Source organism: Alteromonas sp. MTD1 (assembly GCF_042848195.1).
Lineage (GTDB): Bacteria > Pseudomonadota > Gammaproteobacteria > Enterobacterales > Alteromonadaceae > Alteromonas.
The window spans coordinates 346028-401869 of record NZ_BTGG01000002.1 but is presented as its reverse complement, the minus strand read 5'-3'; the positions used below and the strand labels follow the sequence as shown (position 1 = coordinate 401869).

The following is a 55842-nucleotide window of genomic DNA, read 5'->3' as shown; positions in this document are numbered from 1 at the left end:
AGGTGCGCATTATACGCTGGAAGTTTTCAGTGTCAACACTTTTTGAAAATTTATTTTCGAAAGCGCTTCTTTCAAACTCCCGTCTTTACTGGCCCATAAAGGTAGTAGAGACTTACTTCGTTTGGTTAGCTGTTTTGCTTTCCCCCCGAAGCGGATGCGCATTTTAGGGAAATGAGCGCTCACGTCAACACTTATTTTAAAAAAAGTGTCATATTTGTTTTGAACGCTCGTTTATTCAGCAAAAACGCTCTATTTCCAGTATCCCGTCTTCTTTCTCATCTGGAATTTGCGCCATATTCCTGGCTTATGCGGCTTTAGCTTTCCTTTATAGTTAAGAATAAAGTCATCGATAGCATCAAGAACGCGTTCGCTATTATGACCATCGCGATATTTTTCGTGGTGATCTACATATGCATTTATTTCATCAATTACTTTAGACGGCTTCGTAAGCGCATAATCAATCGCCGCTTCAATTTTATTTGCCTCTATTACATCGATGAGATGAGGGCCTGGATTTGTATTTCGGAAGGTCACCACGGGCTTTTCTTGCATCATAAATTCTAAGATGATGGATGAGCTGTCGCAAAGCAGCACACTGGCTTCGTTCACACTGTCTAAATCAACGGTATGTAAATATTTAACGTTATCCATGGATGCTGCTAATTGTTTATAGCGTTCCACAATGTCAGAACCGTGCAATTTAGGGTGAAATGTAAGGATCCAGTTCCATTCTCGTTGTTTAGCTAATTTCTCGATAGTCGAAAAAACCTGCTCAGCCGAACTAATCCCTTTAGTAAATGTGGTTCCATAGAGTATTGTTGGCGGATTCGATGCCGGCGGGCGCTTTCCTTTTACATAGGTGTCGACTTTACACCAACCTGTTTCATAAGCCTTAAAGCTACCATGCTGTTCTTCTAATATTTTATACGGAGCTGTACTACTTGGCCCTTGCGTACAGATTAAGTCAAACCACCCGCGAATACGGAAATGTGAATCCTCTTGGTAAGTCTGTTCACCACGCTTACCAATAAAGTAACCGTGAAATACGCCTACTTTAATACCGGGAATAAAATGATAGATGTAGTTACCGGGTGTCAATGTTGCATCGGGATTGAATTCAACAAGCTCTTCAACGGTTGCTAATCTTCTTTCGTCCTCAAGTAGTAGATCTTCACAACTAGGTTCTAGATACCACGCTACTTCCCCTCCACGCTTTCTGATCTCAGATTGGATAGGTCGCAAAATTGAATAGGAATATGGCAGTGCTGCAAATAGTACGTAGCGCTTTGACATGGACTCTCCGTAGAAGTAGCTTTTTAATTTTTGACAATAGTATATCAGCATTGTCACTTTAAAAGATTGAAGTCCGCCATCAATAACTAGATTAACCATCAAGTGTTACAGTGTTTTATGCATTTATTGAAAAAGGGCTTACCATAGCCTGCATAATTTCGTTAAAAGAGAGTTTTATGGCACAAACTATAAACAGTTTTAAAGGTATATCTCCTACGTTGGGAAAGAATGTCTATGTTGACGGCTCGGCGAGAATTGTGGGCGATGTGGTTTTAGGAGACGATGCGAGTATATGGCCCTTAGTAGCAGCTCGCGGCGACGTAAATAAAATTCGTATTGGTGCTCGCTCTAACGTTCAAGACGGGAGTGTTTTACATGTGACGAGAAAATCGTCACAAAACCCCGAGGGCTTTCCTCTAATAATCGGCGAAGACGTTACCGTTGGGCATAAATGTATGCTTCACGGCTGCCAATTAGGTGACCGCATTTTGGTAGGCATGGGCGCTATCATTATGGATGGTGTTGTTGTTGAAGACGATGTGTTTATTGGAGCAGGTACATTGGTTCCGCCAAACAAGCGCCTTGAGAGTGGCTACTTATATGTCGGTAACCCAATGCAAAAGAAACGCCCTTTAAAAGAAAGCGAACTGGCTTTTCTTAAACAGTCGGCCGTGAACTATGTTGTATTAAAAGACGAGTATCTAGAAGAAGCGAACTAGTTTCGCTTCTCTTTTTGTGTAACGATTTCCCTAACGCGCTTCACTATATCTGACGTATCGGGGCGCTTTTTAGTCCATATATAAAAAGCCTCGGCTGCTTGCTCAACCAGCATCCCTAATCCATCTATTTGGGTTTTAACGCCAAGTTCGGCCGCATCCCTCATAAAGCGCGTGGGCGAGTTTTTATAAACCATGTCGTATACCACTTCACAATTTTGTAAAACACCATCATTTAAACGGCACGGCAATTCATTGCTTAAACTGGCGGCTGTTGAATTAATAATAATATGAGGCCCAACATCTGCGATATCTTCAAGCGCAACCACCTGCACCTTAGCATTTGAAGCGGCACTTGCCACTTCCTCTGCTTTCGCTTTGGTTCTATTGGTGATGATTAAAGAGGCGGCCCCTGCTTTTATTAACGGGGAGATTACGCCACGGGCTGCGCCGCCGGCACCAATAAGCAACACGCGCTTACCCTTAATTTCCACACCACTGTTAAGCAGATCGTTTACCAGCCCTACACCATCAGTGTTGTATCCCCACACTTCACCGCTGTCACCATTCATTAGCGTATTAACAGCTTGTGCATCTTTGGCTGCTTGGTCATCTACCTTTGCCAAGTTGAATGCATCAAGCTTAAAAGGCATGGTGACGTTACAACCTACAGCGCCTTTCTGAGCTAAAAACGCGTTGGCGGCATCTACAAAACCGTCTACTGGCGAAAGTATCTTTTCATAAGAAATCTTTTCTCCCACTTGTTCAGCAAACATTTGATGGATAGTTGGTGATAAACTCTGGGCAATAGGATTACCAAATACAGCGAATTTTTTCATGGGTATACGCGATTTATTTAAAGGTAAAAAGAAAAGCGAAGAAAACGCCTCACACAATACGCCATACTATCGAATTGGCGGAGAGATGAAAGTGCGAGAATTGGCAAATTCGTTCTATGATATTATGGAAACCGATCCGTTAGCAGCTGAACTACTGGCAATACACCCGCAACCATTAGATAGAATAAGACATGTCTTCTTTTTGTATTTGACGATGTGGCTTGGCGGACCAGATGATTTTCAACAGCAGTTCGGACACCCTCGCCTTCGTGCGCGCCACTTGCCATTCACTGTCTCACCAGAACTTAAAGACCAGTGGATGTACTGCATGCGAAAAGCAATGTTTAAAACCGTAGACGATTTAGCATTAGCGCAAAAGCTACTGACGGCGCTAGATCAACTTGCCGAACATATGATAAACACAAAATAAAAAAGCGTGCGAGTCAGCAAAAAGCCAATCGCACGCAACCCCCTGTTACTTTAAACGCTCTTAATGGCGCATAAGTAGTGCAATAATTACAACAAGGTATCGCTATAAAAAAGAGGCCCTACTATATAGCGGTACAATAAGCGGCATTAAAATGTATAGCCCACAGATAACGTATAAACCCATGGGTCTATTTCTATGTCGCCCACACTGCCGTCGGCTTCACCCACTTTAAAGGTGGCGTCTGTATCTATATCAATGAAGCGTACCGACGCATTCACATGCCACGTTTCATCAATGTGATAGTCCATTCCTACTTGAGCAGATAAACCAACAGAATTGTCTAGCGACAAATCACTTAAGCCCGCACTTTCGTTAGCACCAGTAAATTGCTCATCATAAATAAAGGTGTAATTAATACCTGCCCCAATGTAAGGCTGGAACGATGAGCTTGCATCATTAAAGTAATAGTTGGCAGTAAGCGTTGGTGGTAAATGTGTTACTTCACCTAACTGATTGCCGGTTCCTAATGGGTCTGGTACTGAAAAAGACACATCGTGTTTAAACGGTGTGGCAGCTAGAAGCTCTACATTAATATTGTCTGTAATGAAATAGGCGACGTTAATTCCTAGCTGAGTATCATTACCGATTGTAAGCGCTACGCCTAAGTCCGAGCCACCAACAACAATATTTGATGAAGATTCATCCGGCGCTACTGTTGTTAGACCGCCTCGAACTAACCAGTCGCCTTGTTGATGCGCGTGAACCGCTGGAGAAAGCGCTGCTAGCGCTAGACAAATTGCTGAAAGAGTTGATGTACGCATAATGTGCTCTCATAAGTGATTTACTTCAATGAGGCCACTGTACGTATTTAGAAAAAGAAGATGTTGATCCAGCGCAAGTTTATTAGGTAACGAAAACCTTGGTAGATATGAGTATTGATATAGATCAAAATCACGCGCCGCTATGGATGTAGCGGCGCTTTATATTATGGCATTAATTACCAATCGGTGGGCTTAAGCCAGTCAACAAGCTTCGCCTCGGCACTACCAGGTGCAGGCGTATAACAATACTCCCACCTCGCAAGCGGCGGCATAGACATCAAGATAGATTCAGTGCGGCCACCCGTTTGAAGACCGAATAAGGTTCCACGGTCGAAGACCAAGTTAAATTCAACGTAGCGGCCACGACGATAAAGCTGAAAATCTCTCTCTCGTTCGCCATATGGCACTTGTTTACGACGCTCCATAATGGGTACATAGGCATCGATGTAACCATTGCCTACCGCCTGCATAAAGGCAAACGATGTATCAAAACCCCACTCGTTTAGATCGTCGAAAAACAGACCACCAACACCGCGGGTCTCGTTACGATGCTTAAGGTAAAAATAGTCGTCGCACCATTTCTTGTACTTAGGGTATACATTTTCGCCGTAAGGCTTACACAGCTTTTTCGCTGTCTCATGCCAATGCATTACATCGTCTTTAAACGGATAGAAAGGCGTTAAATCGAAGCCACCACCGAACCACCAAATAGGCGCTTCGCCGTCTTTTTCTGCAATGAAAAAGCGAACATTTGCATGTGATGTAGGAATGTAAGGGTTATGCGGATGTATAACCAGCGACACGCCCATAGCTTGGAAGTTTCTGCCTGCTAATTCAGGCCGATTGGCAGTAGCCGAGGCCGGCATTTGACTGCCAAATACGTGTGAAAAGTTTACGCCACCTTGTTCTATAACAGCGCCATTTTTAAGCACGCGTGAACGGCCTCCACCTCCTTCCTCTCGTTGCCAACTGTCTTCGACAAATTGGCCTTTGCCGTCGGCTAACTCCAACGTTTGACAGATGGTATCCTGCAGATTGAGAAGGTACGATTTTACTTGTTCGATAACTTCTACTGCATCTTTCCCATCAAGTTGCGTCGACCCTATCATGCTCTTATTACCTCGGCAGTGTCGCCATCGCGAATGGTACTCGGTTTTGTTGCTCCGCCTACTTCACCATCAACATATACAACTGAATCGGCAAAAACAGCTTTTGCTTCATCAATGGTTATTGCCGGCGGTTGGCCTGTTAAATTGGCACTTGTTGACACAAGCGGCTTACCAAGCTTGTTGCACAATTCTACCACCACAGGATGGTTAGTCACTCGAACCGCAATTTTCGGGTGCTTTCCTGAAATCCAACTTGGAGCAGAAGAAGATTTTGGTAATAGCCACGTATTCGGCCCCGGCCAGCTTGAAAAAATATCAGTACGACGGTCTGGACGAATGGCATTGTCGTCAACATAAGGTAAGAGTTGACTGTAGTTGGCCGCAATAAGAATGACGCCTTTTTCTACTGGGCGCTGTTTTACCTCTAATAGGGCATGCACTGCCGCTTCGTTGTCTGGATCACACCCTATGCCCATTACCGCTTCGGTGGGATACACCAACAACTTACCTTCCTCAAATGCACTAACAATAGGATCTTTTTCTGTAACGTTGGCTTCAACAGGATTAAACGTATTCACGTCCCCATTTTGAAAATCAGACATTTTTCATTCTCTAAAACAAGGTTTATTTCTTATAACCGCACGCTGGCTGTGGGCATTGCAGCTGCCCTTTTTTATCGATAAGCACTGCCCACCCGCATGCTGGACATACTTCGTTGACTGGGGTGAAATTTAGCACATAACGACACTTCGGATAATGGTTACATGCAAAAAACTGTTTACCGTATTTGTTGGTGCGCGAAATCAGCTGCCCTTTCTTACATTTCGGACAATCAACGGAGGTTTCTTCTTGCTGTTTGATAGGCGCAATGTAGTGGCAATCGGGGAAGTTGGTACAACCGATGAACATACCAAACCGGCCTTTCTTTATTGCTAATTCTGAACTGCATTCTGGGCAAGAAACGCCATCAAGTGTTTTAAGTAATGTCGTTTGTTTGTCGTGTAGAGGTTTACTGAAGCTACATTCTGGATAACCAGTACAACCTAGAAAAGGACCAGATTTACTGTTTTTAATATGAAGGGCATTGCCACATTCTGGACAATCGCCAAAGTTATCTTCTAAGGCATGCTCGTTTGCTGAAAATAACGAGTGGTCTATTTTAGACATGGCATACGATCACGCACTGCACTTTGGCAGTGCGTGTAAAGCAGTTAGTGCTGAGTAAAACACGCATTAATGAAGTGCACCATCTGGCTCTTCGAACAGTAGGTCTTCCATTTGAGCGTAAGCATTTTCTTTACCTGGTACGTTAAACAGCACCATTAATACTACCCACTTCAAATCTTCTAAGCAGAATTCATTGGAATCAATTTCCATTACGCGGTCAATAACCATCTCTCTGGTAGATGCATCAAGCACATTAACTTGCTCTAAGAACATCAAAAAACCACGACATTCTACATCAAGGCGCATTTGCTCTTCATGCGTATAAATACGACTTAAACCAGTACTAATGCCTTTACAAAAATACGGCTTAATGTCGGTTTCTTGCAGTGCAGCAAGTTTTTCTAACCATGCGAGGGCTTTGTATATTTCATCATGATGAAAGCCTGCGCGAACCAACTCTTCTGTAAGCTCGTCTTGGTCTACGCGGATCTCAGTCTCACTGTGGATGAAGTTTTCGAACAGATACATGAGGATATCGAACATTTTATTTTCCCCTCAATTTAATGTAGCCACCAGGGACAGCGGCCACTAAACCACGCAATTCATATTCTAATAATGACGCCATTACATCTGACACAGTAACGGCATTGCGCTGGGCTATAACATCAATAGCGGTGATGTCATAATCCACACTAGCTAATAATTTATCAGTTGCCAAGCTATTCACTTCACTTTTTTCGTTTTCAATGTCAACGGGAATGCTTAGCTGTAAAGGCTCAACATCTATTTCATCAATAATGTCGTTCACGTTGGTTACTAGTTTAGCGCCCTGTTGGATTAACCAATGGCAACCTTGTGCGTATGCGTGATAAATGTTTCCTGGCACTGCAAACACTTCTTTCCCTAGATCTGCGGCCAAATTGGCAGTAATCAAGGTGCCACTCTTAATTTTCGCTTCTACAACCAAAGTGCCTAACGTTAACGCCGCAATAATTCTATTTCGCCTTGGAAAGTGCCAAGGTTTCGGTCCCTGCCCCGGAAAGAATTCAGTAATGCAAGCTCCTTTTCCACTAACAATAGCGTCGAATAATGACTTGTTCTTGGCAGGATAAACAATGTCGGGCCCTGTCCCCATTACCGCAACTGTTTTACCTGGATTTACCAACCCACCATGATGTGCGGCACTGTCTATGCCCATAGCTAAACCACTGGTTACCGTAATGCCATTGTTCGACAGGTCACTGGCTAGAGTTTTGGCTATTTGCTTACCTTGTACACTTGCACGTCTGCTGCCTACAACAGCCACTTGTGGTTTAACTAAGCACTGTGGCTCTCCCACTACAAACAGCACTAGCGGCGGCGAATCAAGCTGCTTCAACGAACAGGGGTAGTTTGATGAGTCGTACGAAACAATATGATGATTTGTGCATTCCTTTTCCCATGCAATGGCTAAAGACGTAAGTTTGTCTGAAGTTTGCGTTTTCAATTTATCAATATCGGCAGCGTGTAAGTCATTTTCAGCTGTGAGTAGCTCATGCGGGGAAAGTGTTGTACGTAATAGTAGTTCTAGCCAGTGTTTGCTAGCAATGCCCTGTGCCGAAGCCATTCGAAGATACGCAAGCTCAAACTGTGTTAATGAAGACGCTGCTTTTGCGTTTATTTGTTGCGACTTTGCCCGTGAGAGTGTTTTTAATTGTGCTTGAAGAGAATGTTGAGACACTGCCGCTCCTTAATATTAAGCGGCAGATTAAAAAAGCTTAGTGGGGTTAGCTAAGGCTTGGCGACGATAAAGCCGCGTTTTATGCTTTTGCTTGCACGGGTAATCAAGCCATAACTAACGTTATCAAACGTTTTAAACACAATAACTTCACCTACTTTCATTGCAGGTTGAGTTAACGTGTCGATAAACCATTCGCCACCGCTATTAGCACCTGGTTCATCGACATAGCGAGGGGTTTCGTCATCTACAATTGCAGGGCCTTGAACATATAACCCCATTACCGTTCCGGGCTTAACGTCCATATTCCCTAAATCAAGAATAACCACGTCGTATTTACCCAGTAAGTCGTGGTCATGCAAATCGCCTACTACTGCACCACGCTGCGAGGTTGCTGCAACTAGTTCAATGCTATCGGGGTTTTCAAACCCACCTTCCAACAGCTTATCGCCGCGCTTAGCCTCTTGGTAAGCGTCATCGATAAACAGCAGCATAGTGTCATCAGTATTTCCTTCTGGAATGACTGATGCGGTAGATACGTGCGTGACTTGTATACCTAATGTCTCACCTTGAAGACTTTCGATGGTAGCGTGCTTACGCACTACACGATACTGATCGTTGGCACTGAATTGCTGTTGACCTAATACAAAGTCGTCTGAGGCAAAGCGTATGTTACCGTCTTGATTACCGAGCACTTTGGGCAGCATGTTATATCTGTCTTCATCAACGAATGTGTGCTGCTTTATAAATGGCGCTATTGCCTCCCAAGCAAGTAAATCGATGGGTGCTGGCTTTATGCGTTTATTTGTTTCAGGTGATAGTGTCATTGCAAGCTTTTCTCGCTTGACGATTAACACCGGCTGCCCATCCTCGTATCCAACAGTAATGATGTCACCCGGGTAAATAAGGTGAGGGTTGTTAATTTGTGTGTTGGTGCGCCACAGTTCAGGCCAAAGCCAAGGCTCGTTTAGAAACACGTTGGCAATGCCCCATAAGGTATCGCCACGTTTCACCGTGTATGTTTTGGGTGCACCTTCTTTAAGTTGCAAGGCGAGTGCGGGTAAAGTAACTAGCGTACAAAAGGTTAACGCTACTGCTTGAACTATTTTACTTAATCGCTTTTTCAAATTAATCACCCGCAAATTATTCACTGTCGCTTATTGTTGCTTTTTCAGACAATAACACTATATCGACCTAAATCACTATACTAATAGGGCTTTGGCAAAAAACTGCACGAAAGCCGTGTTATACGTTAGAATAGTAACTTAATAAGCACTGTAAAGTGTGCTGGCAATTAGATCGTATATGAATTTATACAGCAATAGGTGAAGTAAGCGAGACATGGCAATATTAGACGTATTAAGTTTTCCTGATGAACGACTTCGCACGGTAGCTAAACCGGTCGAAGAAGTTAACGACGAAATCAAACAATTGGTATCGGATATGTTCGAAACCATGAAGGATGAAAATGGTATTGGCCTTGCCGCTACACAGGTAAATCGCCACGTACAAGTCGTTGTTATGGACGTATCAGAAGACCAAAACGAACCTCGTGTGTTTATAAACCCTGAAATTACTGGTAAAGATGGCATGACCATTAGCGAGGAAGGCTGTCTATCTGTACCTGGCAATTATGCAAAAGTAGAGCGGGCTGAATCTATTACAGTAAAAGCACTTGATCAAAGCGGTGAAACATTCGAGCTGGAAGCAGACGGTCTACTGGCTATTTGTATCCAGCACGAGCTTGACCACTTAAAAGGTAAGCTTTTCATCGATTATCTATCACCTCTGAAGCGTCAGCGAATTCGCAAGAAGCTTGAAAAAGAAGCGCGACTAGCAGCGAAAGCATAGGACAATTTGTGACATCACCATTAAAAATAATTTTTGCCGGTACTCCGGATTTCGCTGCTAAACACCTATCTGCACTTATCGACAGTCAGCATGACGTTGTTGCGGTTTACACGCAACCAGACCGCCCTGCCGGACGTGGTAAGAAACTCACAGCAAGCCCGGTAAAAGTATTAGCAGAAGAGCATGCTATAGACGTATTTCAACCGCCGTCACTTAAAAGCGAAGACGCTCAGAAAGTGCTTTCTTCATTGAACGCCGACCTCATGGTAGTAGTGGCTTACGGCTTATTGTTGCCAAAAGTGATACTTGATGCACCTAAGCTAGGTTGTATTAATGTGCATGGCTCCATACTGCCTAAATGGCGTGGTGCTGCGCCTATACAGCGCGCTATTTGGGCTGGTGATGCAGAAACAGGCGTTACCATTATGCAAATGGACGAAGGGTTAGATACCGGCGATATGCTACATATTGCAAAACTGCCCGTAGAGCCTTCAGACACCAGTGCTACTATGTACGATAAACTCGCAGCGCTGGGGCCAAAAGCTTTGGTAGAGGTTGTTGATAGCTTCGAAAGCTACACGCCAGTAAAACAAGATGATACTCAAGCGACTTATGCTAAGAAGTTGTCAAAAGAAGAAGCGTTAATTAACTGGCACCACGATGCTGCCCAAATTGAGCGTAATATACGTGCTTTTAATCCTTGGCCTGTAGCATGGATGAAGGTGGAAGATCAGAACGTAAAAGTATGGTCTGCCCATGTTGTCAAACCGGAAAAAGCGGCTGCGCCAGGTACGGTTCTGAGTGCCAACAAAGAAGGCATTACAATAGCAACAGGCAACGAAGCCTTGTGTATTACGTCTTTGCAAATACCTGGTAAAAAAGCGTTACCAGCCGCAGATGTAATTAATGCGCGTCAGGCATGGTTTGAAATTGGTCGCAATTTATCTCAAGAAGAGTCTCTGTGAAGCCCATTCCACTTCCAAAACAAAAGAACCTGCGCGCCGACTGTGCATGGGTTATCTATCAAATTTTAGAGCATGGTAAGTCTTCAAGAGAATGCTTAGAGCGTGTTCAGCGTCGACACAATGTACGCGACAACGCATGGCTTCAGGAGATGTCGCTTGGTGTTATGCGTCGTCTGCCCATACTACAACATTGGCTTCGAGGTCTGCTTGATAGACCGCTGAAAGGCAACAAGAAAGTGGTAGAGCACCTTATTCTTCTGGGACTTTATCAACTTCACTATTCACGTGTTAGCAGCCATGCTGCTGTAGGTGAGACGGTTGCCGCTGCGTCGTATTTAGGCGCAACGAGTCTTAAAGGTTTGGTAAACGCAGTTCTACGTAATTTTCAGCGCGAAAGCCTTGGCGATAAACCTATCGCGAACCCCATAATTGAAAGCGGGCTACCTAAGTGGTTATTTAAAGCCATTGAAAATGCCTATGGTGAAGACGCCAGCCGCGTGCGTGAAGCAACGAATGCAATGGCACCTATTTGGCTTCGCATAAACAAACAAAAAACATCGTTAACCGCGTTCACTGCTGCGCTTGATAATATAAATGTTGCATACACAACAAGTGAAGAACACGGCGACGCCGTTATTTTGCAAAAGCGAGAAGACATTACGGCGCTTCCTGGCTTTGACGATGGCCACTTTGCTGTTCAAGATGGTGCAGCCCAACTTGCTGCACATTATTTACAAGCAAAAGCGGGAGAGCGCATTTTAGATTGCTGTTCCGCACCAGGTGGTAAAACTGGTCATATTGCTGAAAATACGCCTGACGTTAGCTATTTACTTGCCCTTGATGCAGATGCTACACGTCTAAAGCGAGTGGAAGAAAACATGACTCGCCTGCAGCATACAGTAGACATTAAGCAAGGTGATGCAACAGCACCGAATACATGGTGGGACGGTGAATTGTTTGACCGTATATTGCTAGATGCCCCCTGCTCTGCAACAGGTGTTATTAGAAGGCACCCCGATATACGCTGGCTTCGTAAATCAAGCGACATAGACAACCTTGCCGTGTTGCAGCGCCAAATTTTAGATACGCTTTGGGCATTGTTAAAGCCCGGCGGCACAATGCTCTACGCCACCTGCTCTATTCTTCCACAAGAGAACACGCAACAAATTCAGCAGTTTTTGGCGCAGACACCTGACGCTCAGTTATCGCCCGTGACAAAAATAGAAACGAGTGAAAGGCCTGGTAGACAAATTCTTCCCGGTGAACAACAAATGGATGGTTTCTATTATGCGAGGCTGGTAAAGTCGAGCCAATAACCCTTACTTATTTTAACGCAGTATAGGTTGCATAATTGTCATCACATACAGTTAGCAAGGCAAAGTAATAACGATGAAAATCATCATTTTGGGTGCAGGCCAAGTAGGCGGAACACTTGCAGAAAATTTGGTAGGTGAAAATAACGAAATTACCGTTATTGACTCCGATCCCACGATTCTTCGTTCCCTGCAAGACCGACTTGATTTACAGGTAGTTACCGGCGTAGGTTCGCACCCTGATGTGTTACGCAAAGCAGGTGCGGAAGATGCCGACATGCTAATTGCCGTAACCAACAGTGATGAAAGTAATATGTTGGCGTGTCAGGTTGCATACAGCCTATTCAAAACGCCTACTAAAATTGCCCGCGTTCGTTCAGAACAGTACATCATTTACCAAGAGCAGCTTTACAAGCAGCAAGATATACCGGTAGACCACATTATTGCGCCAGAACAGCTTGTTACCAAAGCCATCAAGCGTTTAATTGACTATCCCGGCGCACTTCAGGTAGTGGAATTCGCCGATGGAAAAGCCAGTTTAGTAGCGGTAAAAGCCTACTACGGCGGCTTACTTGTAGGGCATGCTCTGTCTGCACTTAAAGATCATATGCCAAACGTGGAAACCCGTGTAGCTGCGATATATCGACGTGGCCGCCCTATTCGTCCACTTGGTACAACAGTGATTGAAGCCGACGACGAAGTATTCTTTATTGCGGCAACAAAGCACATTCGAGCAGTAATGAGCGAACTGCAAAAGCTAGAATCTAGCTATAAGCGCATTATGATTGCAGGCGGTGGCCTTATAGGTGCAGGTCTCGCCAAAAAGCTAGAACATAATCACAATGTAAAGCTGATTGAGTTTAGTCCTGAGCGCGCTAAGTACTTATCTGCACACTTAGATAAAACCATAGTGTTCAGTGGCGACGCGTCAGATCCAGAGCTTTTAAGTGAAGAAAATGTTGAACAGGTAGATGCCTTTATTGCCGTTACCAACGACGATGAAGCCAATATTATGTCTGCCATGCTGGCCAAGCGAATGGGCGCACAAAAAGCCATGGTACTGATACAACGCAGTGCCTATGTTGACCTTGTGCAAGGTGGCGAAATTGATATTGCATTCTCTCCACAGCAAGCCACAATCTCGGCATTGTTAACTCACGTAAGGCGCGGTGATATTGTGAATGTGTACTCACTACGCCGAGGCGCAGCAGAAGCCATTGAAGCTATTGCACACGGCGATGAAAACACGTCAAAGGTAGTGGGCAAGCAAATTGGTGATATAAAGCTACCTCCGGGCACCACCATAGGCGCCATAGTGCGAGACGACCAAGTTATCATTGCTCACAGCGACACCAAAGTTGAAGCCAACGACCACGTTATTTTGTTCCTTGTCGACAAGAAATACATCAATGACGTAGAGAAGCTTTTCCAGCCAAGTGCATTTTTCTTCGGCTAGCCTAACAACTCGCGTTAATAGAAAAGCCCGAAAAAACAAAATGAAAAAGCCGAGAAACTGTTTCTAGCTGCTCGGCTTTTTGCTAGTTGGATATCAGGTTGTCTAGGCGCTTTAGCTACGCCAGAATGTTGGTGAAAAGAGCACAAGAAGTGAAAACACTTCAAGACGACCAAATACCATCGCCACGACTAAAATCCATTTTCCTGCGTCTGTTACATCAGCATAGTTTGCTGCCACACTTCCTAAACCCGGCCCCAAGTTATTTAACATGGCGGTGGTTGCAGTAAATGCACTTAGGTTATCAAGCCCTGTCGCAATGAGTCCTATCATAATTATGACAAACACTACGGCGTATGCAGAAAAGAAGCCCCATACAGCCTCGACGACTTTGTCTGGCATAGCGCGGTCGCCAAACTTTACGCTGTATACCGCTTTAGGATGAATGAGACGGTCTACTTCACGTTTACCTTGAAGGAACAACAAGCACACCCTAACTACTTTAAGGCCTCCACCCGTTGAGCTTGCACAACCGCCAATAAAACTAGAAAAAATAAGCAGAATTGGCAGAAACGTTGGCCACACTGAAAAGTCTGTAGTAGCAAATCCTGCGGTAGTGCTGATAGATACAGCTTGAATCATTGCCTGATCTAACGCCTGCTCAGCAGAACTGTAGTAGCCCGACAGTGTAAGTACGAAGAAACAAATACCTATTAAGAATGCTTGAATTATAAAGAATGCTTTAAATTCGGGATCTTTAAAGTAACCACGCACTGAACGTGAGCTTACCGCCGCGTAATGTAGGGAAAAATTTAACGCCGCGATTAGCAAAAATACCGTACACACAATGTTTACCATAGGGCTATTAAAATAACCTAAGCTTGCGTCGTGGTTCGAGAAACCACCTATTGCAACAGTTGAAAATGAATGACAAATAGCGTCGAACACATTCATACCTGCTAACCAATAAGACGCAGCACAAGCGATAGTAATAGATAAATAAATATACCAAAGATGCTTTGCTGTATCGGCAATACGCGGCGTCATCTTGTTGTCTTTCACCGGACCCGGTGTTTCTGCGCGATAGAGCTGCATACCACCAACTCCAAGGATAGGTAAAATAGCAACGGCGAGAACGATGATACCCATACCGCCAAGCCACTGCAGCTGCTGGCGATAAAACTGCACAGAATGCGGAAGAAAATCGATACCTTCTATTACTGTCGCACCAGTTGTGGTTAAACCAGAAAACGACTCGAAGAACGCATCTGTTACTGTCATACTGGGCTGTTCCAACAGTATCAAAGGAATGGCACCTACACTTGCCAGTACAGACCAGAAAAGCGCCACGATTAAAAAGCCTTCTCTAGCGCGTAAGTCGTTTTTTTGCTGACGGTTTGGGTACCATAGCGCCATACCACCTAGTACACAGATTATGAATGCTAAAGTAAAAGGTAGACCACTACCGTCTTGATATATCAACGACACAATTGCAGGCGGGATCATGGTAACGCTGAATAGCGCAATAAGAAGCCCCAGTATTCGTATGATGGCACGGTAGTGCATAGTGTGTTATGCCTTTATTTTTATTAGTGGCGATAATATGAAAAGCGCGACGTTATTCACTGTGTTGTGTATAAGAAACGTCATGTTCTCAGTAACAAGGCTTTGATTATAGGACGTTAAACAATAAGGGGAAACCTTTGTTTCCCCTTATCAATTCCCAATACCTAAACGTCTAACGAAATGCAGTTTTACTTCATACTCAGCACGGTTTTTACCATTTTGCTTATGCTGTTATGTGCTTCTGTAATTGATTGCGCCAACATGTAGGCAGGTGTAGTAACCAACTTGGCTTCGTTGTCGATAACAACTTCATCAACATTACAGTTTACGTGTGTTGCACCTAACGCATTTAAGCCGCTCGCCGTAGCCTCGTCATTACCAATAGTAAGCTTAACGTTATTGCCATACACTTTTGCTGCAAGTGCAGGTGCTATACAAGCGTAAGCAGCGGGCTTTTTCGCCGAAGCAAACGCACGGCATACTTCAAGTACATCTTCATTAAAAGTACATGCATCACCGTCAACCGCAAACGTGCATAAGTTTTTAGCCGCACCAAAACCACCTGGCAAAATAAGGGTATCAAAGGCATTTACGTCACACTCAGAAACCGGCTTTATATCACCGCGAGCAATGCGCGCTGACTCAACCAATACATTGCGCGACTCATCTTCAGCGACATCACCAGTTAAATGGTTAACCACGTGAAGCTGCTCTACATCTGGAGCAAAACATTGGTAAGTAGCGCCCTCTAGTTCGATGGCCAATAAGGTTAATACTGCTTCGTGCAGCTCTGCACCGTCAAAAACACCACTACCGCTTAGAATAACTGCTACTTGCTTCATATTGTCTTCCAACCCTTAATCTGTCTACTTATTCAAATTTTGGCTATTAAACAGCCAACTGTTCAAAAAAAGTTCTTAGTAATACGTGTATACTTTGCAAATGGTTATGCTACATTATTCTGCGAACTTGGTTAAACCAAAAAACAAATTCACCAAGTTATCCACAAAACATGGAATGATTTGTAGCAGGTACGCTGTTTTCACACCTTAACCTCATTCCCTTATTTTACTTGAATCTAGCGATGATCTTTACAAAGCAAAAGATCATCAAGATCAGTGTGCACGACACTTTAGATCACAAAGTTATCCACAACACAGCACCCTTGATCACACTCTGTTAATGTTCTTCCACAATATGGCGATCTGAGCGTGGCTGTGGCATTCTTGCGCTCATAATCTATAACGGAAATCCGCCTTTTATGTCTGATTCGAAAAAGCCTCCATTTGTTTTAGTTGATGGATCATCTTATCTCTTTAGAGCGTTTCACGGCTTACCGCCGTTGACCAACTCAAAAGGACAAGATACAGGCGCCATTTATGGCGTTGTGAATATGCTGAAAAGCTTGATCAAGCAATATAACCCTACGCACATGGCGGTTATTTTTGATGCTAAGGGCAAAACATTTCGAGATGACATATATAAAGAGTACAAAGCAAATCGCCCGCCTATGCCGGACGAACTTCGTAGTCAAATTGAGCCGCTTCACGCCATTATTAAAGCGATGGGTTTGCCTGTGATTGTTGAGCCAGGCGTTGAGGCCGACGATGTTATAGGCACACTTGCCAAACACGCCACAGAAAAAGGCATCGACACCGTTATTAGTACTGGTGATAAGGATATGGCACAGCTGGTAAATCAGCATGTAACGTTGATTAACACCATGACTAATCAGGCTATGGATGTTGAAGGCGTAAATACAAAATTTGGTATTCCACCTGAATTAGTTATCGATTTCTTAGCGCTTAAAGGCGATAAAGTAGATAACATTCCTGGCGTACCCGGTGTAGGTGATAAAAGCGCACAGGCACTCCTTAATGGTATTGGTGGTATTGACGCTATTTACGAAAACCTCGATAAAATTGCCGAACTGTCGTTTAGAGGCAGTAAAACCATGGCCGCAAAGATGCAAGAATATGAAGAGCAGGCTCGCCTCTCTTATACACTTGCAACCATTAGTATCGACCTTGACTTGCCCTACGATGTTGAAACACTAACGCCTGAGCAAGCAGATAACGAGCAACTGCGCGATTTATTTGCAGAATATGAATTTAAACGTTGGCATGCGGAAGTAAGCGCACTTTTGACAGGCGAAGCGCCTACATCAAGCGATAGCGCAGGTAGCACCACTGCAAATGACGGTGAAGGCAATGACACTGCCTCCTCTAATTCCACCGTTGAGCTAGATCATTCACAATATGAAACCATACTTGAAGAAGCACGTTTTAAAGAGTGGGTAACGTTACTTGAAAAAGCAGAGCTTTTTGCATTTGATACAGAGACAACGAGCTTAAACTACATGGATGCCGAACTAGTAGGCGTTTCATTTTGTATTGAGCCAGGTAAAGCGGCATACGTGCCAGTAGCGCACGATTATCCAGATGCCCCAACGCAGCTTTCACGCGACGACGTACTTAGCGCCTTAAAGCCTATTTTAGAGTCGAATGACATCATCAAAGTAGGTCAGCATATTAAATATGATAAGAATGTACTGGCAAACTACGACATTACCTTAAACGGTATTGGGTTTGACACCATGTTGGAAAGTTATGTGCTCAATAGCACGGCTCAACGACATGATATGGATTCATTGGCCCTTGCCTACTTAGGTCATAAAACCATTCACTTTGAAGAAATTGCAGGTAAAGGCGCAAAACAGCTTACGTTTAATCAGATCCCTCTTGAGCAAGCGGGCCCTTATGCAGCTGAAGACGCTGATATTACACTGCGCTTACACCACACAATTTGGGAAAAGCTAAGCGGTATCGATGAATTAAAACAACTTCTTATTGATATTGAAGTACCACTTGCTTGTGTTCTGTCGCGTATGGAACAACAAGGCGTACTTATCGACAGTCAGAAGCTTCGCCAGCAAAGCCAAGACCTTGCAACACGTATAGCAGAACTTGAAAAAGACGTGCACGAAGAAGCAGGCGAACCCTTCAATTTGGGCTCTACAAAACAGCTTCAGCATATTTTGTTCGAGAAAATGTCGCTGCCGGTCATTAAAAAAACACCGAAAGGTGCACCGTCTACATCAGAAGACGTTTTACAAGAATTAGCATTGGAATACTCTCTTCCTCAAAAAATTATGGAATACCGTGGGTTAACCAAGCTGAAAAATACCTATACCGATAAGTTACCAAAAATGATAAACCACCGCACGGGTCGTGTTCACACGTCATATCATCAAGCGGTTACAGCAACAGGTAGACTATCTTCTACCGATCCTAATTTACAAAATATTCCTATTCGAAACGAAGAGGGTCGTCGTGTACGTCAGGCGTTTGTACCCCGTGACGGCAATAAAATTGTTGCTGCCGACTACTCACAAATTGAGCTTAGAATTATGGCGCATTTATCGGGTGATAAAGGGTTACTTGATGCGTTTGCACACGGTAAGGACATCCATAAAGCCACTGCCGCAGAGGTGTTTGGTGTCAACCTTGATGACGTAACTACCGAGCAACGTCGCAGCGCTAAGGCCATCAACTTTGGTTTGATATACGGCATGAGTGCATTTGGTCTATCAAAGCAACTCAACATTCCTCGTAATGAAGCACAGAAGTATATGGACCTCTATTTTGAACGCTATCCTGGCGTATTAGAATACATGGACTCAACACGTGAAGGTGCCAAAGAAAAGGGCTATGTAGAAACCGTATTTGGACGCCGTTTATACTTACCTGATATAAAAGCAAGTAATGGTGCGCGACGCAAAGGCGCTGAGCGCGCTGCGATAAATGCACCAATGCAAGGTACCGCGGCTGACATCATTAAAATGGCGATGATAAAGGTAGACGACTGGATTGCGAACAACACCTCTGGCGAGGTCACCATGATGATGCAAGTGCACGATGAGCTTGTATTTGAAATAAAAGAAGACAAGGTAGATGAATACGTAGCAACGATAACTACGTTAATGGAAACTGCAGCAACCCTTAATGTGCCTTTAGTTGTTGAGGCCGGTATTGGTGAGAACTGGGACGAAGCACATTAATTTAAAAGCGTGCCTTAATTACTTTGTTTAGGCATTTAAATTAAGTAATTAGATTACAGCTTTAAGTAAAACAGCACGCTAAAACCATTAAATTTGGTAATTAAATTACAAAACTCTCTTGCCTTTTACATGCTATGTTGTAAAATTACGCATGTAGGGTACAGAGGTGAGAAAGCTGTTTTCAAACCTTTGCTTTAACCCCGACAGATTTGTCGGGGTTTTTTTATGCCTGAAGAAAATTAAAAGGAGATGGAAGCGAGGCTTATAGAGTCATCTTTTTAGTTTTTTAAAATATTTCTCTTTTTTTGTGAACTTTCTTATTTACCTACACTCTATATTTACGGTTTTTATGTGTTTTCTCTCATTTCACGCCTCGCATTACGCGGGGCGTTCTTTTATCTGAAACACAAAAACTGCAGTGTAAAATATTATTGCTCGTCGTCAGCTTCAATCTCTTCATCTGGCTTATTTAAGCCAAACCATTCATTGAGGATATGTTCTAACTCTGGCAAACCGTGTTTATTCAGTGAAGAAAAGGTTTGTACCGTTACGTCGCCCATAAACGCTAATGCAGCCTCTCGTGCCATCAGTAACTGTGCTTTTCGTTTTCCACTTTTAAGCTTATCGGCTTTCGTTAATAACGCTAGAACTGGGATATTAGAGTCGACCGCCCAATGGATAAGGTCTTGATCTAGGTCTTTAAATGGATGACGAATATCCATAAGCACCACTAACCCTTTAAGCGATTTACGCTTTTGAAGGTACTCACCTAGTGAGGCTTGCCATTTTTTCTTCATGGCCACAGGCACTTTTGCAAAGCCATAACCAGGCAAATCAACTAAACGTAAATCTTCTTCTAACTCAAATACATTAATTAGTTGAGTGCGACCTGGTGTTTTACTGGTGCGTGCTAAATTCTTTTGACGCGTTAATGTGTTTAACGCGCTCGACTTCCCCGCATTAGAGCGGCCAGCAAATGCCACCTCTATTCCGGTATCATTCTTTAAGTGGCGAATATCAGGCGCACTAGTAAAGAATTTTGCTTTGGTGTAATACGACATCTAGACTATTTCCCATATGCGTCACAACCTAGGGTTTACAGTTTTTTAATGAATAAACCAGCTAAAAACCATAGTTTTATCATGGAATAGGTTTTTCTGACGCGTTAAATGTGTAAAATACGCATGATATCACGTATATCACGCGAGCCGTTGGATCCATTTAAGAGATTTATTATGAAAAAACTGTGTTTGTTGGTATTTATGTCTTTAGGTTTAAGCGCAACTGCAATGGCAGAAGGCGATGCCGAGGCAGGTAAAGCGAAATCAGCTGTATGTGCAGCTTGTCATGGTGCTGATGGAAACAGCATGATTGACATGAACCCTAAGATTGCTGGCCAGCATGAAAAGTACATTGTGAAGCAACTTATGGAATTTAAGCTTGCTTCACAAACCGGTGGTGAGGAAGGCCGTAACAACGCGGTAATGAACGGCATGGCTGCTCCACTTTCAGAACAAGACATGAAAGACCTAGCGGCTTACTTCTCAAGTCAAGAACAAAAGCCAGGCGAGACACCTGAACAGTACGTTGAAGCCGGTCGTGCACTTTATCAAGGTGGCGACGAAGAGCGTGGCGTAACAGCATGTATTGCATGTCACGGTCCTAAAGGTAACGGTATGGCGCTAGCGGGCTTCCCTGATATCAGCGGTCAACACGCTACTTACACTGCATCTCAACTTAAATCATTCCGTTCTGGTCAGCGCCACAACGATATGAATGGCATGATGCGCGACATTGCGATGAAATTAACCGACGAAGATATCGAAATTTTATCTAACTATATCGCGGGCTTACACTAAATCGTATTGTTTTCAAGCACTATTGTTAATTAATTGTTATCAATTAAGTTGTATTTTGAAAATATTCGTGTAATCTAACGGCTGAGTTTGTACGAGCCTTTGAAAAACTACAAGCTCGATAACAAGAATAATAATAAAAATACAAACATGGATGACGGGATAAAGAGCCAAGAGGGCCAAAAACAACAATAGCGCTCTGCTAACAATAAGAATAAGGGGAGCAAAGCTAGGGAAGCCAAATACACATAGATGTGTATAACGGGAGAGGTGTCATCTGACACTCATACAATGTAAGGTGATGGTGAAAACCATCACCTTTTTCTTTTTTCTATAACCCCATTTTTTAACTACCTTTTTACGCGTTATTACTTCATGCAATGCCCGCTTTGTTTACATACAACTTCAATTACGCGCTACGCTAAAGATAAAAAGCGTGACTATCGGCAATGTGGCAATTGCCAATTGGTGTTCGTAGCACCGTCATTCCTACCTTCTAAAGAGAAAGAAAAACAAGAGTACGATTTACACGAGAATAATTTCGAAGACGAGGGTTATCGTAAATTCTTAAGCAAAGTAATATCCCCTATCGCTGAACACATTACCCGTAATAATATTAATAGACCGCTTACAGGTTTAGATTTTGGCTGTGGCCCTGCAGCCGTTCTTGCAGATATGCTTGGCGAACAAGGTATACAAATGCACACCTTCGACCCTTTTTTCGCCAACACGCCAGAAGTGTTACAACGCACTTACGACATAGTAACGTGCACAGAAGCAATAGAGCATTTTCATACGCCACATAAAGAATGGCAGCAGTTCAACTTACTTGTGCAACAGGGCAGCATGATTGTGGTTATGACAAAACGTGTAATTGATAAATCGCGCTTTTTACAATGGCACTACAAGAACGACCCTACCCATGTAAGCTTTTTTAGCGAAGCCACATTTGAATTTTTAGCGCAGCGAGATGGATACGAGGTATCTTTCCCTACTGCCGACATTGCGCTTTTCAAAAAAATATAACCATCAAACAATCAAGCATCATTGTTTTTTTAAAGTGTGCCCAAACATCAGCATGCTTGTTCAATTCGCGCTATAATAGCGCTGTTTTTATTCTCTTTGTTAATTGGAAACTATGGCACGTTCAAAGAAATCTCGTAAAGTCGGTCTAATCGGTGTTCGTAAAGATCCGGACTTTAAACCAAGCGAAAACCGAAAGTCAGATTCACCTCGCCCTAAAAAGCATAAAGGTAAGCCTGCAGGTAGCCGTCACAATGTTGAGCAGAAAAAAGTTACTGGCAAAAAGAGTAATGAGAATAAAGATCCTCGTCACGGCAGTAAAAAGCCTATACAGCTAGTAAAAGCGACGGTAACACCAACGCCGGCTCAGAAGAAAAAGTATGCCACGCCAGCACAAGAGCTTGCAGCACTTGAAGCCGATCAGCGCCTTACTGACTTGCTAGATAAACTAGACGACGGCAAGTCTCTAACGCGTGAACAACAAGCCTATGTCGATGAGAAAATGGCTCGCCATCGTATTTTGTGTGACCTACTAGGCATTGTTGAAGAAGACGATGAAGAAGATGATATGGATCCTTTTGATGACTTAGACGCTATTAACATCGACGACTTTAAGCATTAACAATAAGCAGGACATCTTCATATGCTTTGGGCAGTACTAACGGGCGTAGCGCTTTTAATTATTCTTGGGCTAGGATTTTACGCGGGAAAAATGTTGTTCCTATTGAAACAACAAAAGGCGCGACAAGAAGCTACCCGACAATCTCGAGTAGAAAATATTACTGAAAGCTTGGTACTTATTGCGAAAGCTATGGAACAGCAGCAGTGTGATATATCTGAAGGCGTTATCCGCATTGTTAACTTGCTAAATGCTTTACCAATTGTCGAGCAGCCAGATTACAAGACAACGTACCCGCATATTTATGCGTTGTTCACTGAAGTAAGTGGCTTTGCTATTTTAGAAGAAAGACAAAAGCTGTCTAAAGCAGAACGACGCAAGCAGGATATTGCGCGTGAACAAATTGAATCAGAGTATGAGTCAAAAGTTCTGTCTGAATTACCTGCGCTGCAAACATATTGTGAAACGTTAGTTTAACCGCGTTTCTCATTTTTCTTTATCTGGCGACTTTGCTTTATGTGTGGTCGCCTTACTTACACAAAGGCACATTAACCCACGCTACTTTATTGCTAGGTCACAGGTTCGTTGATAGCAATGACAGCTTACCTCGTGGTCATTTACCATGCCAACCGCCTGCATGAATGCGTAGCAAATTGTTTCACCCACAAAGTTAAAACCCTGCTTTTTTAGCAGCTTAGACATTGCTTTCGACTCACCGGTGCTGGTAGGCGCATCTCTAAAGTTTTCCAACGTATTAATGATCGTTCTTCCCTCAGTGAATTGCCAAATAAAGTCACTGAACGAGTGCTTCTCTTCAATGGCGATATAGCCTTTTGCGTTTCGAATAATCGACTCTATTTTAAGACGATTTCTAACAATGCCCTTGTCTTGCATCAGACGCTCAACGTCCGAACTGGTCATTGACGCAATTTTTTCTGGGTCAAAATTAAAAAAAGCACTTTCATAATTTTTTTGCTTTTTAAGGATTGTTATCCACGAAAGTCCAGCCTGCTGCCCGTCAAGACACAGCTTTGCAAATAGCGCCTGACTATCGGTTTCAGGAACTCCCCATTCATTGTCATGGTATGCCTGATATAAAGGGTCAGAGCTTACCCAACCGCATCGTTTTAGTTGATCTGACATAATAAATTATTAAATCCTTGTAGTTTATTGGTATATAACGCCCCTAACAGGCGTTTTTTCACCCTTTACACCTACATACTATGCCTTACAAATTGTATACTATCCCACCTTTATTTTTAGTCAGATAACTAACAAGCAGCGGATGTATGCAGAAATACGATATTAAAACCTTTCAAGGGTTGATCCTTGCGCTTCAAGATTATTGGGCGCGCCAAGGCTGCGTTATTATTCAGCCTCTGGATATGGAAGTAGGTGCAGGTACTTTTCACCCAATGACGTTCCTACGTTCTTTAGGCCCAGAGCCAATGAGTAGCGCCTATGTTCAACCATGCCGCCGACCTACAGACGGTCGTTACGGTGAAAACCCAAATCGCTTACAACATTACTATCAGTTTCAAGTAATGCTGAAGCCTTCTCCTGACAACATTCAGGAATTGTATTTGGGCTCTTTGAAAGAGTTAGGCTTCGATCCGCTAGTTCACGATATTCGCTTCGTTGAAGACAACTGGGAATCACCAACCCTTGGTGCTTGGGGTCTTGGTTGGGAAGTTTGGCTAAACGGCATGGAAGTGACACAGTTTACTTACTTCCAACAGGTCGGTGGCATTGAGTGTAAGCCTGTTACTGGCGAAATCACCTATGGTTTAGAGCGCCTGGCGATGTACGTTCAAGGCGTAGACAGTATTTACGACTTAGTTTGGACAGACGGCCCAATGGGTAAAGTCACCTATCGTGATGTGTTCCATCAAAACGAAGTTGAGCAGTCTACTTACAACTTTGAACACGCTAATGTTGAAGCGTTATTTAGAACCTTTGACGAGTGCGAAGCAGAAAGCCAAAAGTTGATTGAGAACAACCTTCCACTGCCTGCGTACGAACAGGTTATGAAGGCCTCTCACGCTTTTAACTTACTTGATGCACGTCACGCAATATCGGTTACAGAGCGCCAGCGCTATATCCTTCGTGTAAGAACGCTTGCGAAGGCGTGTGCAGAAAGCTATTACCAGGCACGTGAAGCATTAGGCTTCCCACTATGTAACAAGGAGGCATAAGCGTGCGCACAGAAAATTGTTTAGTTGAATTAGGTACAGAAGAATTACCACCAAAAGCGCTTAAATCGCTCGGTGAAGCATTTGCTACTCAGTTCGAGGCAGCACTTACTCAAGCCGATTTACAGTTCGACTCAGTAAACTGGTTCGCAGCACCTCGTCGCCTTGCCGTTTACGTATCAGGTCTTGCTGAAGGACAAGCGGATAAAGTAGTAGAAAAACGCGGCCCAGCTGTGTCAGCAGCATTTGACGCAGACGGAAACCCTACCAAAGCAGCACAAGGCTGGGCACGAGGAAACGGCATTGACGTTGCCGATGCTGAGCGCATGGTAACGGATAAAGGCGAATGGTTACTGCATAAAGCAAATGTACCAGGCCAGCCTGTTGCGGCACTACTTGAAAGCCTTATAAACCAAGCTGTAAGCAAGCTTCCTATTCCAAAGCCTATGCGCTGGGGCAACTACAATACGCAGTTTATTCGTCCGGTACATACACTGTGTGTACTTTATGGCAGTGAAGTAGTGAATGTTTCAGTACTTGGGCTTGCAAGTGGCCGAACTGTGCAAGGACACCGTTTCCACGGTGAAGCACGTTTTGATTTAGACCACGCCGACAACTATGCAGCAGCACTAGAAAAGCAGTATGTTTTAGCCGACTTTGAAGCGCGTAAAGACAAAGTTCGCCAACAACTAGAAGATGCAGCCAAGGCGCTTTCGTTGACCCCTGATTACAACGAAGACCTGTTAGAAGAAATTGCTTCACTAGTAGAATGGCCTGTTGTTCTTCAAGCAGGTTTCGATGAGGCTTTCCTTCAGGTTCCTAAAGAAGCATTGATCTATACCATGAAGGATGACCAGAAATATGTACCATTGCTAGATAGCGATGGCAGCCTTTCTAACACCTTCTTATTTGTTACTAATATTGAAAGCCGTGATCCTTCACAGATAATCTCAGGTAACGAAAAAGTTATCCGCCCTCGCCTTGCTGATGCTGAATTCTTCTTTAACAGCGACAAGAAAGAAACCCTTGAAAGTCGCCTTGAAAGTTTAGAAACCGTTCTTTTCCAAAAGCAGCTGGGTACGCTTAAAGAGAAATCAGAACGTATTTCAGCACTCGCTGGTTTTATCGCTGCGCAAATAAACGCTAACGATACACAAGCTTCACGAGCAGGTCTGCTAGCCAAAACAGATTTGATGTCGAACATGGTAATGGAATTCCCAGATGTACAAGGCGTTATGGGTAAGTACTACGCATTAAATGACGGTGAAGATGAAGCGGTAGCCGTTGCGCTTTATGAGCAGTATATGCCTCGCTTTGCTGGCGATTCATTACCAAGTTCAGGCGTAAGTGCTGCAGTTGCCTTGGCCGACAAGCTAGATACTCTTGTAGGTATTTTCGGTATAGGTCAGCTGCCAAAAGGTGATAAAGATCCATTTGCACTGCGTCGTGCTGCAATTGGTGTTCTGCGTATTATTACAGAACTATCGTTACCACTTGATTTAGATGTACTGGTAGCAAAAGCAGTAGATGTCTACGGTGATAAACTTACCAACACCGATACACAGCTTCAGGTAGTAGACTTTGTGTTAGGTCGCTTTACCGCACTGCTTCAAGATCAAGACGTTGCAATAGATGTTATTCAGGCAGTGGCGGCTAGACGCCCTACTAAGCCTGCTGACTATCTTGCGCGTGTTAACGCCGTAGCGCAGTTTAAAACGCTAGACGAAGCAGAAGCACTAGCGGCAGCCAATAAACGTGTGGCGAACATTCTAGCAAAGCAGAATGTAGATTTAGCTGGTGATGTTACCATTGATGCATCGCTTCTTGCAGAAGATGCTGAAAAAGCGTTATTCAATGCACTTGAGTCTGTTCAAGGTGAAGTGAATGCAGCGCTACCATCGCAAGACTATGCGCGTATTCTTACTGCACTTGCTACTTTACGAAACGTTATTGATACGTTCTTTGACAACGTAATGGTAATGGCAGAAGACGATGCCGTTAAACGCAATAGACTTGCGTTATTGTTGCTTTTGAGGCAACTTTTCCTAACGACGGCAGACATTTCAATGCTTGCCAAGTCATAAGGCGATACTTTATTGATGGGCTATTAAGCTTACCGATAAGAAAGCCCAACGATTACGTTGGGCTTTTTTTTACACTGGAGTTGTTGTGAAAAAGTTAGTAAGTATTCTATCACTGTGTTTTGTTTTAAGTGCCTGTTCAAGTAGCGGTAGCTTTAACATTCCAGAACGTGCACCTGATATACCCCGTATTCAGTTTGAAAACATGTTTTTAAGAGGTGTTTTTAATTGGTGGGAAGCAGATCCAAGCTATCAGTTTCAAGCATCTAGCAGTGGCTGGATTGTAGATGTTGAGTTAATTGCGGATGGTCAACCTTACGACTTTCGCTTATCTGATGCGAAGTGGACCCCTTCACAAAGCTGCGGTGGTAAATATAAAGGTCAGCCGGTGATGCTTGGCTCAACAGTATATTTAGTCTGTGAGCAGGGTTCATCAAACTTACAGTTTACCCCCTCGTCTACCGGTACTTATCGATTTACAGCAAGCCCTGCAAGTGCAGGCGAAGTTGCCCTCACCGTTACAAAACTATAGTTTATATTGACTGCAACAAATAAAAAGGGATGCCATGAGATCCCTTTTTATTTATGAGAGCTCTAGGTTTAGAGAGGAACTCCGGTGTTTTAGAAGAACTCCATTTCGAATTCAACTAACGCCAATCCCGACTCGGTTTCATCAAAATAAAAATCGTATTTAGCATCATCTAAAAACACCTGCCAGTAGTTATCCAGTCCCATAACTTCATCGCCATACATTTGCATCACTTCGTCACCACTTTGACCTGAATAGTGCTTGGCGTACTGCCATTTTTGGTTTTTTTCTTCAAAATCAAACAAGCCTTCATAAACACTTAGTTTATTGAGTTCGTCATACTGAAACTGCAACACTAGGTTATTCTCATAGACCTGAATGATGGCACCGTCTTCGCTAAAAGCCTCGAAGCTTGGTGTGAACGTTAGTTCATCTAGCGCTATTGTTTCTCCTTGTGCTCGCCTGTCTTCAATATACTCAATAACCTCTTTAGACTCTGTTACCGCGGTAAGTGAAAGCATGTTCTTCACATTGGATTGCGCTAGCGTATAGTTAAACCCTGTCACTACTAGCGCCCTGTCTCCGTTTATACTCCTAACTGTTAACAACGCATCTAACTGTTCGCCGTTGGGTCCAGTAAACCTGTAGGTATTTTTTCCAACATATTGTCCGTTCAACTTCATCGCATCAATAGCAGCTTTACTCAGCTCATAACCTACTGAATCTTGAATTTTCCACTGATTATCAAAGCGGTCGTCAAATGCGATTAAGTTTGTTAATGAACTTGAAACCCATTGGTTTTCATTTGAAACCTGATGCACTAAACCGTTCACAGTAACTATCCAAAGGTTTCTGCCGTAAGAAAATAAGGCAGTGTTTTCGCTTAGATTTAGTGTAGACGTTGGCGTTCCTAAAACATTCATCATTTCTTCAACTGATGAATTTAGCTTGATGCCAAAGGCTCCTTCACTTAATGAAATGGTATTATTTTTTAAGCGAGGCTGGTTTTTGTTTACATTGCGGTTTCGTGTAAGTGAAAACGAGATGACATGCTCAATATCTACTGATGTTTTTTTATTATTGAAATTTGTTACCGTTTTGCGCTTCTCTTCGTCGGGAACAATTTCATACTTTGTTTGCGCAGCAGCATGAAATGAGAATAACGACAACATTAATAATCCAAGCACCCCAAACCTAGACGCAAACATAGACACCTGCGGGCCACTTCCATTTTTTATTTTCATCTAGTATTCCTTTTTTTATCTTGTTTCTATTAGTGTGTTAACACTGTATTGGCACTGTACATTGTTTTAATTGAATCAATTTCTTTCAGGTAAAGTTTTGCCTTGTCAGGTGCACGTAAAACACTGGAAAGACTGCGTTCAACATTAGCAATCGTCTTTCGAAGCGTGTAGTGCTCTACCTCATCCATCTGACCTAGAAATATCGCAATATGCTTTAGTGGCGCAATACAGCAGCTTTGAAGGTCTTCTTTGTATTGCACTGCCAGGTACTTAACCATGCCATTGCTAGTTGCATTACTCTGGCTACTCAAAGGTTGTAGCGGCATTTCATCTACGTCTTTTCTAAACGTTAGTGTTTTCGCTACCGATAACTGCAAAAGCTCTATCGCCTTTTGCCCGGCTTCGTTTTCTAGTTTCGATAGTCTGTCATGCAGTTGTATATACTCAGGCGTGCTTACCCCCACTATCTTTGCATCAGTAAAGACTTGTTCTGCATGTAGCGCCACCTCGCTGGCATAGGTAATGTGATTTAAATCATTAAGTAGATTACCTGTAAGCTTGGTGTCGAGAATATCTGTGGCTTTTTGTAACAAGATAGCGTGTTCTTGCTTTGCTTTTGCAAAGCGAATCTGAGACTCAGTTAGCCCTTTCTCCTTTGAACATGCAAATAGAAGTGTGGTTAGAAAGGTAGTAAGGAATAGACGATACAAGCAACGCATAGAGGCACATCCTTTTGACTCGATGAATGCAGAAAGCAGTTATTAACATCCTGTTAATATTCACTCTAGTATAGCGTTGATTAATTTACACGCTTTTTTTGACTGAACCAAATGATTGATAACACAGCAACCCATGTGTTCTAGTCGCTTTTATTTTCGTTTGCGTGCACAAAAAAAGCGGCTTGTCTGTAAAACAAGCCGCTTTTCATTTCTCGATAATTAATTTATCTGGCGTCTACACGTCTAAGTTTTCTACTTTCAACGCGTTCGCTTCGATGAACTCTCTACGAGGCTCTACCTGGTCGCCCATTAGCGTTGTAAATAACTGGTCACAACCAATGGCGTCTTCAATAGTAACCTGCAGCATACGGCGGCTGTCAGGGTCCATTGTGGTTTCCCAAAGCTGGTCTGGGTTCATCTCACCTAACCCTTTATAGCGCTGTATGTACTGACCACGTTTCGCCTCGCCCATTAGCCATTCAAGTGCTGCCTTAAATGACTCAACAGGCTGCTTACGCTCACCACGCTGAATAAAGGCGTCAGCGCCCATCATGTCATTAATGGCAAGATTTAGCTCTTTCAAACGCTGATATTCATTAGATTCAATAAACTCATGGTTAATGATGTATTCGTAATCAATACCATGCATACGCATGATAATAGTGATGTAATACTCACTAAGTTCTGAATCGTGACGAATCTCGAAGCGATAGGTTGCGCCATCGTTCTCGCGCTCTGTAAGCTGATCTACGAAGTGAGTAGCTACGTTAGCAAGGGTTGCTTCATCTTTTAAGTCAGCAAGGTTAAGCGTAGGCGTATACAGCATTCTATAAAGAATAGAAGCAGGCATCATACGCTTCATACGCGCAATCATTTTCTCTACAGACTGGTATTGCTTAACTAAGTTTTCTAGGCCTACACCGCTAATGCCAGGGTCATCGCTGCTGGTGTGCAGTGAAGCGCCATCGATTGCAATAGACGTAAGATAGTTAGTAAGCGCATCATCGTCTTTCAAGTATTGTTCTTGCTTGCCTTTTTTCACTTTATAAAGCGGTGGCTGTGCAATATACACATAACCACGTTCAATGATTTCAGGCATTTGACGATAGAAGAATGTGAGTAGCAAAGTACGAATGTGAGAGCCATCAACGTCAGCATCGGTCATGATAATGATACTGTGGTAACGAAGCTTCTCAGGATTATATTCGTCGCGGCCTATACCACAACCAAGCGCTGTAATAAGTGTTGCTACTTCTTGTGAAGACAGCATTTTATCAAAACGCGCCTTCTCTACGTTAAGGATTTTACCTTTAAGCGGAAGGATTGCTTGGTTCTTACGGTTTCGACCCTGCTTTGCTGAACCGCCAGCAGAGTCACCCTCCACTATGTATAGCTCACTCAGTGCCGGGTCTTTCTCTTGGCAGTCTGCAAGTTTACCTGGTAGACCTGCTAAGTCTAACGCGCCTTTACGGCGTGTCATTTCACGGGCCTTACGGGCAGCTTCACGTGCTCGCGCAGCATCAATAATCTTACCTGCAATAATTTTACTTTCTGCTGGGTTTTCCAATAGGAAGTCAGCAAGCTTTTCATTCATCGCCGACTCAACGGCAGGACGAACTTCTGAAGAAACAAGCTTGTCTTTTGTTTGCGAGCTAAATTTTGGATCTGGTACTTTTACAGAAATAACGGCAGTAAGACCTTCACGCGCGTCATCACCACTGGCGTTAGTTTTGGCTTTTTTGTTTAAGCCTTCCTTTTCCATGTAGTTGTTTAATGTACGCGTTAGTGCGCCACGGAAGCCCGCTAAGTGAGTACCACCATCACGCTGAGGAATGTTGTTAGTGAAGCAGAATACATTTTCTTGAAAGCTATCGTTCCACTGCATTGCTACTTCTACTGCAATCCCATCTTCTTGTTCACTGGCAAAGTGAAACACTTTTTGGTGTACAGGCGTTTTCTTTTCATTCAGATATTCTACAAACGCTTGAATACCACCTTCATACATAAAGTGGTCTTCTTTACCATCACGCTCATCTTTAAGGCGTATAGAAACACCTGAGTTCAAAAATGAAAGTTCACGTAAACGTTTAGCTAGAATGTCGTAGTGATAAAGCGTGTCTGTAAATGTGTCGCCACTGGGCCAGAAACGAATCATCGTCCCGGTCTTATCAGTATCACCTGTAACTGCTAACGGAGCTTGCGGCACACCGTGATGATACTCTTGCTCGTGAGCTTTACCAGCACGGCGTATACGCAATTTCAATTTACTTGATAATGCGTTTACAACTGAAACACCTACGCCGTGAAGACCACCAGAAACTTTATAAGAGTTATCGTCGAACTTACCGCCGGCATGCAGAACCGTCATGATAACCTCTGCAGCTGACACGCCTTCTTCAGGGTGTAGCTCAGTAGGAATACCACGGCCATCGTCAGACACAGATACCGAGCCATCGCTGTGGATTTGCACAACAATCTCAGAACAATGTCCAGCAAGCGCTTCATCGATTGAGTTATCGACAACCTCGAAAACCATGTGGTGCAATCCGGTACCATCATCTGTGTCACCGATATACATACCAGGACGTTTTCTTACGGCATCTAATCCTTTAAGTACTTTAATACTGGACGAGTCGTAGTTGTTCTCTGCTGACATACTAGCTTTTACTCCTCTTTCACGCTTCCATGTTCCACGTGAAACATTTTCTTTTCGTTATATTTTTCTATAAAGCCGAGTTGCGAAGATTCTATTGCAGTAACGAAAACCTGAGTATCCATTTCAAGCAACCCATCTATAAATTGTTCTCTTTTATCAGCGTCAAGCTCGGCGCCCACATCGTCAAGTAAGAAAATACTTTTGCGCTGTGTGACCGAGTTAAACAACTTAGTTTGCGACATCTGTAACGCCGCTACTGCCATTCTAAGCTGTCCCCTAGATAAAAGCTCCTGGGCATTAACACCATTCACTTTAAGGCGTAAATCAGCCTTATGGGGCCCAGAAGAAGTATGTCCTATTTTACCATCATACTCGCGCTTTTTAACTAGGCTTTCTGATAAACAGACATCTTTTTCCCATCCTTTATAGTAACTCAATTCAACATCAAAGGTTGGAAGAAATTCATTTGCGTAATACTTAAAGACTGGTTTAAGTAATTCAACGTATTCTTGTCGCATAGCGGTTAAGGCTTCCCCTAACTCTGCGAACTGGGTTTCCCAATACTGATTCTCTGATGCATCAAGATTTGCATACTGCTTTAGTAAGGCATTGCGATGTTTTAGGAATTTGGCGTACTGATTGGAGAGTAATTGAAACTGATGTTTCACGTGAAACAATCCCCAATCGCAAAACCTTCTTCTCTCAGATGGAGAGCCAATTATTAAGTCTGTACTTTGTGGAGTAAAAAGTTGGATAGGTACTAAGCTTACCAAGTCAGATAACTTCTTAGACCTTTCTCCATTAATACTGCAAGTAAAGGAATCATTTCGGCTTCGCATAAAACCAAGTTTTAATGCTTCCCCTTCCTCGTCAGTACATGACGCGAATACACTAAAATCATTTTTGTCGTGTTGAATTACCGACGTATGTTTACTTGTTCGAAAAGACCGTCCAAAACCCAGATAATGTAACGCTTCAATAAGCGATGACTTACCACTACCGTTAACACCTCTGATAATGGTAAGCGACGTAGATGGTGAGAATGAGACAGAAGAGAGATTACGAAACTGAGTAATCTGTACGTTGTTCAGCTTCATGACAATATACTAAAAACAAAAGAGCGATGTAGCACCGTTGCATACATCGCTCTTTCTGATAAAAAATTAAAATACAAAATACGCTACAACACTATCGAGTGATGCACCTACAGGCGCATAGGCATAATAACGTATAGCGCTGAGTCGTCAGCGTCATCTTCAATTAGCGCACTGGCGTTAGAATCAGACAAACTTACTTTTACACTATCAGAGCATAAAGAGTTAAGAACATCGATAAGGTAGGCAACGTTAAACCCTATTTCAAGATCATCACCCTGATATTGCACATCAACAATTTCTTCCGCTTCTTCTTGCTCAGGGTTGTTAGCAGTAATCTTTAGCTCGCCTGAAGAAAGATTCAAACGAACGCCACGGAACTTTTCATTCGATAAGATAGCGGCACGAGAAAATGCATCTTTCAATACTGCTTTACTTGCCACAATTTCTTTATCGCCGTTTTGCGGCAGAACTCGTCGATAGTCAGGGAAGCGACCGTCTACTAGCTTAGAGGTAAAAATAAAGTCGTTTGAGAAGATACGTAGGTGATTAGCACCAATTTGTACCTTTAACGATTTATCATCCTCACTAATTAAACGCGAGATTTCCAACACACCTTTACGAGGAATGATAACCTGGCGAGCTGGAAGTGCTGTTTCATAGTTTAATCGGCATAGTGCAAGACGGTGACCATCTGTTGCAACTGTACGAATTACATTTTCTTCAGTTTCAAGCGACATACCGTTTAGGTAATAACGCACATCTTGTTGAGCCATTGAAAAGCTGGTTGAATCTATCAAGCGCTTTAAATCGCTGCATGTAAGCTCGAACTCAACTTCGCCTTCCCAATCTTCAAGATTAGGATAATCGTTCGCAGATAACGTAGAAAGCGTATAACGACCACGGCCCGCACGAATTAACGCCTTACTTCCATCTAATGAAAAATGAATATCCGTACCTTCAGAAATGCCACGAATAATATCAAAAAGCTTTTTGGCAGGAACCGTTATTTCGCCCTCAGTGAATTCGCCTTCTAGCTTTACGCTAGAGATAAGCTCAACCTCTAAGTCTGTACCTGTAAGCCATAGTGCGTCTTCACTTACTTTGATAAGTACGTTAGACAGAATAGGCAAAGTGTGTCGGCGTTCAACCGCACCAGACACAAGTTGTAAAGGTTGTAAAAACTGTTCGCGGCTTATAGAAAATTTCATCGCAGTGCTATCTCGCCTCTAGGGTCGTTTGGTTAGGAAGATAAAGTCCTAATGAGGTTCTTATAGTCCTCTTTTATATCATGACTTTCTTCTCTTAGCTGCTCTATTTTTCGACAAGCGTGCAAAACCGTTGTGTGGTCGCGGCCACCAAACGCATTACCTAATTCAGGTAAGCTGTGGTTCGTTAGCTCCTTCGCTAATGCCATTGCCACCTGACGAGGTCTAGCAACGCTTCTACTTCTTCGTTTCGATAAAATATCAGCTACTTTAATCTTATAATAATCTGCTACCGTTTTCTGAATATTATCAACGGTTACCAGCTTTTCTTGCAACGCTAGCAAATCACGAAGTGCTTCACGTACAAAATCGATGGTAATAGGTCGGCCAGTGAAATTCGCGTTTGCAATTACACGGTTTAACGCCCCTTCTAACTCACGAACATTTGAGCGAAGGCGTTTAGCTATAAAGAACGCTACTTCATTTGGTAAGTGAATGCGGTTTTCTGCTGCTTTACGCATAAGAATGGCAACACGCGTTTCAAGTTCTGGAGGCTCGATCGCAATGGTTAGCCCCCAACCAAAACGCGACTTCAAGCGATCCTCAACACCGTCGATCTCTTTAGGATAGCGATCTGACGTAAGAATGATCTGCTGATTACCTTCTAGCAGCGCATTAAACGTATGGAAAAACTCTTCTTGCGAGCGCTCTTTATTCGCAAAGAATTGAATATCATCAATAAGAAGCGCATCTACACTTCTATAGAAACGTTTGAAGTCTTCAATGGCGTTGTTTTGGAGCGCTTTTACCATATCTTGTACAAAGCGTTCTGAGTGCATGTACACAATTTTAGCATCGCCATTGTTCGCAACAATGCCATTACCTACGGCATGCAATAAGTGCGTTTTACCTAAACCCGTACCACCATAAATAAACAGCGGGTTATATGAACCACCAGGGTTATTAGCAACTTGTGTTGCAGCTGCACGAGCTAGTTGGTTCGACTTACCTTCAACGAAATTGTCGAACTGATAAGTGGGGTTTATATTGCTTTTGTGCTTCATTGCTTCAGGAATAGGAATGACCTTCGGCGGCGTGGTCGCACGCCCCTGATTATTCCCATATTGCTGGGCGAGATAGGCATTATTCTGTGCATTGCTTTGTTCAGCAAACGTGTCACTGTTTAAAGACTGCTGGCCAGAAGACTGCATAGGTGTATTTAGATTACGTGGACTAGAAGGCTCAGCGTTATCCGCTTTTCTATCTTCCCCCTTCTGCACATCACCAGTTATGTGACGAGCATTATCAGCACGAGCACTATCAACAGAAGTGTTAAAACCAGACTGATTAAATTGTGATGGTTGTGATGAAGGAATATCCTGGCCTGACGCACCGGCGCTCAGTGGGCTACGACTTGAGACCTGCTGTGAAGGCACATTGCTTGGCGTGCGATTAATGCTTTGACGGCTCATCACTTCAAGTCGTAACTGGGGTGCATCGGCACCTGCAAATTCGCGCAGCAGCAACGTGATGTTGTTAAGGTATTTATCTCTTACCCAGTCAAGTACAAATCGATTAGGTGCATAGAGCGCAACAAAACCATCTTGTTCCTCACAAACAAGCGGACGTATCCACATACTAAATTGCTGCGTTGGTAATTCTTGGCGCAGCCTTTCAAGGCATTGGTTCCATAGTGACATGGTACGTTGTTAGCTCCCGTAACTCGCTAGAAAAGCCAACAAGACGCCCATCTACTTTAATGAAGTAGATAATAAGGAGGCAGAAAACGCGCTATGTATGAAAACAGCGTAGGGAATGTTGGGTAACTGCGAGATAATAGTTATCGTTGTATTCGCTGTGGATTATCTTACGTTATCAACAGAATGTAAATGGCGATCTTGGCTGATCTGAACGATCATTTTTTTATACCATTGAATTTGTTGAAATTTAGTTTTAGATCAATACGCACTAACAAGCCAAGATATTCAAGCAAATTAGACTAATAAATCAGGTAGATCACCTTGCTTTTTTAGCTACAGTGATTGTTTTTCACAAATTACTGTGGATAACATCAGTGTTTTAGATGCGTTATTCACAGCTTCTTTCAAACCTTGTGAATTGATTTGATTAAAAAACAGCAAAATTTGTTCACTTATTCGTCCAAAAAGGCAGAATATCCATTGACAGCAGGCCCCGAGATCTCTAGAATTCAGCGTCCTTTTTCGATGGGCTTTTCTGGTGAAAACACCACAATGTTCTGGCAACAGTGCTTTGTGTTACCAAAAACGCCTATGTTTAACTAAATATAAGTGAGACTTTGGTCATGAAAAGAACATTTCAACCGAGCAATCTTAAGCGCAAGCGTTCTCACGGTTTTCGTGCTCGTATGGCGACTAAAAATGGTCGTAAAGTACTAGCAGCTCGCCGTGCAAAAGGCCGCGCTCGTCTTTCAGCTTAATTAGAAAGACGCCAAAGTGGGCGAGAATACGTTTTCTAGGGAGTTACGTCTGTTAACTCCCTCCCACTTTACCTATGTGTTTGATAACGCAACTCCAGCAGTATCTCCCTCTTTTACTATCTTAGCTCGACACAATTCTCTTGCATCTCCACGTTTGGGCATAACGCTTGCCAAAAAACGTATTCGCAAAGCACACGACAGAAACCGTTTAAAACGATTAGTCAGAGAAAGTTTCAGGCATAAGCAGCATAACTTACCCAACGTTGATATTATCGTCATTGGTAAATCTGGTGCAGATAACCTTAGCAACCAAGAAGTTTTTGCAACATTGGATAAGCTATGGAAAAAGTTAAACAAACGCTGCAACAAATCCTAATTATTGTTCCTTTAATCTTTATTAAAGGTTACCAGTGGTTTATTTCACCGCTTTTAGGACAACGTTGTCGTTTCCATCCTTCTTGTTCTTGGTATGCTATAGACGCATTAAAAACACATGGATTGGTAAATGGCGGTTGGTTATCTATTAAACGCATATTAAAATGCCACCCTTTGCATGCCGGTGGATACGATCCAGTACCGGAAAAACAACAAGATAAACACTCAAAATAAAGAGACCTCTATGGAATCGCAACGTAGTTTTCTGATAATTGGCCTCGCGCTAGTTAGCTTTTTGCTTTGGCAACAATGGCAAAAAGAATATGGGCCACAGCCTGTTACGCCTGTTGTGCAAGAACAGTCGCAAGAAGCACCTCAAGGTGTGCCGTCATTTAATGATACAAACAATGAAGATGTGCCGAGTAGCGACAGTATGCCTGCAGCACAACCTATGGCGTCTGCGACAAACACTCAGCGTATTATTGAAGTAAAAACCGATACACTGGATTTACGCATCGACCTTCTTGGTGGCGACGTAATCTCTGCTGACCTTTTAAAATTCCCAGTAGAGCAAGGCTCAGATATACCTTACAGCCTTTTGCGCTCAGGTAACGGTTTATACGTTGCACAAAGTGGTTTGATTGGGGCCCAAGGCCCAGATGCGAGCAGCAGCGGCCGTCCAGTTTACACTGCAGAAAATACGTTTTACGAAATGTCTGGCGATACGTTAGTTGTTCCACTTACCTGGAAAAACAATCAAGGCCTGTCTATTACCAAAACCTTCACGTTTAGCAAAGACCGTTACGACGTAAACGTAAGCTATACGGTGAATAATGGCAGCACAAACACAGCTACCGTTCAGCCATATGCACAGCTTAAACAAGTGATGCAGTTTGAAGACGACAGCAACATGTTTATGCCGACATACCGTGGCGCAGCGTTCTCAACTGAAGATGACAAATATCAGAAGTACTCTTTTGATGAAATTGAAGATGAGAACCTGCGAGAAACCACCAAAGCAGGCTGGGTTGGGATGCTTGAACACTACTTCGTGTCTGCATGGGTTCCTTCACAAGAACAGACTAATACGGTTTATTCACGTAATTTGAAAAACCAGTATGCGGTTATTGGTGTGCTATCACCTTCAGAAAGCATTAATGCTGGTGAAACCAAAACTATTGCCTCTACGCTTTACATGGGTCCTAAAGACCAAGAAAAGCTAGCTAAAATTGCGCGCGGTTTAGACCTAACTGTAGATTACGGCATTTTGTGGTGGATCTCACAGTCGCTGTTCGCATTGCTTACTTTCCTACACAGCCTTGTGAACAACTGGGGTGTGGCCATCATTCTAATTACGGTTGTGGTTAAAGGTGCAATGTACTGGCTAACGAAGAAGCAGTACGAGTCAATGGCGCGCATGCGTAACCTTGCTCCTAAAATGCAGCAGCTAAAAGACCGTTTTGGTGATGATAGACAAAAAATGTCTCAAGCTATGATGGAGCTTTATCGCAAAGAAAAAGTAAACCCAATGGGTGGTTGCTTACCGTTACTACTTCAAATGCCAATTTTCCTTGCGCTTTATTGGGTGCTAATGGAAAGTGTAGAGCTACGTCACGCTGACTTTGCGCTTTGGATCACCGACTTATCGGTTAAAGATCCATACTTCGTGCTTCCTATTCTAACAGGCGCCAGTATGTATCTTCTGCAGAAACTGCAGCCAACTACCATTACCGACCCTATGCAGCAAAAAATTATGCAGTGGATGCCGGTAGCAATGAGCGTATTCTTCCTGTGGTTCCCTGCAGGTCTAGTACTATACTGGCTAGTAAGTAACGTAATTACACTAATACAAGCCAAGATGATTTATGCTTCAATGGAGAAGCGGGGCATCAACGCTAAATAAGCGCTGATTACTTATTTTACAGCCCGCCTAAGCGGGCTGTTTTGTCTTACGAGGATTATACCTGTGCCATCATTTGATATTGTTTCTGAAATCAACATGGAAGAAGTGCGTAACGCCACTGAAAATGCTAGCCGTGAATTGTCTACGCGTTTCGATTTTCGCGGAATAGACGCTAGTTTTGAATACAAAGACAAAACCGTTGTAATGAAAGCTGAAGCTGAATTTCAACTTCAACAAATGGAAAGTATGTTCCGTACTGCCATGTCTAAACGTAACGTAGATACATCATCAATGGATGTAAAACCCTATGACGCACATGGCAAAACATACCGTCAAACTATTGCGTTTAAAGAGGGTATTGAACAACCTACCGCGAAGAAAATTGTGAAGCTTGTGAAAGACGCCAAAATTAAAGTGCAAACAGCAATACAAGGCGAAGAACTTCGCGTAACAGGTAAAAAGCGTGACGACCTTCAGCAAGTCATCTCTTTGGTAAAAGAGTCTAATTTAGGTCAACCGTTTCAATTTAAAAACTTCCGCGACTAACTATGGATTCACTCTCCCTTTCCACTGACACCATTACCGCACAAGCTACGGCACCAGGTCGTGGCGGTGTGGGCATTGTTCGCGTATCAGGCCCAAAAGCCAAAGCCATTGCCGAGGCATTGGTGCCCTGCTCGCTCACACCGCGATTAGCAACCTATACACCGTTTGTAGATAGCAATAATACGGTTATCGACCAAGGCATTGCGCTTTTTTTCAAAGGCCCAAATTCCTTTACCGGTGAAGACGTGCTTGAGCTGCAAGGTCACGGTGGCCAAGTTGTTATGGATATGCTGATTGATGCCGTGTTATCTACAGGCCACGCCCGCTTGGCTAATCCAGGTGAGTTTAGTGAACAGGCTTTTCTTAACGACAAGCTAGACCTTGCGCAAGCTGAAGCCATTGCCGATTTAATTGATGCAAGCTCGCAACAGGCAGCGCGAAGCGCGCTACGATCTTTGCAGGGAGAGTTTTCCACACAAATTCAAACGCTTTCCGACCAAATAATACATTTGCGCATGTATGTTGAAGCAGCTATTGATTTCCCAGAAGAAGAAATAGACTTTCTTTCAGACGGAAAAGTGTCAGGTGACCTAAGCGAAATCATGCAAAGCTTGACTAAAGTTCGTGAACAAGCAAAACAAGGAACGCTATTGCGCGAAGGTATGCAGGTGGTGATTGCAGGAAGACCTAATGCAGGTAAATCAAGCTTGCTGAATGCGCTTGCAGGCAGAGACAGCGCAATTGTAACCGACATAGCGGGCACCACACGAGATGTACTGAAAGAGCATATTCACATTGACGGTATGCCGGTGCATATTATTGACACCGCTGGCTTACGAGAAAGCCCTGATAAAGTAGAGCAAATTGGTATTGAACGCGCATGGCAAGCCATAAACGAAGCCGACCATGTGCTGTTTGTTGTCGACTCTACCGCAACCAGTGTCATTAACCCTTACGATATCTGGCCTGAATTTATGGACCGCTTGCCAAAAGGCATTCCGGTAACCGTTGTGCGCAATAAAGCCGATTTAAGTACATTAGATATTGGCCAAAGTAGTGTAAGCACACAGCACGGCGATATTTCAGTAATAAACTTATCAGCTAAGCAAGGCGACGGTGTTAATACGCTTAAGGCACACCTTGCTAAAACTATGGGCTTTGATACCACTACTGAAGGCCAGTTTATTGCAAGACGACGTCATATCGACGCGCTTGATCAAGCCTTTAATTTTGTAAGCACAGGCGAACAACAGTTGCATGATGCCATGGCGGGCGAACTGTTAGCAGAAGAGTTACGTTTAGCGCATCAGGCGTTGTGTGAAATCACAGGTGAGTTCACCTCTGATGATCTACTTGGAAAGATTTTTTCCTCGTTTTGTATTGGTAAATAACAATAAGAAGTCGTATTTCATGAGTAAGCATTTTGAGATTATCGTTGGCACAATGTTAGGTGCATCTGAATATGTTGCAGACGCCATTGCAGAAAGACTAGACGCTAACGGTCACACCCACACTATTCACACAGAGCCTAACCTTGATGATATAAAAACAGACTCACCATGGATTGTGTGCACATCTACACATGGTGCAGGCGAGTTACCAGATAACATTCAACCGTTTGCTAAGCAGCTTACACAAAGCGATTTATCCAGCGTTAACGCTTATGTTATTGGACTAGGCGACACCAGCTACGACACGTTCTGTTTTGGCGCAAAAGAAATGGAAAAACACATTACTGACAATGGCGGAAAGCTTGTTGCTGAGGCTCTTTACATTGATGTGTTGGAACATCCAATTCCTGAAGACGCCGCGGTTGAATGGTTTGATGCCCAGTTGGCAGGCTAATTCGTTATGACAGATGCGCTTACTCAAGCAGAAATTGCAGCACTACAATCGCCATTATCAAATGAATGTCGCGTGTTGTATTTGCTTGGACTGCGCGTAGGCGCTAATAGTGCAACAACATCATCCTCCCCTATCGATTATAAGCAGCTGTTATCGCTGCTTAATGGTGACAACAAAGAGACCTCATTTCAGCGTGGGCGCCAAATTAACAGCCTGTTAAAGCAGCTTGAGCAAGTGGGTTTAGTCGCCATTCCGGTGAATCTTGACCTTGAGCACACCATTAATGGCCAAACGCTACTACTACCATTGATGTCAGCGCCAGCATCAGATTTTGAACAGCTTCACCAACGACATAGCGCAATGTCGGCGTCTTGGCAGCCAAATAAAGCACTTTTTGAAGAAATGGCATCGTTACTTGGCATCATAGATAAAACGTATGATGATAACGATATAGGCGAATTTATTGCCTATTGGCTTGGACGACCAAGTTCAGTGTTCAGTGAGTTTCAATGGACCCAAAAATTTGCCAATAACATCAAGCGAAAAAGGCTGGCAGCGGGTTTTGGTTCAACACCTACAAAAATGGTGGGAACACAACAAGTGAAAGTTGCAGCGGGCATTGAAGCAGATGATAATGCTAGAAAGCTGGTGGAAAAGTACGCCTCGTCAAAGAAGAGTTAAACCATTATGGATCGTATAACAGACAAAATTGCCAATTTAGCAAAAGCACTTAAAAAGAACGTCGATCCCGGTGATGAATACATCGACTATAAAACCCTCCGTAAGCAATACGAAGCAAAAGCCAATGAAGAAGTATCGCAACTACAGCAGCGCAGCAAGAAAGCGCGTGTAGAAGCTATTCATGGACGTTCTGATCTAAACCCTAAATGGACCTTTGCTAATCTTGTTGAAGACAGCGACGATGTAATTGAAGCAGTATCTATTGCGCAATCTTTTATCGCAGCTCACGATGACCCTGCGTGGCGCCAGAGTGGCTCGCATATGATGCTGTTCTACGGTGATTATGGGCGCGGCAAATCTCACATTGCAGGCGCTATTGCTCATCAGTTGATAGAGCAATACGAAATAACAGTTTTATATCGTCAGTTATCATCGTTACTAGAAATGCGAAACTTTTCTTACGACTTTGCAGCAACAGACAATGCTAGCCAGCGTTTTAGAGAAATACACCAGGAATTACTGGAGGTAGATCTCCTTATTTTAGATGAAGTATGCGTTAACGAATCAGCACTTAAGAAAAACGCTCAAAGCTGGTTTGGTAATTTGTTACGACAGCGTTTGGTTAACAAGAAAAACTGTATTTTAATTACTAATCATAACCTTGCTGAGCTTGAGAATGCACTTGGTCGCTATTGTTTTGAATCTATCAAAGAATACGATACATACAAAGTACGCTTTCAAGGTCCTAGTCGTCGAGAAGGGCTAACCATTGAGCAAGAAGATATGCAAAGCTCTACAACACAGCCCAGGTACCAGCCGAACCAAGTACGTTAATTTCTTCGGAAAAACATGAGATAAAGGCGTCTGACTTGACGCCTTTCTTTTATTTGATTACTTTATGGCCATTCACTTCTTGGAGTTTGCGCCAACATGAACAACTAATACCTGCAGATCACACTTTTATCTTTTTTCGATCTACAGGGTTAGTAGGCGCACTATCAATGCCTCTTTTGTGCTTGTGTCTGTAATTACATAGCAATTACATACAATCGCTAGTCACGCGTGTACCGCCAATCGCTTTTTCATTATCCCTATACTGATTTGTATTGGCCTTGGGTACTGAATTTTACGCTACGCGGAATTGAGCCTAGCGGTTAAAGCTAGGCCATTACAGCTTTACACATCACGCACAGGTGACACGAATAACATCAGTTAGGCTTTCAATGCGCTTGCCCCTGTCAAACGGGAGCAACCTATGCCTTTACTTTCTACACAACAACTCACTTATGAATTTGATGACGGTCGCACACTGTTTAAAAATCTTACCGTCAACCTAACCCAAAGACGCACAGGCATTGTGGGCAAAAATGGTGCTGGGAAATCGGTACTATCAGCTTTATTTCGCGGTGACATATCGCCTACACAAGGCTTTGTACAACGTACATCTAACATCGGCTATTTTTCACAAATATCTGACCGTTTCTTAGCATCTCAATCAGAAACTATTGCTGAACTTTTAGGTGTTAGTGAAGTATTAACTGCGCTTAATAGAGTGGCATTAGGACACTGCGAACCCGCACTTTTCGACGTCATTGGTGATAATTGGAACACGCATCATGATGTTGTAGCTAAGCTACGTGCTATTAACTTGCCTGAAGATCCTACCATGCCCGTAAGCAAACTAAGCGGTGGTGAGTATAACAAGCTTAAATTGATGACCCTTTTTGAAAACAGGCATGCGTTATTAATTTTGGATGAACCTTCGAACCACCTAGATCTACAAGGTAAACAGTGGCTTGCAGATAAAATGAATAAATACGAGGGTACTATAGTGCTAGTAAGCCACGATCGAATGCTATTAAATGACATGGAAGAAATATGGGAAGTTGCTGATCAAACACTGCATATTTTCGGTGGAAATTATAACGCTTACATTACGCAAAAAACGGCACAACATGAGGCTTTGAAAAGAAAGCTTGGTGTATTGATGCAACAAACAAAGCATTTAGAAAAACAGGCGCAACATAATTACGAAAAAGCACAGCAAAGAGCAAGCGCCGGCAACAAGCAACGTAAAGATGGAAGCCAAGCAAAAGTCTTATTAGATAAAAAACGCGATAGTGCTACAAAAGCGGCTTCAGCAAGAAGCAAAAACGAACGGGCACGAGCCACACTCATCAATAAACAAACACGCCAAATTTCAAAGGAATATTCAAGTCACTCGCTTACCAACAAACCCTTACGGTTTTATCTAGACGCGCATGGTACTGATACAACCAAAATAACTAATAAAACGGCTTTTTCGTGTGACAACGTTGTACTTAAATTTGGGTCTCAGAAACCGCTTTCTCTTAATATAAATGCAAACCAGAAACTTCACGTAACTGGTACTAATGGCAGCGGAAAATCTACGTTATTAAAAACCCTTTGCGGTAGCTTACCACCACAAACTGGAAAGCTAACTTTGAACACTGTTACCGCATACCTCGACCAGCACTTTTGCTTACTTAACACTCAAAAAACAGTTGTGGATTACCTCGTCGAGCAATGCCCTATCTTGTCATTAAGTCATGCTAGAACGCTATTGGCCAGCGCCGGTCTTAGAAACGATATGGCTAATCAATCTGTTGCAACGTTAAGCGGCGGACAAAAAATGGTATTGGCTATGCTGGTGGTGAGCAATCAAAGGCAGCGCCCTTTTTTATTATTGGATGAACCAGATAACCATCTTGATATCGACGCGAAGACAGTACTTGCTCATGCGATAAAAGAATACAAAGGCGGTATTTTGTTAGTCAGTCACGACACTGTTTTCATCGCTGACTGCGGAATAACCGATACTATTCATATAAAAAAATGATGTTAACGCTGATAAATGAAAAAAATTTTCCAACAAATTACAGAATGTGATCGTTTGATAAAAACACGATCACGCGATCTAATCACAGGCTTTCGAAAAGATCTTCTCCACAACAAGATCGAGTTAGAAAGCTTATTCCTACAGGATCTTCTGATCGCAATACATAATTAGCAAACATTTTATCCCCAACTGGATCACATCTTGATCACGCCTGTGGATAGGATCCTACAAACCACTGTGCATAAGCTTTGATCGAAAAAAGAATAACTTTTCACAGAAATCGGGGTGTGGATAAAAAGGGGGTTTATGCACAAGTTTGAAGGGGGGTTATGGATCGGTGTTTCCCAATGTTATTGATCGCGTAACTTGATGATCTTAATGCGCTTTGATCGGTTACCCACAGATCTTGATGATCCTAATAAAAGTAAAAATAAACAGATCTAAAAGAGATCTTAAGATCTTATTTCTCGATCACACTTTTCAACAAACCTCATTTGAGGAAAATTTAATCATTTTATTTGTCCAATAAGTCAGATAAAATACGCGCCCTTTTTTCAGCACAGTCTGATTGAAGCGTTTTAGTTTACATCGAGTTTTGAACAGTTAAACACGCATCGGTTTTTAAGTGAGTATTGGTTTTAAGTGAGGTTATCCATGTTTTATGCTGAAGCATATGATGTCATCGTAGTAGGTGGTGGACATGCAGGTACAGAGGCTGCACTGGCGGCTGCGCGCATGGGAGCAAATACACTACTGCTCACTCACAATATTGAAACTATTGGGCAAATGTCTTGTAACCCTGCTATTGGTGGGATCGGTAAAGGGCACCTTGTTAAAGAGATCGATGCATTAGGTGGTGCAATGGCACTTGCCACCGATAAAGGCGGTATTCAGTTTAGAACACTTAACTCAAGCAAAGGACCAGCCGTTCGTGCTACGAGAGCGCAAGCCGATAGAACACTTTATAAAAACGCAATTAAAGATATTGTTGAAAACCAAGAAAACCTGACGTTATTCCAACAAAGTGTTGATGATATCATCGTTGAGAATGACCGTGTTTGCGGTGTTGTAACGCAAATGGGCCTGAAATTTAAGGCCAAAACCGTAGTACTAACGGTGGGTACATTCCTTGGTGGCACTATTCATATCGGTTTAGAGAACTACAAAGGCGGGCGTGCAGGCGATCCGCCTTCTATCGCGCTTGCTGATAGACTTCGCGCACTGCCTTTTCGCGTTGATCGTTTGAAAACCGGAACACCTGCTCGATTAGATGCCCGTTCATTAGATTTTTCTGTGATGCAGCCACAGCCTGGTGACAATCCCACACCAGTGTTTTCTTTCATGGGGAACCGTGAAATGCATCCGACGCAAATTCCTTGCTACATCACGCATACGAATGAAAAAACCCATGATATTATTCGCGGTGGTCTGGATCGTTCTCCTATGTTTACTGGTGTTATTGAGGGTATTGGCCCGCGTTACTGCCCCAGCATTGAAGATAAGATCACGCGTTTTGCTGATAAAACGTCGCACCAAATTTTTGTTGAGCCTGAAGGCCTTAATAGCATTGAGGTGTATCCAAATGGGATCTCTACAAGTTTGCCTTTTGATGTGCAAATGAACTTAGTGCGTTCAATAAAAGGTTTTGAAAATGCGCACATAGTGCGCCCTGGTTATGCCATTGAGTATGATTTCTTTGATCCTCGCGATTTAAAGCAAACGCTGGAAACAAAATTCATTGAAGGGTTGTTTTTTGCTGGGCAAATCAACGGAACTACGGGCTATGAAGAGGCTGGCGCACAAGGTTTGGTGGCCGGTGCAAATGCAGCTCTACAAGTTCAGCAAAAAGATCCATTAATTCTTCGTCGTGACCAAGCGTATGTGGGCGTACTTATTGACGATTTGGCTACCATGGGTACCAAAGAGCCATATCGTATGTTTACAAGCCGTGCAGAATACCGCTTGTTACTGCGTGAAGACAATGCCGACAGCCGCCTAACGGCAATGGGCCGTGAAATTGGTTTGGTTGATGATGCGCGTTGGGCAAAGTTCAACGACAAGATGGAAGCCGTAGAAAGTGAGCTTCAACGCTTACGAGGTCAATGGATCCATCCAGACCACGCGGCGACCCCTGAACTAAACACTATGCTTAAAAACCCTGTAAGCCGCGAACATTCCCTAGAGGAATTAATTCGTCGTCCAGAAATGACATATTCGCAGCTTATGGAAATTGAAAGCGTGGGTCCGGGATTAGAAGATCCGATCGCAGCAGAGCAAGTTGAAATTCAAATTAAGTACGCCGGATATATAGCGCGTCAAATGGACGAGATTGCCAAAACACAGCGCCATGAAAATACGTTGTTACCTGTTGATATGGACTTTAGCAAAATATCAGGCCTGTCGAATGAGGTAATTGCGAAGCTTACGGAAGCGCGACCTGAGACCATTGGCAAGGCTTCTCGTATATCGGGAATAACACCGGCCGCAATTTCTCTGCTTCTGGTTTACTTGAAAAAACACGGCATGTTGCGCAAGCAGGAAAAAATCAGTGCGTAAAACACGCACTTAACGCCGGCAACCATCACAAGCACTTAGCTTTTCCGAGATCTTAGCGTATCATTACAAAGATCTTGGAGAAGCCTGTATTCGCAAATCCAAATATTCGACAAGTAAATCTTGCAAGTGCGCCCGTACGCAAAGAAATGCGTTAAATATCATCTAGAAAAGAAAGACTTATCAATGAGCATACAACAAGAATTGCACGCCATATTAACCTCGGGCCTTGATGCCCTCTCACTTGAACTAAGTGACATACAGCAACAGCAGTTGGTTAACTACGTGGTAATGATTGATAAGTGGAATAAAGCATACAACCTAACCTCGGTGCGCGATCCAAAGCAAATGATGGTAAAACATATTCTCGATTCTTTGGCCATTGTGCCGCACCTTTCTGGCGATAACATCATTGATGTTGGCACGGGTCCCGGACTTCCGGGAATGCCGCTAGCCATAGCATTCCCAGACAAATCATTTACGCTTCTCGATTCATTAGGTAAACGCGTTCGATTTATGACACAGTGCGTGCACACATTGAAACTTACCAATGTAACCCCTGTACAGAGCCGTGTGGAAGAGCATCATGGCGAGCGCCCGTACGATATTGTACTTAGTCGCGCTTTCGCATCACTAAAAGATATGTTGCACTGGTGCGCGCATCTGGTAGATTCAGAAGGTCAGTTTTTGGCGCTTAAAGGTCAGTTTCCTCAAGATGAGATAGATGAAGTGAGTGATCACTTTCATGTGAGTAAAACGGAAAACCTCACTGTGCCAAATCTTGTAGGTGAAAGACATCTCGTTTGGCTGAAAAAGAAATAACAGGATCTAACGTGGCAAAGGTAATCGCAATCGCGAATCAAAAAGGTGGTGTTGGCAAAACGACGACTGCAGTGAATGTTGCAGCCTCAATGGCAGCAACTAAGCGCAAAGTATTGCTTATCGATCTTGACCCTCAGGGCAATGCAACGATGGGTAGCGGCGTAGACAAATACGATGTTGATGCAACCGCGTTCGAATTACTGATTGAAGAAAAGCCTATTAACGACGTTATCGTTAAAGCGACAAGCGGAAAATACGACCTTATTGCGGCAAACGGCGATGTAACCGCAGCTGAAATTAAGCTGATGGAAATGTTTGCCCGTGAAGTACGCCTTCGCAATGCGTTGAAGCCCGTGATGGATTACTACGATTTTATTTTTATAGACTGCCCGCCTTCGCTTAACCAACTTACCGTGAACGCTCTTGCTGCAGCCGATTCTGTCATGGTGCCGATGCAGTGCGAATACTACGCGCTGGAAGGGTTAACAGCACTGATGGACACCATTCAAAAATTAGCGTCAGTGGTGAATCCTGAATTGAAGATTGAAGGCGTATTGCGTACTATGTACGACCCGCGAAATCGCCTAGCTAACGACGTTTCTGAACAATTAAAACGCCATTTTGGTGAGCAAGTTTACCGTACGGTTATCCCACGTAATGTTCGCCTTGCGGAAGCGCCAAGTTTTGGTACGCCAGCGATGTACTACGACAAGTCATCAACGGGCGCGAAAGCGTACTTAGCATTGGCTGGCGAAATATTGCGTCGTCGGGATAAATCTTCGCCTGCACAGGCAAAAGCCAGTTAAATCTTAAAAAGCTGAAACATATCAGCACATGCCATAGAGGACACTATGTCAGCACGTAAAAGAGGCCTTGGTCGCGGCTTAGATGCGCTACTTGCAACCAGCCAATCATCAGCTCAACGCGAACAAGATAGCGCCGAGGTTGTACAAACCAACGGAGAGTTAAGCAAGCTTCCTATTGAGTTTTTAGTGCCGGGGAAATACCAACCTCGTAAAGACATGTCTCCCGAAGCGTTAGAAGAATTAGCTTCTTCCATTCGTGCGCAAGGCGTTATCCAACCTATTGTGGTGCGAAAAGTCGATGAACATCGATTCGAAATTATTGCCGGTGAACGTCGCTGGCGTGCATCTCAGCTTGCACAGCTAGATGAAGTACCATGCATCATCAAAAACGTTCCCGACGAAGCTGCTGTTGCGATTGCGCTAATTGAAAATATTCAGCGTGAAGATTTAAACGCAATGGAAGAAGCGCAGGCGTTAGACCGTTTAATGAACGAATTCGCGCTTACTCATCAAGAAGTCGCCGAAGCGGTTGGCAAGTCACGTACAACCGTAACGAACTTACTGCGACTCAATAATCTCAACGAAGACGTTAAGCTTTTAGTGGAGCATGGCGACATTGAAATGGGCCATGCACGCGCATTATTAGCCCTTGATGGTGAAACTCAATCTGACGCTGCACAAGTTGTGTCGGGTAAAGGGTTAACAGTACGCGACACTGAAAAGCTGGTGAAAAAGCTACTTGAGCCTGCAAAACCGAAGCCTGAGAAGAAAGTTGATCCTGACGTTGAAAACCTTATGACACGACTTTCAGAAAATTTAGGTGCACCAGTAAGCATTGATCACAATGCGAAAGGCAAAGGTAAGCTCACTATAAGCTTTAGTGATTTAGAACAATTAGATGGAATTATCTCTAAAATACAATAAGTTAAAAATTGAATTACAGAGTTATTAGCAGAACCTATCCGCTAACGATGGTGCATGCAGCAAAAAAAGCGTGCACTCTCCTTTCCGGTTATAGCAACAGAAAATTTTCATAATAACTTTCAAAAAGCGTTGTACTGTTGAAAATTGTCGGTAAAACAGTATACTTCTGACGCTTTTTGTAAGACGTGAACAAGCGGCGAGAAAAAGTGACGAACAAGCTAGCAAAACGAGGCAAAGACCTCGCCAAAAAAGGGCTACTTTTTCAGGCAATTACTGCCCTTATCGTCACCACAATCGCAGGCGCTGCATCGGGAAGTCATTCTGCCATGTCAGCCGCCGCAGGAGCATTGATAAGCATTCTGCCAAATATTGTTTTTATGTTGTTCGCATTTCGGTATGCCGGAGCAAGTAAAAACGACCTTGTTGCACGTAGTTTTAGCCAAGGCTCAAAATTGAAGCTGGCACTGACAATCATTTTATTTGTAATTGCGTTTAAAGGCTTAAGTGCCACGCCACTTGAAATATTTATGGCGTTTGTGATTACAACTGCTAGCCATGGGTTAGCGATGTTTCATTACGGTACGAAAGAATAAAGACGGCGACAGCCGCAAAAACGAAAAGAATAACGACCGTTTGAAGCAAACAAACCAGTCACCAAATTTTTACACTTTACAACTTGGGTTAAACAATGGCATCTGAATACACTACCTCAGAATACATCAAGCACCACTTGACCAATGCCACCATGTGCTCAACTGACAACGGAATTGCTTTTAACAAAGCGTGTTCTGACGCCGGTTTTTGGGCATGGCATGTTGATACACTGGCATGGTCTATCGGTCTTGGTCTTCTTTTCTTAATCATCTTTAGAAGCGTTGCGTCAAAAGCAACAACAGGCGTACCTGGTAAAATGCAGGCGTTTGTTGAGCTAGTTGTTGAATTTGTTGATGACAACGTGAAAAGCACCTTCCACGGTAAAAGCGCGCTCATTGCGCCATTAGCGCTGACCATCTTCGTATGGGTATTGCTGATGAACCTGATGGATCTTGTGCCAGTTGATTTAATTCCATGGGTGTCTGGTCTAATAGGTCAAGCTGCTTTTGGTATGGATCCACATGACGTTTACAACAAGGCGGTACCGACTACTGACCTTAACCTAACGTTTGCGCTGGCTTCAGGCGTGTTTATTCTTATCCTATTCTATTCAATCAAGATGAAGGGTATTGGTGGCTTCGCTAAAGAGCTAACGATGCAACCTTTTGGTCACCCTGTTTTCATTCCGGTGAACTTCATTCTTGAAACCGTTACGTTACTTGCACGTCCGCTTTCACTAGCACTGCGTTTGTTCGGTAACTTATACGCCAGTGAGCTAATCTTTATCCTGATTGCTACCATTGGTTATTTCCAGCTTCCACTGCACTTTATGTGGGCTGTGTTCCATATTCTGGTACTTCCGCTTCAAGCGTTTATTTTCATGATGCTAACTATCGTGTACTTAAGCCTGGCGTGTGAAGACCACTAAGCATTAACTGGTGTCGGTTAACGCTGTTGTCGACACCGTTTATTACAGAGTTTGACTTTTAAACATTAACTTTAAATTTAACTTAAATCGGAGACGTAAATGTTATACATCGCTGTTGCACTACTGATTGGTCTTGGTGCCCTTGGTACCGCTATTGGTTTCGGTCTACTAGGTGGTAAATTCCTTGAATCTGCTGCTCGTCAACCTGAACTAGCACCTCAACTACAAGTTAAAATGTTCATCGTAGCGGGTCTTATCGACGCCATCGCGATGATCGGTGTTGGTATCGCTCTATACCTATTGTTCGCTGTTGGTGCCTAATTTTACTAAACACTTTTTTAGCGAACTTTAAGAGGAGGGGCGATTGTGAATTTTAACGCCACTTTTATTGGTCAATTAATCGCCTTCGCTGTGTTCGTGGTGTTCTGCATGAAATATGTATGGCCTCCACTAATGGCAGCGATTGAAGAACGTCAGAAGAAAATTGCCGATGGGCTTGAAGCTTCTGAGCGTGCAGAGAAAGACCTAGAGCTTGCTCAAGCGAAAGCTACTGAGCAATTGAAAGATGCGAAAGCGCAAGCAGCTGAAATTATCGAGCAGGCTAAAAAGCGTGCCAACCAATTGGTTGACGAAGAAACGCAAAAAGGCCATGCGGAACGCGAAAAAATTATCGCTTCTGGTTATGCCGAGATTGAAGCTGAACGCAATCGTGCCAAAGAAGATTTGCGCAAGCAGGTTTCTGCACTTGCAGTAGCTGGCGCACAGCAAATCTTACAACGTGAAATCGATGCAAACGCACAAAACGACATTGTTGAAAAACTTGTCGCTGAGCTTTAATAGGGAGATGAGCCATGTCTGAATTGACAACCGTTGCTCGTCCTTATGCTAAAGCTGCTTTCGATTTTGCTGTCGAGAAAGACGCCGTTGCAAAATGGCAAGAAATGCTAGCCTTTGCAGGCGCTGTAGCAGCGAACGATGACATGCACCAGCTTTTGTCTGGTGCGGTTGCCGCTGACACGCTTGCCGACATTTTTAACAATGTTTGTGGTGAGCAACTCGACGAACACGGCCAAAACCTTGTGAAGGTATTGGCTGAGAATAAACGTTTAGCCGCGTTGCCTGAAATTTCTACTTTGTTCGATGCGTTTAAAGCAGAGTACGACAAAGAAGTAGAAGTGGACGTAACCTCAGCATCAACGCTGACAGATGCACAACAAAGTGAGTTGGTTGCATCTTTGGAAAAACGTTTGGCACGTAAAGTGAAGCTTAATTGTAACGTGGACCCTGCCCTTATCGCTGGAATGGTTATTAAAGCCGGCGATACAGTAATTGATGGTTCCGTAAAGTCGAAATTGAACCGTCTAGCAGACGCGTTGCAAGCATAACGGGGATAAGAGCATGCAACTTAATTCCACTGAAATTGCTGAACTGATCAAGAAAAGAATTGAACAGTTCAATGTAACCAGTGAAGCACGCAATGAAGGTACTATCGTCGCAGTAACTGACGGTATTATCCGCATTCATGGCCTTGCAGATGTAATGCAAGGTGAAATGATCGAGCTTCCTGGAAGCCGCTACGCAATTGCACTAAACCTTGAGCGAGACTCAGTTGGTGCGGTTGTAATGGGCCCATACGCTGACCTACAAGAAGGCGTAAAAGTACAATCTACAGGTCGTATCCTTGAAGTACCAGTTGGTACAGCACTACTAGGTCGTGTTGTAAACACACTTGGTGAGCCTATCGATGGTAAAGGTGCGATCGACGCGGCTGGCTTTGAGCCGGTTGAAAAAATTGCACCTGGTGTAATCGAACGTCAATCAGTAGACCAACCAATCCAAACTGGTTATAAGTCAGTTGACGCTATGATCCCAGTTGGTCGTGGTCAGCGTGAGCTTATCATCGGTGACCGTCAGTGTGGTAAAACAGCAATGGCAGTTGATGCAATCATCAACCAAAAAGGTACAGGCGTTAAGTGTGTGTACGTAGCGGTTGGTCAGAAAGCATCTACTATTGCTAACGTAGTACGTAAGCTAGAAGAGCACGGTGCGCTTGAGCACACTATCGTGGTCGCTGCTTCTGCTTCTGAGTCTGCAGCGCTTCAATACCTAGCGCCTTACTCTGGTTGTACTATGGGTGAATACTTCCGTGACCGCGGTGAAGATGCGCTAATCGTATATGATGATTTGTCAAAGCAAGCTGTTGCTTACCGTCAAATCTCACTACTACTTAAGCGTCCACCGGGCCGTGAAGCTTACCCAGGTGACGTATTCTATCTTCACTCGCGTCTACTAGAGCGTGCTGCACGTGTAAACGAGCAATACGTTGAGCGTTACACTAACGGTGAAGTTAAAGGTCAAACTGGTTCACTTACTGCGCTTCCAATTATCGAAACGCAAGCAGGTGACGTATCAGCATTCGTACCTACTAACGTAATCTCAATTACTGACGGTCAGATCTTCCTAGAAACTGACTTGTTCAACGCAGGTATCCGTCCAGCGGTTAACGCTGGTATCTCGGTATCGCGTGTTGGTGGTGCTGCACAAACTAAAATCATCAAGAAGTTGGGTGGCGGTATCCGTCTAGCCCTTGCTCAGTATCGTGAACTTGCGGCGTTCTCGCAGTTCGCTTCTGACCTTGATGATGCAACTCGTGAACAGCTAGAACACGGTGAGCGCGTAACTGAGCTAATGAAGCAGAAGCAGTACGCTCCACTATCTATCGCTGACATGGGTGTTTCTCTGTTCGCAGTAGAGAAAGGGTTCCTTAAGGACATCGAGCTTCCAAAAATCCTAGATTTTGAAGCTGCTCTTCACTCATACATGAACAGTGAACATGCTGAGCTGATGAAGACTATCAACGAATCAGGTAACTACAACGATGAGATTGCCGGCAAGTTGAGCGACGCTTTAACTAACTTTAAAGCGACACAAACTTGGTAATCAATGGTGCTGGTGTTTAACCACCAGCGCATTTCGTTGAGTAATCGGAGAGATAGTCATGGCCAGCGGTAAAGAGATAAAAGGTAAGATTGGGAGTATCAAGAATACTCAGAAGATTACCAGTGCGATGGAAATGGTTGCTGCGTCTAAAATGAAAAAGGCGCAAGAACGCATGGCCTCTGGTCGTCCATACGCACAAAACATGCTAAAAGTGATTGGTCACATTGCTAACGGTAACCTTGAGTATCGCCACCCTTATTTGGAAGAGCGTGAAGTCAAGCGTGTTGGTTATATTGTGATATCTACTGACCGAGGCTTATGTGGTGGTTTGAACACCAACGAATTTAAGCTAGTAACTCAGGACGTGAAGAAATGGCGCGACCAGGGTGTGGAAGTAGATTTTGCTGCATTAGGCTCTAAGGCGTGCGGTTTCTTTAACCGTTTTGGTGGCTCATTGTTAGCCGCTGAATCTGGTTTAGGTGACAAGCCGTCGGTAAGCGATGTAGTAGGTGTTGTACGTGTAATGCTTAATGCGTACGACGAAGGAAAATTAGACCGAGTATTCTTGGTATTCAATGACTTCGTTAACACCATGACACAGACACCTGTGATCAATCAGTTATTGCCTTTGCCAAAGTCGGAAGACGAAGAATATCAACATCGTTGGGACTACATTTACGAGCCAGATCCAAAAGAGATTTTGGAAGCATTAATGGTACGTTACATTGAGTCTCAGGTGTATCAGGGTGTTGTAGAAAACGCAGCGTCAGAGCAAGCTGCGCGAATGGTTGCCATGAAGGCAGCAACCGACAATGCCGGTAACCTTATCGATGAGTTACAACTGGTATATAACAAAGCGCGTCAGGCCGCAATCACTCAAGAAATTAGTGAGATTGTTGGCGGTGCCGCAGCGGTGTAGGCAAAGGTTTAAAAGAGATAACGAGGACAAATTATGAGTCAAGGTAAGGTCGTCCAAATCATTGGCGCCGTTGTGGACATTGAGTTTCCACAAGATGCGGTTCCAAGAGTTTATGACGCACTACAAGTTACCGAAGGTGACTTATCAGGTCTAACCCTGGAAGTGCA

The 55842-nt window shown here is 43.4% G+C and carries 55 protein-coding genes (1 of these 55 running past the window's edge); 36 read left to right on the top strand and 19 right to left on the bottom strand.

Going from position 1 to position 55842, the window contains the following annotated elements; genetic code table 11:
• Positions 1 to 249 precede the first annotated feature (249 nt).
• Complete coding sequence (locus ACGHAV_RS04485; RefSeq protein WP_390376976.1) at positions 250 to 1293, bottom strand: UDP-N-acetylglucosamine 2-epimerase; 1044 nt, start codon at positions 1291 to 1293, stop codon at positions 250 to 252.
• A gap of 176 nt (positions 1294 to 1469) precedes the next feature.
• Here ACGHAV_RS04485 and ACGHAV_RS04480 point away from each other — a divergent pair, with 176 nt between their 5' ends.
• Positions 1470 to 2012, top strand: coding sequence for a gamma carbonic anhydrase family protein (locus ACGHAV_RS04480; RefSeq protein WP_390376973.1), 543 nt, complete (start codon positions 1470 to 1472; stop codon positions 2010 to 2012).
• Here ACGHAV_RS04480 and aroE read toward each other — a convergent pair.
• Positions 2009 to 2848 carry a shikimate dehydrogenase gene (aroE, locus tag ACGHAV_RS04475; RefSeq protein ID WP_390376971.1) on the bottom strand — a complete coding sequence of 280 codons (840 nt, stop codon included), beginning with the start codon at positions 2846 to 2848 and terminating at the stop codon, positions 2009 to 2011. The two genes, ACGHAV_RS04480 and aroE, sit on opposite strands and share 4 nt — an antisense overlap.
• Between aroE and ACGHAV_RS04470 the strand changes: the two genes are divergently transcribed.
• On the top strand, positions 2847 to 3278 hold the full coding sequence (locus ACGHAV_RS04470) for a group II truncated hemoglobin (protein ID WP_390376968.1): 432 nt from the start codon (positions 2847 to 2849) through the stop codon (positions 3276 to 3278). The two genes, aroE and ACGHAV_RS04470, sit on opposite strands and share 2 nt — an antisense overlap.
• Positions 3279 to 3424: 146 nt before the next feature.
• Here ACGHAV_RS04470 and ACGHAV_RS04465 read toward each other — a convergent pair whose 3' ends face one another.
• The 7 genes from ACGHAV_RS04465 to ACGHAV_RS04435 form a co-directional block, all read right to left on the bottom strand.
• Positions 3425 to 4099, bottom strand: a complete 675-nt coding sequence (locus tag ACGHAV_RS04465) for an OmpW family protein (RefSeq protein ID WP_390376965.1) — start codon at positions 4097 to 4099, stop codon at positions 3425 to 3427.
• Between the two features lie 176 nt (positions 4100 to 4275).
• Complete coding sequence (gene hemF, locus ACGHAV_RS04460) at positions 4276 to 5208, bottom strand: oxygen-dependent coproporphyrinogen oxidase (RefSeq protein ID WP_390376962.1); 933 nt, start codon at positions 5206 to 5208, stop codon at positions 4276 to 4278.
• Positions 5205 to 5810, bottom strand: a complete 606-nt coding sequence (locus ACGHAV_RS04455) for a Sua5/YciO/YrdC/YwlC family protein (RefSeq protein WP_334014153.1) — start codon at positions 5808 to 5810, stop codon at positions 5205 to 5207. Before ACGHAV_RS04455 ends, hemF begins: the two co-directional genes overlap by 4 nt.
• A gap of 22 nt (positions 5811 to 5832) precedes the next feature.
• Positions 5833 to 6375 carry a topoisomerase DNA-binding C4 zinc finger domain-containing protein gene (locus ACGHAV_RS04450; protein ID WP_390376958.1) on the bottom strand — a complete coding sequence of 181 codons (543 nt, stop codon included), beginning with the start codon at positions 6373 to 6375 and terminating at the stop codon, positions 5833 to 5835.
• Positions 6376 to 6441: 66 nt separating this feature from the next.
• A complete protein-coding gene (locus ACGHAV_RS04445; protein ID WP_390376955.1) occupies positions 6442 to 6918 on the bottom strand; it encodes a DUF494 family protein in 477 nt (158 codons plus the stop codon).
• Between the two features lies 1 nt (position 6919).
• Positions 6920 to 8095, bottom strand: a complete 1176-nt coding sequence (dprA, locus tag ACGHAV_RS04440) for a DNA-processing protein DprA (RefSeq protein WP_390376952.1) — start codon at positions 8093 to 8095, stop codon at positions 6920 to 6922.
• 50 nt (positions 8096 to 8145) lie between these two features.
• Positions 8146 to 9228, bottom strand: coding sequence for a LysM peptidoglycan-binding domain-containing protein (locus ACGHAV_RS04435; protein ID WP_390376949.1), 1083 nt, complete (start codon positions 9226 to 9228; stop codon positions 8146 to 8148).
• Positions 9229 to 9433: 205 nt separating this feature from the next.
• Here ACGHAV_RS04435 and def point away from each other — a divergent pair, with 205 nt between their 5' ends.
• From def to trkA, 4 genes are all read left to right on the top strand, one after another.
• Complete coding sequence (gene def / locus ACGHAV_RS04430; protein ID WP_390376946.1) at positions 9434 to 9943, top strand: peptide deformylase; 510 nt, start codon at positions 9434 to 9436, stop codon at positions 9941 to 9943.
• Between the two features lie 8 nt (positions 9944 to 9951).
• Positions 9952 to 10908 (top strand): methionyl-tRNA formyltransferase, encoded by a 957-nt coding sequence (gene fmt / locus ACGHAV_RS04425; RefSeq protein WP_390376943.1) that lies wholly within the window; start codon positions 9952 to 9954, stop codon positions 10906 to 10908.
• On the top strand, positions 10905 to 12224 hold the full coding sequence (rsmB, locus tag ACGHAV_RS04420) for a 16S rRNA (cytosine(967)-C(5))-methyltransferase RsmB (protein WP_390376940.1): 1320 nt from the start codon (positions 10905 to 10907) through the stop codon (positions 12222 to 12224). Before fmt ends, rsmB begins: the two co-directional genes overlap by 4 nt.
• Before the next feature lie 73 nt (positions 12225 to 12297).
• Entirely contained in the window at positions 12298 to 13677 is a 1380-nt protein-coding gene (trkA, locus tag ACGHAV_RS04415; RefSeq protein ID WP_334014145.1) for a Trk system potassium transporter TrkA, read from the top strand.
• A 111-nt stretch (positions 13678 to 13788) separates the two neighbouring features.
• On the opposite strand, the gene ACGHAV_RS04410 is transcribed toward trkA, so the two are convergent.
• Positions 13789 to 15240, bottom strand: coding sequence for a TrkH family potassium uptake protein (locus tag ACGHAV_RS04410; protein WP_334014144.1), 1452 nt, complete (start codon positions 15238 to 15240; stop codon positions 13789 to 13791).
• Between the two features lie 188 nt (positions 15241 to 15428).
• On the bottom strand, positions 15429 to 16082 hold the full coding sequence (elbB, locus tag ACGHAV_RS04405) for an isoprenoid biosynthesis glyoxalase ElbB (protein WP_390376936.1): 654 nt from the start codon (positions 16080 to 16082) through the stop codon (positions 15429 to 15431).
• A gap of 419 nt (positions 16083 to 16501) precedes the next feature.
• Here elbB and polA point away from each other — a divergent pair, with 419 nt between their 5' ends.
• On the top strand, positions 16502 to 19300 hold the full coding sequence (gene polA, locus ACGHAV_RS04400; protein ID WP_390376933.1) for a DNA polymerase I: 2799 nt from the start codon (positions 16502 to 16504) through the stop codon (positions 19298 to 19300).
• A 428-nt stretch (positions 19301 to 19728) separates the two neighbouring features.
• On the opposite strand, the gene yihA is transcribed toward polA, so the two are convergent.
• Positions 19729 to 20361 carry a ribosome biogenesis GTP-binding protein YihA/YsxC gene (yihA, locus tag ACGHAV_RS04395; protein ID WP_390376930.1) on the bottom strand — a complete coding sequence of 211 codons (633 nt, stop codon included), beginning with the start codon at positions 20359 to 20361 and terminating at the stop codon, positions 19729 to 19731.
• Positions 20362 to 20535: 174 nt separating this feature from the next.
• On the opposite strand from yihA, the gene ACGHAV_RS04390 reads away from it, so the two are divergent.
• The 4 genes from ACGHAV_RS04390 (at position 20536) to ACGHAV_RS04375 (ending at position 23275) form a co-directional block, all read left to right on the top strand.
• Positions 20536 to 21159 carry a c-type cytochrome gene (locus ACGHAV_RS04390; RefSeq protein WP_334014140.1) on the top strand — a complete coding sequence of 208 codons (624 nt, stop codon included), beginning with the start codon at positions 20536 to 20538 and terminating at the stop codon, positions 21157 to 21159.
• Between the two features lie 372 nt (positions 21160 to 21531).
• Complete coding sequence (locus ACGHAV_RS04385) at positions 21532 to 22182, top strand: class I SAM-dependent methyltransferase (RefSeq protein WP_390376926.1); 651 nt, start codon at positions 21532 to 21534, stop codon at positions 22180 to 22182.
• Positions 22183 to 22294: 112 nt separating this feature from the next.
• The gene (gene yihI / locus ACGHAV_RS04380; RefSeq protein ID WP_390376923.1) at positions 22295 to 22801 is read left to right on the top strand and encodes a Der GTPase-activating protein YihI; all 507 of its coding nucleotides are present in this window, start codon (positions 22295 to 22297) and stop codon (positions 22799 to 22801) included.
• A 21-nt stretch (positions 22802 to 22822) separates the two neighbouring features.
• Complete coding sequence (locus tag ACGHAV_RS04375) at positions 22823 to 23275, top strand: DUF2489 domain-containing protein (protein ID WP_390376920.1); 453 nt, start codon at positions 22823 to 22825, stop codon at positions 23273 to 23275.
• Positions 23276 to 23356: 81 nt separating this feature from the next.
• On the opposite strand, the gene ACGHAV_RS04370 is transcribed toward ACGHAV_RS04375, so the two are convergent.
• Positions 23357 to 23941, bottom strand: coding sequence for a DNA-3-methyladenine glycosylase I (locus ACGHAV_RS04370; RefSeq protein ID WP_390376917.1), 585 nt, complete (start codon positions 23939 to 23941; stop codon positions 23357 to 23359).
• Between the two features lie 146 nt (positions 23942 to 24087).
• Between ACGHAV_RS04370 and glyQ the strand changes: the two genes are divergently transcribed.
• The 3 genes from glyQ to ACGHAV_RS04355 all read left to right on the top strand — a co-directional run bounded on the left by glyQ (position 24088) and on the right by ACGHAV_RS04355 (position 27603).
• Positions 24088 to 24993: a glycine--tRNA ligase subunit alpha gene (gene glyQ / locus ACGHAV_RS04365; protein WP_334014135.1), complete on the top strand. Its 906-nt coding sequence runs from the start codon at positions 24088 to 24090 to the stop codon at positions 24991 to 24993.
• A 2-nt stretch (positions 24994 to 24995) separates the two neighbouring features.
• Positions 24996 to 27074: a glycine--tRNA ligase subunit beta gene (gene glyS, locus ACGHAV_RS04360; protein ID WP_390376914.1), complete on the top strand. Its 2079-nt coding sequence runs from the start codon at positions 24996 to 24998 to the stop codon at positions 27072 to 27074.
• An 85-nt stretch (positions 27075 to 27159) separates the two neighbouring features.
• Entirely contained in the window at positions 27160 to 27603 is a 444-nt protein-coding gene (locus ACGHAV_RS04355; protein WP_390376911.1) for a hypothetical protein, read from the top strand.
• A gap of 89 nt (positions 27604 to 27692) precedes the next feature.
• Here ACGHAV_RS04355 and ACGHAV_RS04350 read toward each other — a convergent pair whose 3' ends face one another.
• The 6 genes from ACGHAV_RS04350 to dnaA form a co-directional block, all read right to left on the bottom strand.
• A complete protein-coding gene (locus ACGHAV_RS04350; protein WP_390376909.1) occupies positions 27693 to 28844 on the bottom strand; it encodes a hypothetical protein in 1152 nt (383 codons plus the stop codon).
• A 29-nt stretch (positions 28845 to 28873) separates the two neighbouring features.
• Entirely contained in the window at positions 28874 to 29563 is a 690-nt protein-coding gene (locus tag ACGHAV_RS04345) for a hypothetical protein (RefSeq protein ID WP_390376906.1), read from the bottom strand.
• 235 nt (positions 29564 to 29798) lie between these two features.
• Complete coding sequence (gyrB, locus tag ACGHAV_RS04340; protein ID WP_390376903.1) at positions 29799 to 32219, bottom strand: DNA topoisomerase (ATP-hydrolyzing) subunit B; 2421 nt, start codon at positions 32217 to 32219, stop codon at positions 29799 to 29801.
• Positions 32220 to 32227: 8 nt separating this feature from the next.
• A complete protein-coding gene (gene recF / locus ACGHAV_RS04335; RefSeq protein ID WP_390376899.1) occupies positions 32228 to 33316 on the bottom strand; it encodes a DNA replication/repair protein RecF in 1089 nt (362 codons plus the stop codon).
• 107 nt (positions 33317 to 33423) lie between these two features.
• Positions 33424 to 34524, bottom strand: coding sequence for a DNA polymerase III subunit beta (dnaN, locus tag ACGHAV_RS04330; RefSeq protein ID WP_390376896.1), 1101 nt, complete (start codon positions 34522 to 34524; stop codon positions 33424 to 33426).
• A 32-nt stretch (positions 34525 to 34556) separates the two neighbouring features.
• Positions 34557 to 36221, bottom strand: a complete 1665-nt coding sequence (dnaA, locus tag ACGHAV_RS04325) for a chromosomal replication initiator protein DnaA (RefSeq protein WP_390376893.1) — start codon at positions 36219 to 36221, stop codon at positions 34557 to 34559.
• Positions 36222 to 36844: 623 nt separating this feature from the next.
• On the opposite strand from dnaA, the gene rpmH reads away from it, so the two are divergent.
• From rpmH to atpD, 22 genes are all read left to right on the top strand, one after another.
• A complete protein-coding gene (gene rpmH / locus ACGHAV_RS04320; protein ID WP_014290886.1) occupies positions 36845 to 36979 on the top strand; it encodes a 50S ribosomal protein L34 in 135 nt (44 codons plus the stop codon).
• Between the two features lie 16 nt (positions 36980 to 36995).
• Positions 36996 to 37355: a ribonuclease P protein component gene (rnpA, locus tag ACGHAV_RS04315; protein ID WP_390376888.1), complete on the top strand. Its 360-nt coding sequence runs from the start codon at positions 36996 to 36998 to the stop codon at positions 37353 to 37355.
• Positions 37319 to 37588 (top strand): membrane protein insertion efficiency factor YidD, encoded by a 270-nt coding sequence (gene yidD / locus ACGHAV_RS04310; RefSeq protein WP_390376885.1) that lies wholly within the window; start codon positions 37319 to 37321, stop codon positions 37586 to 37588. The genes rnpA and yidD overlap by 37 nt, the downstream gene beginning before the upstream one ends.
• Before the next feature lie 10 nt (positions 37589 to 37598).
• The gene (yidC, locus tag ACGHAV_RS04305; protein WP_390376882.1) at positions 37599 to 39257 is read left to right on the top strand and encodes a membrane protein insertase YidC; all 1659 of its coding nucleotides are present in this window, start codon (positions 37599 to 37601) and stop codon (positions 39255 to 39257) included.
• Between the two features lie 63 nt (positions 39258 to 39320).
• The gene (locus ACGHAV_RS04300) at positions 39321 to 39803 is read left to right on the top strand and encodes a YajQ family cyclic di-GMP-binding protein (protein ID WP_334014123.1); all 483 of its coding nucleotides are present in this window, start codon (positions 39321 to 39323) and stop codon (positions 39801 to 39803) included.
• 2 nt (positions 39804 to 39805) lie between these two features.
• Positions 39806 to 41194, top strand: a complete 1389-nt coding sequence (gene mnmE, locus ACGHAV_RS04295) for a tRNA uridine-5-carboxymethylaminomethyl(34) synthesis GTPase MnmE (protein ID WP_390376870.1) — start codon at positions 39806 to 39808, stop codon at positions 41192 to 41194.
• Between the two features lie 19 nt (positions 41195 to 41213).
• The gene (gene mioC, locus ACGHAV_RS04290; RefSeq protein WP_390376867.1) at positions 41214 to 41648 is read left to right on the top strand and encodes an FMN-binding protein MioC; all 435 of its coding nucleotides are present in this window, start codon (positions 41214 to 41216) and stop codon (positions 41646 to 41648) included.
• A gap of 6 nt (positions 41649 to 41654) precedes the next feature.
• Complete coding sequence (locus ACGHAV_RS04285) at positions 41655 to 42329, top strand: DnaT-like ssDNA-binding domain-containing protein (protein WP_390376865.1); 675 nt, start codon at positions 41655 to 41657, stop codon at positions 42327 to 42329.
• Positions 42330 to 42335: 6 nt separating this feature from the next.
• The gene (locus ACGHAV_RS04280) at positions 42336 to 43163 is read left to right on the top strand and encodes a DnaA ATPase domain-containing protein (protein WP_390376862.1); all 828 of its coding nucleotides are present in this window, start codon (positions 42336 to 42338) and stop codon (positions 43161 to 43163) included.
• A 421-nt stretch (positions 43164 to 43584) separates the two neighbouring features.
• Complete coding sequence (locus ACGHAV_RS04275) at positions 43585 to 45189, top strand: ABC-F family ATP-binding cassette domain-containing protein (protein WP_390376859.1); 1605 nt, start codon at positions 43585 to 43587, stop codon at positions 45187 to 45189.
• Between the two features lie 654 nt (positions 45190 to 45843).
• Positions 45844 to 47745, top strand: coding sequence for a tRNA uridine-5-carboxymethylaminomethyl(34) synthesis enzyme MnmG (gene mnmG / locus ACGHAV_RS04270; protein ID WP_390376856.1), 1902 nt, complete (start codon positions 45844 to 45846; stop codon positions 47743 to 47745).
• Between the two features lie 183 nt (positions 47746 to 47928).
• Positions 47929 to 48564, top strand: a complete 636-nt coding sequence (gene rsmG / locus ACGHAV_RS04265; RefSeq protein WP_334014115.1) for a 16S rRNA (guanine(527)-N(7))-methyltransferase RsmG — start codon at positions 47929 to 47931, stop codon at positions 48562 to 48564.
• A gap of 11 nt (positions 48565 to 48575) precedes the next feature.
• Entirely contained in the window at positions 48576 to 49370 is a 795-nt protein-coding gene (locus tag ACGHAV_RS04260; protein ID WP_334014114.1) for a ParA family protein, read from the top strand.
• A 45-nt stretch (positions 49371 to 49415) separates the two neighbouring features.
• A complete protein-coding gene (locus ACGHAV_RS04255; protein ID WP_334014113.1) occupies positions 49416 to 50294 on the top strand; it encodes a ParB/RepB/Spo0J family partition protein in 879 nt (292 codons plus the stop codon).
• A 206-nt stretch (positions 50295 to 50500) separates the two neighbouring features.
• Positions 50501 to 50887, top strand: a complete 387-nt coding sequence (locus ACGHAV_RS04250; RefSeq protein ID WP_390376851.1) for an ATP synthase subunit I — start codon at positions 50501 to 50503, stop codon at positions 50885 to 50887.
• A gap of 95 nt (positions 50888 to 50982) precedes the next feature.
• Positions 50983 to 51816 carry a F0F1 ATP synthase subunit A gene (gene atpB / locus ACGHAV_RS04245; protein ID WP_390376848.1) on the top strand — a complete coding sequence of 278 codons (834 nt, stop codon included), beginning with the start codon at positions 50983 to 50985 and terminating at the stop codon, positions 51814 to 51816.
• 99 nt (positions 51817 to 51915) lie between these two features.
• Positions 51916 to 52137: a F0F1 ATP synthase subunit C gene (gene atpE, locus ACGHAV_RS04240; RefSeq protein WP_012520222.1), complete on the top strand. Its 222-nt coding sequence runs from the start codon at positions 51916 to 51918 to the stop codon at positions 52135 to 52137.
• Between the two features lie 45 nt (positions 52138 to 52182).
• The gene (gene atpF, locus ACGHAV_RS04235) at positions 52183 to 52653 is read left to right on the top strand and encodes a F0F1 ATP synthase subunit B (RefSeq protein WP_014951452.1); all 471 of its coding nucleotides are present in this window, start codon (positions 52183 to 52185) and stop codon (positions 52651 to 52653) included.
• Positions 52654 to 52667: 14 nt separating this feature from the next.
• Positions 52668 to 53201 carry a F0F1 ATP synthase subunit delta gene (atpH, locus tag ACGHAV_RS04230; RefSeq protein ID WP_390376841.1) on the top strand — a complete coding sequence of 178 codons (534 nt, stop codon included), beginning with the start codon at positions 52668 to 52670 and terminating at the stop codon, positions 53199 to 53201.
• A 13-nt stretch (positions 53202 to 53214) separates the two neighbouring features.
• Positions 53215 to 54756, top strand: a complete 1542-nt coding sequence (gene atpA, locus ACGHAV_RS04225) for a F0F1 ATP synthase subunit alpha (protein ID WP_334014108.1) — start codon at positions 53215 to 53217, stop codon at positions 54754 to 54756.
• A gap of 58 nt (positions 54757 to 54814) precedes the next feature.
• Positions 54815 to 55675 carry a F0F1 ATP synthase subunit gamma gene (gene atpG, locus ACGHAV_RS04220; RefSeq protein ID WP_390376838.1) on the top strand — a complete coding sequence of 287 codons (861 nt, stop codon included), beginning with the start codon at positions 54815 to 54817 and terminating at the stop codon, positions 55673 to 55675.
• A 33-nt stretch (positions 55676 to 55708) separates the two neighbouring features.
• Positions 55709 to 55842, top strand: partial view of a F0F1 ATP synthase subunit beta gene (atpD, locus tag ACGHAV_RS04215; protein WP_334014106.1) — the 5' portion only. 1252 nt of this gene lie beyond the right edge of the window; the window shows 134 of its 1386 coding nt (coding positions 1-134); the start codon lies at positions 55709 to 55711; its stop codon lies beyond the right edge, outside the window.

Excerpts from the sequence above, each read along its gene's own strand:
- ACGHAV_RS04485 (WP_390376976.1), bottom strand. The coding sequence starts at position 1,293 with ATGTCAAAGCGCTACGTACTATTTGCAGCACTGCCATATTCCTATTCA.
- ACGHAV_RS04480 (WP_390376973.1), top strand. The coding sequence starts at position 1,470 with ATGGCACAAACTATAAACAGTTTTAAAGGTATATCTCCTACGTTGGGA.
- ACGHAV_RS04470 (WP_390376968.1), top strand. The coding sequence starts at position 2,847 with ATGGGTATACGCGATTTATTTAAAGGTAAAAAGAAAAGCGAAGAAAAC.
- aroE (WP_390376971.1), bottom strand. The coding sequence starts at position 2,848 with ATGAAAAAATTCGCTGTATTTGGTAATCCTATTGCCCAGAGTTTATCA.
- ACGHAV_RS04465 (WP_390376965.1), bottom strand. The coding sequence starts at position 4,099 with ATGCGTACATCAACTCTTTCAGCAATTTGTCTAGCGCTAGCAGCGCTT.
- hemF (WP_390376962.1), bottom strand. The coding sequence starts at position 5,208 with ATGATAGGGTCGACGCAACTTGATGGGAAAGATGCAGTAGAAGTTATC.
- ACGHAV_RS04455 (WP_334014153.1), bottom strand. The coding sequence starts at position 5,810 with ATGTCTGATTTTCAAAATGGGGACGTGAATACGTTTAATCCTGTTGAA.
- ACGHAV_RS04450 (WP_390376958.1), bottom strand. The coding sequence starts at position 6,375 with ATGTCTAAAATAGACCACTCGTTATTTTCAGCAAACGAGCATGCCTTA.
- ACGHAV_RS04445 (WP_390376955.1), bottom strand. The coding sequence starts at position 6,918 with ATGTTCGATATCCTCATGTATCTGTTCGAAAACTTCATCCACAGTGAG.
- def (WP_390376946.1), top strand. The coding sequence starts at position 9,434 with ATGGCAATATTAGACGTATTAAGTTTTCCTGATGAACGACTTCGCACG.
- trkA (WP_334014145.1), top strand. The coding sequence starts at position 12,298 with ATGAAAATCATCATTTTGGGTGCAGGCCAAGTAGGCGGAACACTTGCA.
- ACGHAV_RS04410 (WP_334014144.1), bottom strand. The coding sequence starts at position 15,240 with ATGCACTACCGTGCCATCATACGAATACTGGGGCTTCTTATTGCGCTA.
- elbB (WP_390376936.1), bottom strand. The coding sequence starts at position 16,082 with ATGAAGCAAGTAGCAGTTATTCTAAGCGGTAGTGGTGTTTTTGACGGT.
- polA (WP_390376933.1), top strand. The coding sequence starts at position 16,502 with ATGTCTGATTCGAAAAAGCCTCCATTTGTTTTAGTTGATGGATCATCT.
- yihA (WP_390376930.1), bottom strand. The coding sequence starts at position 20,361 with ATGTCGTATTACACCAAAGCAAAATTCTTTACTAGTGCGCCTGATATT.
- ACGHAV_RS04390 (WP_334014140.1), top strand. The coding sequence starts at position 20,536 with ATGAAAAAACTGTGTTTGTTGGTATTTATGTCTTTAGGTTTAAGCGCA.
- ACGHAV_RS04385 (WP_390376926.1), top strand. The coding sequence starts at position 21,532 with ATGCAATGCCCGCTTTGTTTACATACAACTTCAATTACGCGCTACGCT.
- yihI (WP_390376923.1), top strand. The coding sequence starts at position 22,295 with ATGGCACGTTCAAAGAAATCTCGTAAAGTCGGTCTAATCGGTGTTCGT.
- ACGHAV_RS04375 (WP_390376920.1), top strand. The coding sequence starts at position 22,823 with ATGCTTTGGGCAGTACTAACGGGCGTAGCGCTTTTAATTATTCTTGGG.
- ACGHAV_RS04370 (WP_390376917.1), bottom strand. The coding sequence starts at position 23,941 with ATGTCAGATCAACTAAAACGATGCGGTTGGGTAAGCTCTGACCCTTTA.
- glyQ (WP_334014135.1), top strand. The coding sequence starts at position 24,088 with ATGCAGAAATACGATATTAAAACCTTTCAAGGGTTGATCCTTGCGCTT.
- ACGHAV_RS04350 (WP_390376909.1), bottom strand. The coding sequence starts at position 28,844 with ATGAAAATAAAAAATGGAAGTGGCCCGCAGGTGTCTATGTTTGCGTCT.
- ACGHAV_RS04345 (WP_390376906.1), bottom strand. The coding sequence starts at position 29,563 with ATGCGTTGCTTGTATCGTCTATTCCTTACTACCTTTCTAACCACACTT.
- gyrB (WP_390376903.1), bottom strand. The coding sequence starts at position 32,219 with ATGTCAGCAGAGAACAACTACGACTCGTCCAGTATTAAAGTACTTAAA.
- recF (WP_390376899.1), bottom strand. The coding sequence starts at position 33,316 with ATGAAGCTGAACAACGTACAGATTACTCAGTTTCGTAATCTCTCTTCT.
- dnaN (WP_390376896.1), bottom strand. The coding sequence starts at position 34,524 with ATGAAATTTTCTATAAGCCGCGAACAGTTTTTACAACCTTTACAACTT.
- dnaA (WP_390376893.1), bottom strand. The coding sequence starts at position 36,221 with ATGTCACTATGGAACCAATGCCTTGAAAGGCTGCGCCAAGAATTACCA.
- rpmH (WP_014290886.1), top strand. The coding sequence starts at position 36,845 with ATGAAAAGAACATTTCAACCGAGCAATCTTAAGCGCAAGCGTTCTCAC.
- yidD (WP_390376885.1), top strand. The coding sequence starts at position 37,319 with ATGGAAAAAGTTAAACAAACGCTGCAACAAATCCTAATTATTGTTCCT.
- yidC (WP_390376882.1), top strand. The coding sequence starts at position 37,599 with ATGGAATCGCAACGTAGTTTTCTGATAATTGGCCTCGCGCTAGTTAGC.
- mnmE (WP_390376870.1), top strand. The coding sequence starts at position 39,806 with ATGGATTCACTCTCCCTTTCCACTGACACCATTACCGCACAAGCTACG.
- mioC (WP_390376867.1), top strand. The coding sequence starts at position 41,214 with ATGAGTAAGCATTTTGAGATTATCGTTGGCACAATGTTAGGTGCATCT.
- ACGHAV_RS04285 (WP_390376865.1), top strand. The coding sequence starts at position 41,655 with ATGACAGATGCGCTTACTCAAGCAGAAATTGCAGCACTACAATCGCCA.
- ACGHAV_RS04280 (WP_390376862.1), top strand. The coding sequence starts at position 42,336 with ATGGATCGTATAACAGACAAAATTGCCAATTTAGCAAAAGCACTTAAA.
- ACGHAV_RS04275 (WP_390376859.1), top strand. The coding sequence starts at position 43,585 with ATGCCTTTACTTTCTACACAACAACTCACTTATGAATTTGATGACGGT.
- mnmG (WP_390376856.1), top strand. The coding sequence starts at position 45,844 with ATGTTTTATGCTGAAGCATATGATGTCATCGTAGTAGGTGGTGGACAT.
- rsmG (WP_334014115.1), top strand. The coding sequence starts at position 47,929 with ATGAGCATACAACAAGAATTGCACGCCATATTAACCTCGGGCCTTGAT.
- ACGHAV_RS04255 (WP_334014113.1), top strand. The coding sequence starts at position 49,416 with ATGTCAGCACGTAAAAGAGGCCTTGGTCGCGGCTTAGATGCGCTACTT.
- atpB (WP_390376848.1), top strand. The coding sequence starts at position 50,983 with ATGGCATCTGAATACACTACCTCAGAATACATCAAGCACCACTTGACC.
- atpE (WP_012520222.1), top strand. The coding sequence starts at position 51,916 with ATGTTATACATCGCTGTTGCACTACTGATTGGTCTTGGTGCCCTTGGT.
- atpH (WP_390376841.1), top strand. The coding sequence starts at position 52,668 with ATGTCTGAATTGACAACCGTTGCTCGTCCTTATGCTAAAGCTGCTTTC.
- atpA (WP_334014108.1), top strand. The coding sequence starts at position 53,215 with ATGCAACTTAATTCCACTGAAATTGCTGAACTGATCAAGAAAAGAATT.
- atpG (WP_390376838.1), top strand. The coding sequence starts at position 54,815 with ATGGCCAGCGGTAAAGAGATAAAAGGTAAGATTGGGAGTATCAAGAAT.